The 57,671-nt window shown below is 39.6% G+C and carries 54 protein-coding genes and 1 tRNA gene (2 of these 55 running past the window's edge); 12 read left to right on the top strand and 43 right to left on the bottom strand.

All coding sequences use genetic code 11. From position 1 onward, the window contains the following. The 5 genes from dprA to H8692_RS06050 all read right to left on the bottom strand — a co-directional run. On the bottom strand, window positions 1-735 hold the 5' portion of the coding sequence (gene dprA / locus H8692_RS06070; RefSeq protein WP_187525251.1) for a DNA-processing protein DprA. Its footprint begins 138 nt before the window's first position; 735 of the gene's 873 nt are visible here — the first part of the coding sequence; its start codon is at window positions 733-735; its stop codon lies beyond the left edge, outside the window. 20 nt (window positions 736-755) lie between these two features. After that, the gene (locus H8692_RS06065; RefSeq protein ID WP_187525250.1) at window positions 756-2,294 is read right to left on the bottom strand and encodes a YifB family Mg chelatase-like AAA ATPase; all 1,539 of its coding nucleotides are present in this window, start codon (window positions 2,292-2,294) and stop codon (window positions 756-758) included. Between the two features lie 23 nt (window positions 2,295-2,317). Beyond that, window positions 2,318-2,656 (bottom strand): YraN family protein, encoded by a 339-nt coding sequence (locus tag H8692_RS06060; RefSeq protein ID WP_177269207.1) that lies wholly within the window; start codon window positions 2,654-2,656, stop codon window positions 2,318-2,320. Between the two features lie 240 nt (window positions 2,657-2,896). Beyond that, window positions 2,897-3,724, bottom strand: a complete 828-nt coding sequence (locus tag H8692_RS06055) for an HAD family hydrolase (RefSeq protein ID WP_187525249.1) — start codon at window positions 3,722-3,724, stop codon at window positions 2,897-2,899. Between the two features lie 4 nt (window positions 3,725-3,728). Continuing rightward, window positions 3,729-4,325, bottom strand: coding sequence for an MBL fold metallo-hydrolase (locus tag H8692_RS06050; protein ID WP_187525248.1), 597 nt, complete (start codon window positions 4,323-4,325; stop codon window positions 3,729-3,731). Between the two features lie 117 nt (window positions 4,326-4,442). Here H8692_RS06050 and trkA point away from each other — a divergent pair, with 117 nt between their 5' ends. The 4 genes from trkA (at window position 4,443) to H8692_RS06030 (ending at window position 9,306) form a co-directional block, all read left to right on the top strand. Beyond that, a complete protein-coding gene (gene trkA, locus H8692_RS06045; protein ID WP_243206927.1) occupies window positions 4,443-5,837 on the top strand; it encodes a Trk system potassium transporter TrkA in 1,395 nt (464 codons plus the stop codon). Window positions 5,838-5,849: 12 nt separating this feature from the next. Beyond that, window positions 5,850-7,313: a TrkH family potassium uptake protein gene (locus H8692_RS06040; RefSeq protein ID WP_187525247.1), complete on the top strand. Its 1,464-nt coding sequence runs from the start codon at window positions 5,850-5,852 to the stop codon at window positions 7,311-7,313. 12 nt (window positions 7,314-7,325) lie between these two features. Beyond that, on the top strand, window positions 7,326-8,795 hold the full coding sequence (locus H8692_RS06035) for a TrkH family potassium uptake protein (protein WP_177269196.1): 1,470 nt from the start codon (window positions 7,326-7,328) through the stop codon (window positions 8,793-8,795). A gap of 76 nt (window positions 8,796-8,871) precedes the next feature. Beyond that, on the top strand, window positions 8,872-9,306 hold the full coding sequence (locus tag H8692_RS06030; protein ID WP_177269194.1) for a CBS domain-containing protein: 435 nt from the start codon (window positions 8,872-8,874) through the stop codon (window positions 9,304-9,306). On the opposite strand, the gene rnr is transcribed toward H8692_RS06030, so the two are convergent. The 3 genes from rnr to H8692_RS06015 all read right to left on the bottom strand — a co-directional run bounded on the left by rnr (window position 9,278) and on the right by H8692_RS06015 (window position 11,948). Continuing rightward, entirely contained in the window at window positions 9,278-11,227 is a 1,950-nt protein-coding gene (gene rnr / locus H8692_RS06025; protein ID WP_187525246.1) for a ribonuclease R, read from the bottom strand. The two genes, H8692_RS06030 and rnr, sit on opposite strands and share 29 nt — an antisense overlap. A gap of 77 nt (window positions 11,228-11,304) precedes the next feature. After that, entirely contained in the window at window positions 11,305-11,601 is a 297-nt protein-coding gene (locus H8692_RS06020) for a hypothetical protein (protein ID WP_187525245.1), read from the bottom strand. Between the two features lie 101 nt (window positions 11,602-11,702). Next, complete coding sequence (locus H8692_RS06015; RefSeq protein ID WP_187525244.1) at window positions 11,703-11,948, bottom strand: helix-turn-helix domain-containing protein; 246 nt, start codon at window positions 11,946-11,948, stop codon at window positions 11,703-11,705. Window positions 11,949-12,078: 130 nt separating this feature from the next. On the opposite strand from H8692_RS06015, the gene H8692_RS06010 reads away from it, so the two are divergent. Next, window positions 12,079-12,477, top strand: coding sequence for a hypothetical protein (locus H8692_RS06010; RefSeq protein WP_187525243.1), 399 nt, complete (start codon window positions 12,079-12,081; stop codon window positions 12,475-12,477). A gap of 119 nt (window positions 12,478-12,596) precedes the next feature. Here the strand turns inward: H8692_RS06010 and H8692_RS06005 are convergent, their stop codons facing one another. From H8692_RS06005 to trmL, 8 genes are all read right to left on the bottom strand, one after another. Next, window positions 12,597-14,624: a sodium-translocating pyrophosphatase gene (locus H8692_RS06005; RefSeq protein ID WP_187525242.1), complete on the bottom strand. Its 2,028-nt coding sequence runs from the start codon at window positions 14,622-14,624 to the stop codon at window positions 12,597-12,599. Window positions 14,625-14,762: 138 nt separating this feature from the next. Further along, window positions 14,763-14,993 carry a preprotein translocase subunit SecG gene (secG, locus tag H8692_RS06000; RefSeq protein WP_177269004.1) on the bottom strand — a complete coding sequence of 77 codons (231 nt, stop codon included), beginning with the start codon at window positions 14,991-14,993 and terminating at the stop codon, window positions 14,763-14,765. Between the two features lie 80 nt (window positions 14,994-15,073). Further along, a complete protein-coding gene (gene eno, locus H8692_RS05995; protein WP_177269002.1) occupies window positions 15,074-16,369 on the bottom strand; it encodes a phosphopyruvate hydratase in 1,296 nt (431 codons plus the stop codon). An 85-nt stretch (window positions 16,370-16,454) separates the two neighbouring features. Further along, window positions 16,455-17,201 carry a triose-phosphate isomerase gene (tpiA, locus tag H8692_RS05990; protein ID WP_177269000.1) on the bottom strand — a complete coding sequence of 249 codons (747 nt, stop codon included), beginning with the start codon at window positions 17,199-17,201 and terminating at the stop codon, window positions 16,455-16,457. Next, complete coding sequence (locus H8692_RS05985; protein ID WP_177268998.1) at window positions 17,201-18,385, bottom strand: phosphoglycerate kinase; 1,185 nt, start codon at window positions 18,383-18,385, stop codon at window positions 17,201-17,203. The genes tpiA and H8692_RS05985 overlap by 1 nt, the downstream gene beginning before the upstream one ends. 87 nt (window positions 18,386-18,472) lie before the next feature. Then, window positions 18,473-19,489 (bottom strand): type I glyceraldehyde-3-phosphate dehydrogenase, encoded by a 1,017-nt coding sequence (gene gap, locus H8692_RS05980; protein ID WP_177268996.1) that lies wholly within the window; start codon window positions 19,487-19,489, stop codon window positions 18,473-18,475. 65 nt (window positions 19,490-19,554) lie between these two features. Next, a complete protein-coding gene (gene rpoN, locus H8692_RS05975) occupies window positions 19,555-21,015 on the bottom strand; it encodes an RNA polymerase factor sigma-54 (protein WP_243206926.1) in 1,461 nt (486 codons plus the stop codon). Between the two features lie 73 nt (window positions 21,016-21,088). Continuing rightward, on the bottom strand, window positions 21,089-21,559 hold the full coding sequence (gene trmL / locus H8692_RS05970; protein ID WP_187525241.1) for a tRNA (uridine(34)/cytosine(34)/5-carboxymethylaminomethyluridine(34)-2'-O)-methyltransferase TrmL: 471 nt from the start codon (window positions 21,557-21,559) through the stop codon (window positions 21,089-21,091). Window positions 21,560-21,797: 238 nt separating this feature from the next. Between trmL and H8692_RS05965 the strand changes: the two genes are divergently transcribed. Further along, window positions 21,798-22,769, top strand: a complete 972-nt coding sequence (locus tag H8692_RS05965; protein WP_177268992.1) for a homoserine dehydrogenase — start codon at window positions 21,798-21,800, stop codon at window positions 22,767-22,769. 21 nt (window positions 22,770-22,790) lie between these two features. Beyond that, the gene (locus tag H8692_RS05960) at window positions 22,791-23,288 is read left to right on the top strand and encodes an SEC-C metal-binding domain-containing protein (protein ID WP_177268990.1); all 498 of its coding nucleotides are present in this window, start codon (window positions 22,791-22,793) and stop codon (window positions 23,286-23,288) included. 153 nt (window positions 23,289-23,441) lie between these two features. On the opposite strand, the gene nth is transcribed toward H8692_RS05960, so the two are convergent. Beyond that, window positions 23,442-24,080: an endonuclease III gene (nth, locus tag H8692_RS05955; protein WP_187525240.1), complete on the bottom strand. Its 639-nt coding sequence runs from the start codon at window positions 24,078-24,080 to the stop codon at window positions 23,442-23,444. Between the two features lie 159 nt (window positions 24,081-24,239). On the opposite strand from nth, the gene H8692_RS05950 reads away from it, so the two are divergent. Beyond that, window positions 24,240-25,838 (top strand): cytosine permease, encoded by a 1,599-nt coding sequence (locus tag H8692_RS05950; RefSeq protein ID WP_177268986.1) that lies wholly within the window; start codon window positions 24,240-24,242, stop codon window positions 25,836-25,838. Between the two features lie 112 nt (window positions 25,839-25,950). On the opposite strand, the gene H8692_RS05945 is transcribed toward H8692_RS05950, so the two are convergent. From H8692_RS05945 to H8692_RS05925, 5 genes are all read right to left on the bottom strand, one after another. Continuing rightward, window positions 25,951-26,463 carry a ferritin gene (locus H8692_RS05945; protein WP_177268984.1) on the bottom strand — a complete coding sequence of 171 codons (513 nt, stop codon included), beginning with the start codon at window positions 26,461-26,463 and terminating at the stop codon, window positions 25,951-25,953. An 85-nt stretch (window positions 26,464-26,548) separates the two neighbouring features. Then, the gene (locus H8692_RS05940) at window positions 26,549-27,184 is read right to left on the bottom strand and encodes an ABC-2 transporter permease (RefSeq protein ID WP_177268982.1); all 636 of its coding nucleotides are present in this window, start codon (window positions 27,182-27,184) and stop codon (window positions 26,549-26,551) included. Further along, on the bottom strand, window positions 27,181-28,029 hold the full coding sequence (locus H8692_RS05935; RefSeq protein ID WP_187525239.1) for an ABC transporter ATP-binding protein: 849 nt from the start codon (window positions 28,027-28,029) through the stop codon (window positions 27,181-27,183). Before H8692_RS05935 ends, H8692_RS05940 begins: the two co-directional genes overlap by 4 nt. Next, window positions 28,022-28,405 carry a GntR family transcriptional regulator gene (locus H8692_RS05930; RefSeq protein WP_177268979.1) on the bottom strand — a complete coding sequence of 128 codons (384 nt, stop codon included), beginning with the start codon at window positions 28,403-28,405 and terminating at the stop codon, window positions 28,022-28,024. The genes H8692_RS05935 and H8692_RS05930 overlap by 8 nt, the downstream gene beginning before the upstream one ends. A gap of 100 nt (window positions 28,406-28,505) precedes the next feature. Next, the gene (locus tag H8692_RS05925) at window positions 28,506-29,291 is read right to left on the bottom strand and encodes a nitroreductase family protein (RefSeq protein WP_187525238.1); all 786 of its coding nucleotides are present in this window, start codon (window positions 29,289-29,291) and stop codon (window positions 28,506-28,508) included. Between the two features lie 214 nt (window positions 29,292-29,505). Between H8692_RS05925 and H8692_RS05920 the strand changes: the two genes are divergently transcribed. From H8692_RS05920 to gltX, 3 genes are all read left to right on the top strand, one after another. Continuing rightward, window positions 29,506-29,862, top strand: a complete 357-nt coding sequence (locus H8692_RS05920; RefSeq protein WP_417494625.1) for an ArsR/SmtB family transcription factor — start codon at window positions 29,506-29,508, stop codon at window positions 29,860-29,862. Further along, complete coding sequence (locus H8692_RS05915) at window positions 29,855-32,125, top strand: heavy metal translocating P-type ATPase (protein ID WP_187525237.1); 2,271 nt, start codon at window positions 29,855-29,857, stop codon at window positions 32,123-32,125. The genes H8692_RS05920 and H8692_RS05915 overlap by 8 nt, the downstream gene beginning before the upstream one ends. A gap of 265 nt (window positions 32,126-32,390) precedes the next feature. Next, entirely contained in the window at window positions 32,391-34,052 is a 1,662-nt protein-coding gene (gene gltX, locus H8692_RS05910) for a glutamate--tRNA ligase (RefSeq protein ID WP_187525236.1), read from the top strand. 101 nt (window positions 34,053-34,153) lie between these two features. On the opposite strand, the gene H8692_RS05905 is transcribed toward gltX, so the two are convergent. From H8692_RS05905 to H8692_RS05895, 3 genes are read right to left on the bottom strand one after another with little or no spacing between them, the layout of a single operon-like run. Next, window positions 34,154-35,431, bottom strand: coding sequence for a M24 family metallopeptidase (locus tag H8692_RS05905; protein ID WP_187525235.1), 1,278 nt, complete (start codon window positions 35,429-35,431; stop codon window positions 34,154-34,156). Next, window positions 35,424-37,031, bottom strand: coding sequence for an amidohydrolase (locus H8692_RS05900; protein WP_187525234.1), 1,608 nt, complete (start codon window positions 37,029-37,031; stop codon window positions 35,424-35,426). Before H8692_RS05900 ends, H8692_RS05905 begins: the two co-directional genes overlap by 8 nt. Next, window positions 37,028-38,692, bottom strand: coding sequence for an APC family permease (locus H8692_RS05895; RefSeq protein ID WP_187525233.1), 1,665 nt, complete (start codon window positions 38,690-38,692; stop codon window positions 37,028-37,030). The genes H8692_RS05900 and H8692_RS05895 overlap by 4 nt, the downstream gene beginning before the upstream one ends. A gap of 140 nt (window positions 38,693-38,832) precedes the next feature. Here H8692_RS05895 and H8692_RS05890 point away from each other — a divergent pair, with 140 nt between their 5' ends. Beyond that, window positions 38,833-39,813, top strand: coding sequence for an AraC family transcriptional regulator (locus tag H8692_RS05890; protein ID WP_187525232.1), 981 nt, complete (start codon window positions 38,833-38,835; stop codon window positions 39,811-39,813). Between the two features lie 7 nt (window positions 39,814-39,820). Here the strand turns inward: H8692_RS05890 and H8692_RS05885 are convergent, their stop codons facing one another. The 18 genes from H8692_RS05885 to cysS form a co-directional block, all read right to left on the bottom strand. Then, window positions 39,821-41,071, bottom strand: a complete 1,251-nt coding sequence (locus H8692_RS05885; protein WP_187525231.1) for an adenosylhomocysteinase — start codon at window positions 41,069-41,071, stop codon at window positions 39,821-39,823. Window positions 41,072-41,140: 69 nt separating this feature from the next. Next, window positions 41,141-42,970, bottom strand: a complete 1,830-nt coding sequence (gene glmS / locus H8692_RS05880; protein ID WP_177268961.1) for a glutamine--fructose-6-phosphate transaminase (isomerizing) — start codon at window positions 42,968-42,970, stop codon at window positions 41,141-41,143. A 10-nt stretch (window positions 42,971-42,980) separates the two neighbouring features. Then, entirely contained in the window at window positions 42,981-44,330 is a 1,350-nt protein-coding gene (gene glmM / locus H8692_RS05875; RefSeq protein WP_177268959.1) for a phosphoglucosamine mutase, read from the bottom strand. Between the two features lie 28 nt (window positions 44,331-44,358). After that, window positions 44,359-45,297 (bottom strand): CdaR family protein, encoded by a 939-nt coding sequence (locus tag H8692_RS05870; protein WP_187525230.1) that lies wholly within the window; start codon window positions 45,295-45,297, stop codon window positions 44,359-44,361. After that, window positions 45,287-46,138, bottom strand: coding sequence for a diadenylate cyclase CdaA (gene cdaA, locus H8692_RS05865; protein WP_187525229.1), 852 nt, complete (start codon window positions 46,136-46,138; stop codon window positions 45,287-45,289). Before cdaA ends, H8692_RS05870 begins: the two co-directional genes overlap by 11 nt. A gap of 252 nt (window positions 46,139-46,390) precedes the next feature. After that, window positions 46,391-46,915: a ribosome hibernation-promoting factor, HPF/YfiA family gene (hpf, locus tag H8692_RS05860; RefSeq protein WP_177268953.1), complete on the bottom strand. Its 525-nt coding sequence runs from the start codon at window positions 46,913-46,915 to the stop codon at window positions 46,391-46,393. 580 nt (window positions 46,916-47,495) lie between these two features. Then, a complete protein-coding gene (locus H8692_RS05855) occupies window positions 47,496-48,257 on the bottom strand; it encodes a double zinc ribbon domain-containing protein (RefSeq protein WP_187525228.1) in 762 nt (253 codons plus the stop codon). Next, on the bottom strand, window positions 48,257-50,479 hold the full coding sequence (recD2, locus tag H8692_RS05850; RefSeq protein ID WP_177267618.1) for an SF1B family DNA helicase RecD2: 2,223 nt from the start codon (window positions 50,477-50,479) through the stop codon (window positions 48,257-48,259). The genes H8692_RS05855 and recD2 overlap by 1 nt, the downstream gene beginning before the upstream one ends. A gap of 17 nt (window positions 50,480-50,496) precedes the next feature. Then, complete coding sequence (locus H8692_RS05845; RefSeq protein ID WP_177267617.1) at window positions 50,497-51,459, bottom strand: 3'-5' exoribonuclease YhaM family protein; 963 nt, start codon at window positions 51,457-51,459, stop codon at window positions 50,497-50,499. A gap of 97 nt (window positions 51,460-51,556) precedes the next feature. After that, complete coding sequence (locus tag H8692_RS05840) at window positions 51,557-52,456, bottom strand: DMT family transporter (RefSeq protein WP_187525227.1); 900 nt, start codon at window positions 52,454-52,456, stop codon at window positions 51,557-51,559. A gap of 191 nt (window positions 52,457-52,647) precedes the next feature. Continuing rightward, the gene (gene tuf / locus H8692_RS05835; RefSeq protein ID WP_177267439.1) at window positions 52,648-53,841 is read right to left on the bottom strand and encodes an elongation factor Tu; all 1,194 of its coding nucleotides are present in this window, start codon (window positions 53,839-53,841) and stop codon (window positions 52,648-52,650) included. A 123-nt stretch (window positions 53,842-53,964) separates the two neighbouring features. After that, window positions 53,965-54,041 (bottom strand) — tRNA-Thr (locus tag H8692_RS05830). A 91-nt stretch (window positions 54,042-54,132) separates the two neighbouring features. Beyond that, complete coding sequence (locus tag H8692_RS05825) at window positions 54,133-54,753, bottom strand: sigma-70 family RNA polymerase sigma factor (protein ID WP_187525226.1); 621 nt, start codon at window positions 54,751-54,753, stop codon at window positions 54,133-54,135. A 3-nt stretch (window positions 54,754-54,756) separates the two neighbouring features. Further along, window positions 54,757-55,482: a 23S rRNA (guanosine(2251)-2'-O)-methyltransferase RlmB gene (rlmB, locus tag H8692_RS05820; RefSeq protein WP_177268729.1), complete on the bottom strand. Its 726-nt coding sequence runs from the start codon at window positions 55,480-55,482 to the stop codon at window positions 54,757-54,759. Between the two features lie 18 nt (window positions 55,483-55,500). Beyond that, the gene (locus tag H8692_RS05815; protein WP_177268731.1) at window positions 55,501-55,986 is read right to left on the bottom strand and encodes a dihydrofolate reductase; all 486 of its coding nucleotides are present in this window, start codon (window positions 55,984-55,986) and stop codon (window positions 55,501-55,503) included. Window positions 55,987-56,016: 30 nt separating this feature from the next. Beyond that, entirely contained in the window at window positions 56,017-56,847 is an 831-nt protein-coding gene (gene thyA / locus H8692_RS05810; protein ID WP_187525225.1) for a thymidylate synthase, read from the bottom strand. Between the two features lie 18 nt (window positions 56,848-56,865). Next, window positions 56,866-57,252 (bottom strand): Mini-ribonuclease 3, encoded by a 387-nt coding sequence (locus tag H8692_RS05805; protein WP_177268735.1) that lies wholly within the window; start codon window positions 57,250-57,252, stop codon window positions 56,866-56,868. A 1-nt stretch (window position 57,253) separates the two neighbouring features. Next, on the bottom strand, window positions 57,254-57,671 hold the 3' end of the coding sequence (cysS, locus tag H8692_RS05800; RefSeq protein WP_177268737.1) for a cysteine--tRNA ligase. It continues 980 nt past the right edge of the window; the window shows 418 of its 1,398 coding nt (coding positions 981-1,398); the start codon falls outside the window, past its right edge; it ends in the stop codon at window positions 57,254-57,256.

Below are 57,671 nucleotides of genomic sequence, written 5' to 3'. Positions count from 1 at the left end.
TTTTTTCAACGCAGAATAAATACATCTCTCCGTGCTCCCCAATATTTCTTCTGTTTCTTTGTCATCTTCCGTATTTACTCCGAGCAGCTCAAAGACATCGCCGGGACTCAGCACAGGTATTGCGCCCTCTTTTATCAATTTATTGCTTCCCATATTATATTGACTGTCCACATTCCCCGGGACAGCACAAACATCACGTCCCTGATCCGCAGAACACTCTGCTGTAATAAGAGCTCCGCTGCTGTTTCCTGCCTGAACCACTATCGTCACCTCACAAAGACCGCTTATTATTCTGTTCCTCTGTGGAAAAAAGTATCTCTGCGGAACTGTATCCGGAGAATATTCAGATATCACGAGACCTTTTTCTTCTATATCATTCTTCAATTCAAGATTTGATTTGGGATAGCATACATTTATACCACAGCCCAAGACTGCTATTGTCTTTCCTCCAACATCAAGCGCTCCCCTATGAGCGCAAGTATCTATACCTTTTGCCATACCACTTACGACAGCAAGTCCGGCCCTTGACAGCTGCCCGGAAAATTTGACAGCTGTACTCCTTCCATATACGGTAGTATTCCTGGAACCCACCACTGCTACACACCTCTTTTTCAGCAGAGAAATATCTCCTCTGCAAAAAAGCTCTTTAGGATAATCGCATATTTCTTTCAAAAGCTGAGGATATTGATGCATACCCGGCGTTATTCTTTCTATATTTTTTATACTGCTTTTCATATTCCAACCTCCCTAATATTTCAAAACCTTCGGATACCCTGATTTCTTACGGAAGATATTCTGTACATCAATGCTTCAGCCACATGTTCTTCTCTTATTTCTCTGTCCTGTTGAAGATCTGCTATGGTTCTGGATATTTTCAAAAGTTTGCCGTAAGCTCTCATAGATATCCCCATTTTCTCATAGGCTTCCGACATCAATTTCAAACCATTTGTGTCAGGCATACAAAATTGTTTTATACCTCGCTCATCCAGACTCCCGTTATTTTCATACACTGTATTTCGATACCTTTCACGCTGCAAAGCCACCGCATCATTTACTTTTTTTCTCATTTGATTTGATGACATCACACGTACTGCCCTTCCTGCGTTTATTATCTCACTTCCTTCAACAGGACTCATTTTTATATGCATATCTATCCTATCGGAAAAAGGTCCGTAAAGTTTTTTCATATAATTATCAAGCTGTCTGTCTGTGCATGTACAAACTTTTTTCTCATCCCATAAATTGCCGCATCTGCATGGATTGGCGGCAGCTACTATCATTACTTTTGAGGGAAATATCACCTCATCAGATTGACGCTTTATCCTTATAAAGCCATCTTCTACGGGCTGCCTCATGGTATCTATAACACTGCTTTCAAATTCTCCTAATTCGTCCAAAAAAAGCACTCCTCTGTGAGCCAGAGATAATTCTCCCGGCCGAGGCTTCTTTCCTCCACCTATCAATGCCGCTTTTGAAGTCGTATGATGTGGATCTCTGAAGGGCCTCTCACTTACTATGGCCTGACCTTGTTTCAGAAGCCCTGCAACACTGTATATCCCTGTGATCTCAAGTTTTTCTTCATATGTGAGTTCCGGCATTATCGTAGGTATACGTTTAGCTATCATAGTTTTCCCACACCCAGGGCTTCCTATCATCAATATTCCATGATTTCCGGCAGCTCCGATAGTCACCGCCCTTTTGGCAGTTTCCTGCCCTATAACCTGAGAAAAATCTCTGTTCTCATTTTTATTTCCGGATATTTCATTACATCTATATACCTTTATTTTCTCTATTCCGAAAATATGATCTGTAACCTGACACAGATCTGTAACAGGAAATACATTCATATCTTTTAAAACCGATGCCTCTTGAGCATTTTTGAGCGGAAGAATTATATTTTTAATTCCTGCTTTTCTCACACTCAAAGCAAGTGGTAAGATCCCGTTTACAGGATTTATTTTTCCATCCAGTGATACCTCCCCCATCAGAGCGGTATCACGTATATCAATACCTCCATGCTGCAAAGATATTATTGCCACAGCGATGGGCAAATCAAAATGACTTCCTTCCTTTCTTTTTCCTGCAGGCGACAGATTAACCGTCACTCTTTCATTAGGAAAACTATATCCTGAATTTATTATAGCCGGTTTGATACGTTTACAGGCCTCCTTTATTGTAACGTCAGCAAGGCCTACTACCGTCAATAGAGGAAGACCTCTGTGTATATCAGCTTCTACAGTTACCACACAGCCATCTATCCCTTTGAGCGTTGCTGTCCTTATCTTGGAAAGCATCCCTTCTCACCCCTTTATTTTCATCAGAACACATTCTTCATATGTTCTACTACGATTTCCATAATATCAAAATTTATTTTTCTGTAAAAAATTCTTCCGTTGTTTTTCTCCTTTAAATAAGAAATAGCAGCATTTCTTATATGCTTCTTTTTTATCTGATTTACAGCTTCACATGGTCTTCCATATCTGTAATTTCTTCTTGTTTTAACCTCTATGAAACTTATTTCTAAATCTCTTTCAGCTACAATATCTATTTCTCCCGAAGTACATCTGTAATTACGATCTAGGATTTTATATCCTCCCGATTCCAAAATTTTTGCCGCAGCTTCCTCCCCTGCCCGTCCAAGTTCCAGATTGTTCATAGGCTCCTCCTTTTTCCATATTTTTACATATATGATAGTATGCCATTTGTTTTGTGTCAACACATTTTTTACAAATTTATCCATATATTTTTATCCTATATAATAAAAAATGCTGATATTAAAAGACATTTATTATGTTTAAGGACAAGTTTTGTATTTATTATGAATATTATCTGTGCAACAAAAAAAGGATCTGTCTACGGATCCTTTTCATAAGTAATTCTTCTTTAACAGCGATGTTTATTCTTTCAGCACGAATTTTTCTACAGCATCTGCCACTCCGTCCATATGATTTGTCGGAGCTATATACTTTGCCACGGCTTTAACTTCATCTTTGGCATTTCCCACAGCCACCGGAAGCCCTGAAGCTTTCAGCATCGCTATATCATTAGGGCTGTCTCCTACAGCCATCATTTCCTTCTGATCTATTCCCATCATCCTGCACATATGTTTCAAAGCTTCTGCTTTACTGGTAGTAGCACCCCCTATCTCAAGATTATGATTAAAAGAACTGGTTATAGTAGCCTGCGGAATAGTCATCAGCTTTTCTCTCATCGCCGGCTTTTCTGACGTATCCTCAAAATTTACATTTATATTCTCTATAGAATTCTTATGTTCCAAAATAAAACTATATATATCTTCAACCGGATTTCTGGTGTTCAGAATATAACTGACGCTGCGGAAACTCTTCCCCGATTTTTTCACTTTTTCATAATACTCTTTTTCTATATAGGCCACTCCATCTATAAAACATTCTATAACATAGTGATACTCCTGCAGAAGTCTGACAGCGCTTTCTGCAGCCAGCGATGACATGCAGTTCTCATAAATCGATTTTTCTTCGATGAGATCCGTTATCCTCGCTCCATTAGATGTGAGCGCGTATCTTATAGCCGACATCTCAAAAACATCTTTTGGAAGGGCGGAACGAGGACGCCCTGTAGCCACCACTATATTCACACCTTTTCTCGCTGCTCTGTTCAAAGCCTCCCTGTTTCGCCTGCTTATTATCCCATCATCATTGAGCGTTGTTCCATCCATATCAAGAGCTATCAGTTTTACAGCCATTTAATTACCTCTCATTCACTATATCAATGAATTCTCTGTTTATCTTCCTTACTGTTTTCATAGTACAGCCATCCCCGTGTCCCGGATATATCATAATATCATTTCCCCATGTATCAACAATATCATGTATGCTCTTTCGCATATCCGCTTCCGACCCACTCTCAAGATCTGTCCTGCCAAGATCTACATTAAAAACAGTGTCCCCTGTAAAAGCCAGCTTACTCCTTTCACTGAAAAAACATACACTGCCTTTCGTATGTCCCGGAGTATTTATCACTCTGATGGCTTCCCCATCAAGGTATATGATATCGCCATCTTCCAGATATACGTCCACATCTTTTTTATATAGGTCACAATCATATCGATGCATATATACTGGACAATCAAAAAAATCTTTGAGTTTCTGTACCGCCCCTACATGATCATAATGATAATGCGTCAGAAGTATTCCCTTTAAATAAAGAGAATGTTCTTTTATGAAGTCCTTAAATACATTTGGACCATATCCAGGGTCTATTACATAGCAATCCGCTCCGTCTTGCTGATATATCACATATCCATTGCTCTCCAGCATCCCGCATATAAACCTCTTTATCTTCATTTTTCCCTTCACCTCATTCCGATATTTTCTATAATATTTTAATGCATTTGCAGGCTTCTTGCAATTAGATGTTGAAATCCGCATAAGAAGTGGTAAAATTATTATGTTTGATTATATATGGATAGATACAGAGGAGAAGTTATGAAAATAGTAATAGTCGGCGCCGGCAAGCTTGGAATGAGTGTAGCAAAAGCATTGCTTGGCGGCGATCATTCGGTCACCATCGTAGATACTGATGAGAATCTCTTACAGAAAATCAGTTCTCAAATAGATGTCATGACCATAAACGGAAACGCCAAGGAAATAAAAATATTAAAACAACTGGATATTGATTCATACGATTTCCTCATTACAACTACAGGCAACGATGAAGCAAATATAGTAATAGCTTCATTCGCAAAACGTCTGGGCTGCAGCAAAGTAGTAGCAAGAATAAGAGACCCCGAACACATGCAGCAGATTAATTTTATCAAAGAATCCATGGGAATAGATCATATTGTTAACCCTGATCAAGGTATAACGGTTGAGATCTATAAATACCTTGCAGAAAAATATACTCTCAGTAACGGTATATTCTCATCCGGGAAAGTTTCTCTCGTAGAATTTTCCGTAGACAGATACCCTCGGCTGATTGGAAAATCCATGAGAGAGATACCTAAAATACTACCCAATATGCTTGTAGTCGCTATATCGAAAAACGGCAAAGTCATTATACCTCATGGAGATGAGGTCATAGAAGACGAAGATTTCGTTTATGTTATAGGAGAAAAAGCTCCCATACTGTCTCTCAATGCCAAAGTACATGAAAGAGGTAAATATACTGATCTGCAAAAAGTTATGATAATAGGAGGAGGGAAAACAGGCTTTTATCTCGCTGAGATGCTGTCCGAATTCGGAGCTGCTGTAAAAATCATAGAGATGAACAAAAAACGATGTCATTATCTTTCGACTCACCTTGAAGATGTTATGATACTTCACGGAGATGCTACAGACCTTACCCTCCTTGAAGAGGAAAATCTGGATATGATGGATGCAGTAGTAACTGTTACGGGATTCGATGAAGATAATCTTCTTCTCGCCTTGACAGCAAAGCAACATGGTATTGAAGACGTTATTGCCAAGGTCAGCAGGACAAGCTACGCCGAGATAATTTCCCGCATGGGCATAGACATGGCTCTCAATCCTCTTGACATAACTACCAGTAATATACTCCACTTTGTTCTCGGTTCACAAAAGATACTGTCCTCTCATCTCATCGAAGGTCAGGCCGAACTTATGGAAATCATCGCTACTCCCCATATGAGTATACTCGATACCCCTATCTGCGAGCTTGAACTTCATGAAGGTATCATAATAGCTGCCATACACAGAGGCAGTGACGTTATAATCCCCAATGGTGATACTGAAATCCACGAAGATGACAGGATTATTCTTCTCAGCCTTTTGAGAGACAGAGCTATCACAGAAACACTCCTGAAAGATACAGGAAAGCTGGGATTTCTCAAAAGGTAAACAGGTGAATTTATGAATCTAAGTCTCAGTTCAATACTAAGAATAATCGGCATCGTACTGGCTGTAGTCGGCCTTTCGATGCTTCCGTCAGTTATTGTTTCCTTTATATATGATGATTCATCCATATATATACCATTCCTTCTCATAATGCTGATAGCAAGTCTTATTGGTATGCTTCTCATGAGACTGTGTCAAAAACAAACTCAGCAGCTCAAAGTCAGAGATGGATTTTTAATAGTCACATTATGCTGGTTCATATCTGCCATATTAGGTTCTATCCCTTTTATTGCAACAGACAGTATCCCACATTTTGCCGATGCCTTTTTTGAATCATGTTCAGGTTTTTCCACTACCGGTTCAACAGTTCTGGCAAAACCGGAATTGCTTCCTAAAGGTATATTGTTCTGGAGATCCTTTACTCACTGGATAGGCGGTATGGGAATACTAATCTTTGCAATAGCGCTTATGCCGTCTCTGGGAATAAGCGGCCAGAACATCGCGGTTTCCGAGGCGCCCGGGCCTTCTTTGGATAAAGTTACGCCAAAAATGTCTGATACTGCCAAAACACTTTATACTATTTATCTTTTTTTTACAGTCTTGGAAACAATACTTCTCATGTTTGGAGGAATGAGCTTATACGATGCTCTGATAAATTCTTTCGGATCTGTCGGCACAGGCGGTCTGTCTAATTACTCCGACAGCGTCGGTCACTTCGACAGTACATACATACGTATGGTTATCACAGTTTTTATGTTTTTATGCGGAGTGAATTTCAACCTGTATTATCATTCCATCAAGCAAGGTATAAAAGCTTTTACAAGAGATTCCGAATTTAAACTATATTTACTTATATTTGTATTTTCTTCTGTATTTATCTTTATCTGTCTGCTGGCAAGCGGCCAATATGATTCTGTAAAGCTTGCCTTCAGCGATTCTGTATTCCAAGTATCTTCCATACTTACAACAACAGGATTCATCACAGCAGATTACGAAACATGGCCTATAGTATGCCAGATGATCCTTCTTCTGCTTATGTTTATCGGCGGCTGTTCATCATCTACCGGAGGCGGTATCAAGGTTATAAGAATACTTGTAGTATTGAAACTGATAAAAAGAGGTATATCCACAAGACTTCACCCTAATATTGTCGAATCGATAAAACTTAACGGTAAAAATATGCCGAGTGATACTGTATCGGCAATCGTAAATCACTTATTTTTGTATATTGTAATGATATTTGCCGGGGCCTTTGTCATTTCACTGGAAAATGCTGATATGATGACTTGTTTCTCATCTGTCATAACCTGTATAGGAAATACAGGTCCGGGATTCAGTATGGTGGGGCCTGTTCAGAACTTCGGGGTTCTGTCCCCTCTTTCAAAATATTTGCTTTCGATATATATGCTGGCAGGAAGACTGGAACTTTATACTCTGTTTATCATTCTGACTCCAAGATTCTGGAACCCCGACCGTTAGGAGATTTTTAAAATGTATACCCCAAATCTGAATTATAAAGCTATAGTGAAAATCTTAGGGATAATAATTCTTATTCTCGGTATATCTATGGTGATACCATGGATATATTCCGAGCAGACAGGAGATATAAGCGCATCACATGCATTTAGAATATGTTCTCCCTGCTCAATAATATTCGGTACTCTGACAGCAGTTCTAATAAAATCCCATAAAATCAAATTCAGAGCCCGTGAAGGATATATAGTCGTTGCTGCATGCTGGATACTTGCTTCTCTGATAGGCGCTTTCCCCTACTATCTCTCAGGTTTTACAGATAATTATGTAGATGCATTCTTTGAAGCTACATCAGGTTTTACTACAACAGGATGCACGGCTGTTTCCGGAAAGCTTCTCTCCGGAGGAATGCTTTTATGGAAAGCCATCTCCAACTGGGTTGGCGGTATGGGGATACTCCTGTTTGTCATTTCTATTCTTCCTGCATTAGGAATAAACGGCCAGATAATAGCGAAAGCCGAAACCCCCGGACCTGTTCTGAGAAAAATGACAGTACGCATGAGTGACTCGGCAAAGATACTATATATAACCTATATTTCACTTACTCTGATCGAAATAACGCTCTTAATGCTATCCGGAAAAATGCCTTTTTTTGATGCAGTCATAAATTCCATGGGCAGCATCAGCACAGGAGGTGTTATGGTTCACCCTACAGGTATTGCTTATTACAGCAGCCTTTATGTAGAGATAGTCATTTCCTCATTTTGTGTGTTATCATCCCTAAACTTTGTACTTTATCACTATCTTATAACCGGTAAATTTTCCTTTTTCTTTAAGGATATTGAGCTGCGAGCATTCATGATTATAATGGCTGTATCTACTGTTCTTTGTACATTGAGCCTCATGTATGTCAACGGAAGCAGTCCCGGATCTGCTCTGCGTGATTCCTTTTTTCAGGTAGTCAGTATGGGCACTACTGCAGGATATACTCGCTCTCCTTATATGACATGGCCTTCAATGTGTCAACTTGTACTTATGATACTGATGTTCATCGGAGGCTGTGCTTCGTCCACTTCAGGCTCCATAAAAGTTGTAAGAGTAATCATTATGCTTAAACTCATCTGGAGAGGATGTATAAAAAGAATACATCCCCGATCTGTAGTAGCTGTCAAAATAGGAAAACGTCCTGTTTCAGCCCCTGTGGTGTCTTCCATATCAGCTTTTATCTGCACATATATGGTTATATTTCTGGTTTCATCATTTATACTTTCATTTCAGGGTCTGGATCTGGAATCCACTATCACTTCTGCCCTTGCGATGCTTTCCAATACAGGATCTGCTTTTGGCGAAACAGCCTCTTTAGGAAATTTTTCTGCATTCCATCCGGTTCTCAAAGTGTATCTCAGCGGATTAATGATCATAGGAAGACTGGAACTCTTTACAATAATAATACTTTTCAGCAAAACTTTCTGGGGACGTGACCGATAATACCATCTTTACTCATGTGATAATTCTTTTACATTGTGGCAATCCTATCTATATAGATATATAGGAGGGCAGTAAAATGAAAGTCAAAGATCTTATGAGTACCAACATTACATGTGTAAGTGAAAATACGCCAATATCACAGATCGCTTCCCATATGAGAAAAGATAATGTGGGAAGTCTTCCCGTATGTGATGACGCAGGCCATCTTAAAGGTATAGTAACAGACAGAGATCTGGTTCTTAGAGTTCTCGCTGAAAAACAGATAGACGGTATGACCTCGCGAGATATAATGACAAATGATCCCGTTACTGTTTCACCGGATATGAGTATCCACGATGCAGCGCTTCTTTTTTCTTCACACCAAATAAGAAGGCTTCCTGTTGTGGAAGCTTCTAAAATAGTGGGAATTCTGTCTCTTGGTGACATAGCCTCAAAGCCGGTCTTTATAGATGAAGCAGGAGATGCACTTTCTGCTATAAGTATTACAGGAGGTCTGCAATCAAAAAATTAATTTCTCGCTTGTCAAGATCAACATAATCTACAATAATGGAAATTTCATCGCCTAATTTGTAGGCTCTATTGGTACGTCTTCCTATGAGGGCGTATTTTTCTTTGTGATAATCATAATAATCATCTTTGAGTTCATCTATTCTAACAAGTCCCTCAACAGTATTCTCAAGCTGCACATATATTCCGAAATTAGTTACACCGCTTATTATTCCGTCAAAGAACTCTCCCACATGATAACTTATATATTCCGCTTTTTTTAGTTTTTCGACCTCTCTTTCTGCATCAACTGCCTTTCTCTCCATAAGAGAGGACTGTTCTGACGCATACTCAGCCTTTTTTCTGTAATGCCTTGCTGTTTTAGATGTAATTCCTTCTTTCAGGTATCTCTTTATTATTCTGTGTATTATAAGATCAGGATAACGCCTTATAGGTGAAGTAAAATGACAATAATATTTTAAAGCCAGACCGAAATGGCCCTGACACTCAGTACTGTAATACGCTTTCTGCATAGCTCTAAGAGCAACAGAATTAACAACTCGTTCATTTACTTTACCTTTTACACCGTCCAATACAGAACTTATTGCTTTAGGATACATACCTCCTGCATTCCCTCTCAAAACAATGCCAAACCCTCTTAAAAAAATCTTAAGCTGTTCAATTTTATCTGCCTCGGGTTTTTCATGAACTCTATATACAAAAGGCGTTTCCAACCAAAAAAAATGTTCGGCGACAGTTTCATTTGCCAGAAGCATAAACTCCTCTATCATTTTATTCGCGCTTCTCCGCTCCGCGATACCCACATTTACAGGAATACCGCTCTCATCAAGCGTTATATAAGCCTCATCTAAATCAAAATCAAGGCTTCCTCTGTCATGTCTTATTTTAGAAAGCCTTACCGCAAGATTCTGCATCATAAACAATTCATCTTTTATATGAACATATCTTTCGCTCACCTTACTGTCGTTTTTCTCTATAAGATCTGACACATCATCATATATGAGTCTTTCTATTGAATTTATAATACTTTCATATATCTCATGCCTTACAAGCGTTCCTGCAGGAGTAATTTCCATATCTACAGATAAAGTCAATCTGTCTTCATGAGGATTCAAACTGCATATGCCATTAGAGAGTTCTTTAGGCAGCATAGGAATCACCTGATCCAAAAGATACACGCTTGTTCCGCGCTTCAAGGCTTCTTTATCAAGAGGTCCGTCTTCCTTCACATAATGCGCAACATCTGCAATATGCACTCCTAAAAGATAATTCCCGTTATCGAGAAGCTCTATAGATACAGCATCATCAAAATCCTTGGAATCTTCTCCGTCTATGGTAAATATCTTTTTACTGCGGAGATCCCTTCTATTCTTCAACTCATCAAAAGTTATGCCTTTACGTTTTACCGCCTTAGCCTCTGCATTCACCTTACTGGGAAACGTCTCTCTCATATCATAACTTCTTGCAAGAGCCTTAATATCTCCGCCCGGCTGCCCGGCTCTGCTAATTATTTCTGTTATTTTTCCTTCTGCATTATTATGTTTATCAGGATATTTGGTTATCTGAGCAACTACTTTATCTCCTTTTTTTGCTCCTGAAAAATCTTTTTTTCTTATAAAAATATCTTCCCTGTATTTCTTACTGTCAGGGACGACAAAACCAAACTTTTTACTCTTTTCAAAAGTTCCCACAACTTCAGATGTTTTTCTGTTAAGAATTTTAGTTATTATTCCCTCAGGAGATTCTCTCCACAGATACTCCGGAATAAGATCTACTTCTACTTCATCATCATTCATGGCACCGTTCATAGAATCTGCGGATATAAATATATCGCTGTCAAATCTGTCACATTTGACAAATCCGAATCCTCTTCTATGTTTGCTCAGTACTCCCGATAACCTCTTTTTTTTCTTACGTTTTCCCATCAGATGTTCCTCTCATATGTATTAATCTCATTTTACAGCATAAAAGGTGGCAATGCCACCTTTTATGCTGTAAACTTTTACTTGTTATTTGTTTCCTTGGTAGCATCTGTTCTGTCATTGCCGTCGATACCGTCTTTGACATCATTAACTCCGTCTTCAACATCATCGATAGCATCTCTTGCGCCATCTGCCATATCATCAGTTAAGGAATCATCGTCTTTAGATTTATTGTCGTCGTTTCTGTCGACATTCTTCTCCGTTACGGTTCCGTCGCTGGCGTCAGTGTTTCCGTTATTGTCATCACTTCCGCATCCGGCAAAAGCCAAGAGTGACACACAAAGAATTGCTGCCAGAAAAAGTCTTGTCTTTTTCATCACTTTTCTCCTCTCTTGTTTTCCCTTTTATTATCTGCTTTTTATAAAAAAAATATCGCACCAGATAGCTTCCAAGTTTTTGAAAAGTAAAATTAGTCTAATTAGTTTTTATATAATTCATCCACACTTATATGAAAAAAATCCGCAAAACTTTTCAATTCTATATCAGTAATGAATCTCTGGCCTGACTCTATCCTCTGAATAGCATTTTTATCCAGATCTATTCCCAAAAGCTGCATTTTATCAGCAAGCGCTCTCTGAGACATATTAGATCCACGTACAGTCCTCAATACACGTATCTTCTCACCACATATATTATTCCTGTTTCCATTTTTATTTTTGTACATTCTGTGACTCCCCACATTGACATTCAGTGCTTGTCATTAATGCAATAATATGATAGAATATCAATTAATTTGACATCTACTAAATGTCATTTATGTACTATAAACTTTTATTTTAAGCAAGGGTGTCACTGTGGAACAAAAAAACAAAACTGAAATTCATTATCAAATAATATTTAAAGCAACAGTATCTCTGATATTAATAGTATTTATTATTTATATAATCTATTGTTTATATACAGGAAGCTCCAAATATAAAATTACGGGAACATGGGTCGCAGTAAGTGAAAATACTGAAAAAAACCTATTTCCCGACCATATATCATTTTTAAGAAACAACAGAATCTATCTATCAGAAAAAGTCGGAACATATGATATAAAAGGAAATAAACTCACCACAATAAATTCCGGCTGCAAATCCGTTTATGATTATGTTCTCTCAAATGACGGCCGTTTCCTTATTCTTCTTATAAAAGAAAATAAAGTTGAAAAAGAGAGCATCTGCCTCTACATGAACATGGATAATATATAAAAATCACTTTATTTTTTCAATATATCAAGATAAAAATCTTTTAACACAGTATTTTCTGTAAATCAAAAGGCCCGGAAATTTTTCCGGGCCTTTTGATTTGAAAGTTGTTTTTCTTCTGTTTAGAACAGCATATTGATAAGTCCGCCGATCTGTACAAATACAGGTGCGAATACCAATGATACGATAGTCATAAGTTTGATAAGAATGTTTATTGAAGGACCTGAAGTATCCTTGAACGGATCTCCTACAGTATCTCCTACAACTGCAGCCTTATGCGGATCTGAACCTTTTCCGCCGTAATGGCCTTCTTCTATATACTTCTTAGCATTGTCCCAAGCTCCGCCGGCATTAGCCATCATAAGAGCCATCAGAACACCTGATGATAAAGCTCCTCCGAGCATACCGCCCAGAGATGCAGGTCCCAACACGATTCCGATAACTAATGGAGCAAGCACTGCCATAAGTCCGGGAACAATCATTTCCTTAAGAGCCGCTCTTGTCGAAATATCAACGCAATGAGCATAATCAGGCTTTGAGGTTCCTTCAAGAATTCCCTTGTCAGCCTTAAACTGTCTTCTGACTTCTTCAATCATCTGATTAGCTGCTTTACCCACAGAATTCATAGTGAACGCCGAGAACAGGAATGGAAGCATAGCTCCGATAAACAGTCCGATTACCACTACAGGGTCAAGTAAATCAACAGCCTCAAGATCTGTCACTGCAGCATATGATGCAAACAGCGCCAGAGCAGTAAGAGCAGCTGATCCGATAGCGAATCCTTTACCTATAGCTGCAGTAGTATTTCCTACAGAGTCAAGCTTGTCCGTTATTTCTCTCACATTGTCAGGAAGCTCAGACATCTCAGCTATACCGCCGGCATTATCTGAAACCGGACCATAAGCATCAACCGCTACAGTCATTCCTGTTGTTGAAAGCATGCCTACCGCCGAAAGAGCGATTCCGTACATTCCCGCAGTATAGTATGCAACAAATATTCCTATTGCTATACAAATTATAGGCCATAACGTTGACATCATACCAACGCCAAGACCGCTTATTATAGTAGTTGCCGAACCCGTCTGTGACTGATCTGCAATTTTTTTAACTGATTTATAATCTGCAGAAGTATATATCTCAGTAATCTTACCAATAGCTATACCCACTACCAGACCTGCAATAATAGCAATAGCATAATTAAAGCTTCCCAGCATTACCTTTGAAAGGATCACTGTCGCTATGATAACTATTACACCTGCCAAATATGTACCCATGTTGAGAGCGTTAGCAGGGTTTGATCCCTCCTTGCCTCTTACGATAAATATTCCTATAACCGACGCAAGAATTCCTATGCCTGACAGAATCAGCGGGAACAGCGCCGCCATGCTTTCATCAAACAGACCGCCTGAATTTACAGCGGCAACTGATGCCAAAGTAACTGCTGAAATAATAGAACCAACATATGATTCAAATAAGTCCGAACCCATTCCGGCAACGTCACCTACGTTATCCCCTACATTATCGGCAATAACAGCAGGGTTTCTCGGATCGTCTTCAGGTATGCCTGCTTCAACCTTACCTACAAGGTCAGCTCCTACGTCTGCGGCCTTGGTATAGATACCGCCTCCGACTCTTCCGAATAGAGCCATCGATGATGCTCCGAAACCAAATCCTGTTACACATTCTACCACTGTTGCCAGATCAAGAACGCATAAAACGACTCCAAGTCCTAAAAGTCCGAGCCCTGATACAGCCAATCCCATTACGGCACCTGATCTGAATGCGATCTTAAGCGCCTTATTCATTCCGGACTCCATAGCTGCATTGGCAGTTCTCACATTACCGAGAGTAGCCACCTTCATTCCGAAATACCCTGCCAGAACTGACAGTAAAGCACCTACAACATAAAGAACTGCTGTCGTAACACTCTGCAGACCAAACCCGATGAGCAGAGCAAGCACAATGATTACGATAGCCATAATCTTGTACTCTCTTGAAAGAAACGCCATGGCACCTTCTCTTATGTAACCGGCGATCTCTTTCATTCTGTCGTTACCTTCGTCTGCCTTCTTTATCCATGAGGCTAATCCTACGGCAACAACTAGTCCAATAATTGCCGCAGCAACGGCAAGAATTGCAAAGATTTCCATTTTAATGATACCTCCCCCTCGTACCCGTACACTATAAGAGGCGTCAATGACACCTCTTAACTAACATGCTGAGCACGAACTATTAAAGCATTTAATAATAAAAAACAACTTTATACAAAGGTTCCAAAACGGCGAGCGCTACTCGATCGCCACAAGAACCAATGATAACACGATAAATAATACTGCTGCAACTGCTGCTATTTTACTTAATATAGCATCATAGCCCTGACTCTTTCTCTTTCCGAAAAGCTGTTCGGCTCCTCCGGCGATAGATCCGGAAAGTCCGTCGCTGTTGCTGGATTGCAGTAAAATACTTATGATCAGTATTACACTAACAAGTGCAAGCACTATTTTAAGAGCTATTCCCATGTTCAATCCTCCTCATATTCTAACTTTTTAAGTTTATCACAGGGCCATTCAAAAATCAATGACTTTGCTTGTTCCACAGTCTATTTTTTCCTTATATTATAAAAAGCATTTCTGCCTGCATACTGTCCTGCAGAGTCAAGCAGCTCTTCTATTCTGAGAAGCTGATTATACTTGGCGATCCTGTCTGTTCTCGATAGCGAACCGGTCTTTATCTGTCCGGCGTTAAGACCCACAACTATATCCGCTATAGTAGTATCCTCAGTCTCTCCGCTTCTATGGGATACTACTGCTGTATAACCTGCCTTTTTGGCCATCTCGATAGCATCAAATGTTTCTGTAAGAGTTCCGATTTGATTTACTTTTATGAGAATAGAATTGGCAATTCCTTTGTCGATACCCTCTGAAAGTCTTTCTGTATTCGTAACAAACAAATCATCACCTACCAACTGAATTCTGCCGCCAAGCTTTTCTGTAAGATGTGCCCATCCTTTCCAGTCGTCTTCAGCAAGGCCATCCTCAATAGAAATAACCGGATACTTATCGCAGAGCATTTCATAATATGAAACCATTTCTTCGGCGGTCCTGCTCACACCCTCGCCGGTAAGATTGTAAATATCCTTTTCAGCATCATAAAACTCACTGGCAGCAACATCAAGAGCGATTTTCACATCATCTCCCGGTTTGTATCCCGCTTTTTCTATTGCTTCTATAATAACCTGTATTGCTTCTTCATTTGTAGAAAGATTAGGCGCGAAGCCGCCTTCATCTCCCACTGCAGTATTCATGCCCTTTGCCTTAAGTACGCTTTTAAGATTATGAAAAACCTCAGCGCCCATTCTCAAAGCTTCTCTGAAGCTTGAGGCACCTACAGGCATTATCATAAATTCCTGTATATCCACCGTATTATCTGCATGGGAACCACCATTTAATATATTCATCATAGGTGTAGGCAGTACTTTTCCGTTTACGCCGCCCAAATATTGAAACAGAGGAAGTCCCAGAGATTCCGCGGCAGCTCTGGCTACAGCCATGGAAACGCCTAAAATAGCATTTGCACCCAGCTTACCCTTGTTAGGAGTTCCATCAAGCGCTATCAGCATTTTATCAAGACCCACCTGGTCAAAAGCGTCCCATCCCAGAATCTGGTCTGCAATAATATCATTTACATTATCAACTGCTTTGAGAGTTCCTTTACCTAAATATCTGGCTTTGTCTCCGTCTCTGAGTTCTACCGCTTCATGGATTCCCGTTGATGCTCCCGACGGTACGATAGCTCGCCCTATGGATCCGTCTTCAAGCATTACTTCAACTTCAACCGTAGGATTTCCTCTTGAATCAAGGACTTCTCTTGCAATTACGTCTTCAATATAAGCCATAACAATTTACCTCCTTAAGTTTTGATATATTCAACTGAAAAATTTTCATATGATCCGTCTTGCGGACACAATAGTTTCATACAGATCAGAAATCTATGATTTCCATAAAATCTTTGGCTTTCAGGCTTGCTCCTCCTACCAAAGCTCCGTCTATTTCAGCCATATTCATTATTTCTGCAGCATTGGCAGGCTTCACGCTGCCTCCGTACTGGATTATCACCTGATCAGCGGTATCTTCTCCGTAAAGATCTATAAGCGTATTTCTTATAAATTCACACATTTGCCCGGCCTGCTCTCCTGTGGCTGTTCTCCCCGTACCTATAGCCCATATAGGTTCATAAGCTATGACGATACGCACTGCTGCCTCGGCATCTATATCCGCAAGCCCCTGCTCCAGCTGCGATCTGACTCTGTCAAAAGCCTTTCCTGCATCCCTTTCTTCCAGACTTTCTCCTACACACATGATAGGTCTTATTGAACTGTCAAGAAGTCTTTTCATTTTCAGGTTTACAGTTCCATCTGTCTCTGCAAAATACTGTCTTCTTTCCGAATGCCCTACTATACAGAAATCAACTCCGATCTCTTCCAGCATAGAGACAGATATTTCCCCTGTATAAGCGCCTTCATCTGCAAAATGTACATTCTGTGCGCCTATTTTTATATCTGTTCCTTTAAAAATCTCCGCTAAAGCTTCAAGATCCGTAAACGGAGCACATATAGCCGCCTGTATATCTGTACCCTTATAAAGAGACTTAAATTCTTCGGCGAATTTTACAGCGTCTGCTTTTGTCTTAAACATTTTCCAGTTGCCTGCTATGAACGGTATTCTCATTACTTTTCCTCCAAACACGATATTCCCGGCAGTTCTTTTCCTTCAAGAAATTCCAGAGAAGCTCCCCCTCCGGTTGAAATGTGAGTCATTTTATCAGCATATCCAAACTGCTCCACAGCCGCAGCCGAATCTCCGCCTCCTATTATAGTGACAGCTTCGCTTTTGGCGAGAGCCTCTGCTATTGCCTTCGTTCCTTCAGCAAAATTAGGCATTTCAAATACTCCTGCAGGTCCGTTCCAGACAACCGTTTTAGCTGTGGAAATAACTTTCTTATACATATCAATTGTCTTCGGTCCTATGTCCATACCCATCATATCAGCAGGAATCTTATCTCTATCAAACACGCCTTTTTCGCTGCTATTATCAAATTCCTTTGCACATACGGTATCTACAGGAAGCATAAGCTGTACTCCTACGGCCTTCGCCTTCTCCATAAGCTCTTTGGCAAGCTCTATGCTTTCCTCATCCAGAATTGAAGTTCCTATTTCGTATCCCATAGCTTTAAAGAATGTATAGCTCATTCCTCCCACTACTATGAGAGAATCCACTTTTTTAAGAAGATTTTCTATAACGGGAATCTTGTCTCCGACCTTGGCGCCGCCCATTATGGCAACGAAAGGTCTTTCCGGGTTCTCAAGAGCATCTCCCAAGAATTTTACTTCTTTCTCTATAAGAAATCCTGATACACTCGGCATATATTCAGCAAGACCTGCTGTAGAACAATGTGCTCTGTGGGCAGTTCCGAAAGCATCGTTTACAAATATCTCTCCAAGCTGAGCAAGCTGACCTGTAAACGGTTCCTCGTTCTTTGTCTCTTCTTTTCGGTATCTTACATTTTCCAGAAGCATTACCTGTCCCGGCTGAAGCTCCTCGGCAGTTTCACGCACCTTATCATCTACCACAACATCAGATGCCGCAAAGATAACTTCCTTCCCCAGAAGCTGCGACAGTCTGTCGGCAACAGGTTTAAGTGAAAACTCAGGCTTAGGCTCGCCTTTAGGTCTTCCCATATGAGACATCAGTATAACCTTAGCATTATTCTCAATGAGATATTTTACGGTAGGCAGCGCTGATGTTATTCTTATATCATCGGTTATCTTGCCATCCTGCATGGGTACGTTAAAATCACATCTTACCAGCACCCTTTTCCCTGAGACATCAATGTCTCTAATAGTCTTTTTCATTCAAAACCTTCCTTTTTAATTTTTGTACAGGTTCTTAAAGATCAACAGCCGGCACAAGGTCGGCTGTCGTTTTTTCCAATATTAATATTATGCGTTATCCACACTGTACATATGCTTTATAAGCTCCAGTACTTTGGTGGAATAACCATATTCATTGTCATAGAATGCTATCAGCTTAAAGAACTTATCATTGAGCTGTATCCCTTCTCTTGCATCGAAAATCGATGTATGAGGATCGCCGATGAAATCACATGAAACCACTTCATCATCAACATATTCTATAACACCTTTCATATCCCCTTCGGACGCTTCTTTTATTTTTCTGCAGATATCCTCATAGCTTGCTGATTTTTTCAGCTGTATATTAAGATCGATAACAGATACATCATTTGTAGGTACACGATAGGCTATACCCGTCATCTTTCCTGCCAGTGAAGGGATTACGAGTGCCACTGCCTTGGCAGCCCCTGTACTTGTCGGGATAATATTTCCGAAAGCAGATCTCCCCGTTCTCCAGTCTTTTTGTGAACGCGCATCAACAACCTTCTGCTTTGCTGTCGCTGCATGAATCGTTGACATAAGTCCCTGTTCGATCCCCCAATTATCTTCAATTACCTTTGCTAAAGGAGCCAGGCAATTAGTAGTGCATGAAGCATTGGAAACAATCGTCATATCTTTCTCATAATCATTATGGTTTACACCCATAACGAAAGTAGGCGTTGTCTTATCCTTAGCCGGCGCTGTAATGATAACCTTCTTGGCTCCCTGATTGATATGTACCATTGCCTTTTCGGTAGTGTTATATGCGCCTGTTCCCTCAACTATATATTCTGCTCCGCACTGATCCCACGGAATATTTGAAGCGTCACTTTCGCTGTATACAGGTACTTTTTTACCATTGATGATCAGTCCGTCGTCGTATACTCCAAGCTCTTTCGGAAAACGTCCAAATACAGTATCGTACTTCAGCATGTATACCATGTATTCTTTGTCAGCATTACGAACATTGATACCTGCGATTTCTATCTCAGGCATGTCCATTGCTGCGCGAATAACTACACGCGAAATACGACCAAAGCCGCTTATTCCGATTTTAATTGCCATTTTTAAACTCCTCCTAAAAATATCACTAAGTTTATTTAATTTAATATATATTTACCCTCTGCGGGTTAATATCGTTTTCGTTTGGATGATGACAGTATGTTCAGCTCGTCTCTGTATTTTGCCACCGTCCTTCTGGAAATGCTTATGCCCTTTTCTTTAAGCATTTTTACCATTTCCTGATCGCTGTAAGGTGATTTTACATCTTCATTATCTACTATTTCTTTAATAAATTCTTTTATGCTGTTGGAAGAGATTCCTTCCCCATGACTTCCCGACACTCCTGCCGAAAAAAAATATTTTATCTCAAAGACACCTCTCGGACACTGAAGATACTTGCCGTTTATAGAACGTGACACCGTAGACTCATGTATCCCCAACTCCTCCGCAATATCTTTCAGAGTAAGCGTCTTCAAATATTTGCTGCCTTTATCCAGAAATTCCTTCTGATGTTTCACTACAGCCGTAACCACATTATAAATTGTCTGTTTCCGCTGTTCTATACTCTTTATAAGCCAAACAGCCGAATTGACCCTGTCAGATAAATATTTTGAAAGACTATCATCATTCTCCGACTGTTTCATCAGCTTACTGTAATATGAACTTACCATCAGCCTCGGAGTGCTGCTTTCATTTACCGTTACCACATAATCATCGTCAGATCTTTCGATTATAACATCCGGCACTATATATTTTGTCTCCATCTGAGATGCAAACAACCTGCCCGGTTTAGGCTCAAGTGTTCTGATGATATCGCTCATCTCCTGTACTTTCTGAGGAGATATTCCCATATCCTTAGCTATGACTCCCAGCCTGCTGTTGGCCAAATCCTCCAGATGCCGATTTATAACTTTTTCAAAAAGATCTGTAAGCTGTCCTTTCTGTCTCAGCTGTATCACAAGACATTCAGCCAAATCTTTAGCCCCCACCCCTACAGGATCGAAACCATGTATAATCTCCAAAACCTCTTCGACCTTTTCCTGCGGAGCACCTGTAGCACAGGCTATCTCCTCTACAGTTGACGTCATGTATCCATTCTCGTCAAGAGATTCTATTATATACTTGCCTACACGTCTGCATCCCTTTTTATTGGATGCAAACTGAAGCTGAAACATAAGATGTTCAGGAAGAGTGACATCAGAATATACATATTGTTCATATGCATTTTCTTTTTCTTCACCGTTCCTGTCTTCCCACTGTCTGTAGCTTATGTCATCATACTGTCTGTCTTTGACGTATTCCTTCCAATCAAATTCATCGTTCTTATAATCCGAAGCCTTTTCCCGGTGCTCTGTCATATGTTCTTCGAAATGTTCCGCAGTGTTTACGCCGCTCACATGTTCAGATGATTCGCGCGGTTCACTGCCGGCCTGTTCCAGAACAGGATTGACCAGAAGCTGCTCCTGCACATAAGAATCCAGTTCCTGAGTATTGAACTGCAAAATCTGAATCGCCTGGATAAGTTCAGGCGTCATAACCAGTTTTTGAGACTGTTCAATCTTCAGGTCATAACCAAGTCTCATACTCATCTTTTAAATACCTCGGTTTATATTATAACATATAGCAAATTTTTTGCCAGTGCTTTGCCGGGAATTAGCCTCATTATTTTAAACCGGGGAACCCCATTTGCCTCAAAGCTTCAAAAAGAATTATGTTGACTGAATTGGCCAGATTAAGAGATCTCAATCTGGTATCCTCGCTCATAGGTATTCTTACAGCACTCTCTCTGTGTTCCTCTATAAAGGGTTCAGGCAGACCTGCCGTTTCCCTCCCGAAAAGGATCATATCTTCATCCTTAAACTGTATATCGGTATAAATATGCTTTCCTTTAGTAGTAGCCAGAAACATCCTACGATCTCGGTATTCATCCATAAAATCATCAAGACTTTCATGAATCTGAAGTTTCACATAAGGCCAATAATCAAGTCCGGCTCTCTTCAGGCTCCTGTCATCTATGGAAAACCCCAGCGGCTTCACAAGATGCAAAACAGTTTCCGTTGCCGCACAGCTCCTCGCTATATTGCCTGTATTAGGAGGAATCTCAGGTTCCACCAAAACTATATGTATAGCCATAAACGTTTTCTCCTTTAATAAATAACCTTTATATTTTATTGTACGTTCCCCTGCCGTAAAGTCAATATATAAAGCAAAAGCTTTCCAAATTAACTGATGCTCTTAATTATCAAAACAAATTTTATCAGTCATTTCAAAATGCCAATCCATATTTATAGTATAGTAAAAAATTTTAAAGACAAAACGTGAAATTTATTATATAATTAATAGTAAATGTTAAATTGAGTGGAGGGAAAACATGAAAACAATAAAAATCGGATTGCTTGGTCTTGGAAATATAGGTACCGGAACATACAAAACACTGGAAATGAACAGAGACGAAATCGAATCCACACTGAATTCAAAAGTAGAGATCGTAAAAATACTGGAAAGAGATACAGAACGTGACAGAGGGATCGCCGTTCCAAAGGAAAAGTTTACATCCGATCCCGACGAGATCTTTAAAGATCCCGAAATCGATATAGTTATTGAACTTCTTGGTGGGATAGAGCCTGCCACATCATTTATACTGAAGGCTATGGAAAACGGTAAACATGTTGTTACTGCCAATAAAGCCGCTATAGCAGCCAACTATCATAAACTGATGGAAACTGCCCAAGCCAATAATGTGCTCTTCAGATTCGAAGCAAGTGTCGGTGGCGGCATACCTATTCTCGGAACCCTGACAGGTCCTCTCAGAGCCAATAAATTTGAAGAAGTTTTAGGTATCCTTAACGGAACTACAAACTACATACTTACAATGATGACAAAAGAAGGCGTTGATTATGATACAGCACTCAAAGATGCACAGGCGCAGGGTTTCGCCGAAGCTGATCCCACTGCAGATGTGGAGGGTATCGACGCTGCCAATAAACTTACTATTCTGATGGCTCTCATGTTTGATAAGTACGTTGCTCCCGAAGATATCCCTACTACAGGAATTACTCAAATAACAAAAGAAAAGATCGAAGAAGCAAGAGCCAATAACTGCAAAATTAAACTGATAGCTCATGCCAAGAAACTGGAAAACGGGGAAATTGAATATGAAGTGCGTCCTATGCATATAAGCGAGACCCACCCTCTTGCCAATATCAATAAAGAATTCAATGCGGTATTTGTAAAAGGCAATGCCGTAGATGATCTTATGTTTTACGGAAAAGGAGCCGGTCCGCTTCCTACAGGAAGCGCCGTACTCGGTGATGTCATAGATATTGCAAAAACAATTTTATAAAAACTCGACAGGAGGTCTAAAATGACTTTATTTGAAGAATGGAAAGATCTTATAGAAAATCAAACTGAAGAAACATTTCCCGAGTTTTGGAAGGAATACAGCGAAGCTGAAACCAAGATATACAGTGATATACTGGACAAACCCAATGAGAAAGTGACGGGGACTTTAGGAGATCTGGCTTGCGGATATGAAGTACGCCCTGTGATCTTCATGGGATTTTTAGACGGAATAAACTCAAGTCTGAAAAAAGAAAATGACTTTGAAAATTTTGATGAGCAGTCAAATGTAGAAATTCAAATTGAACCGGAAAAGCTCTTTTATAATATGCTTGCCGCAGGCGCTGATTATCTTTACGGACTCCCCCAATGGACAGACATCTTAGGTGAAGACAAAATGACAGAGATCGCAAAAGAATATAAAAAATCAAAAACAGTCGTAAAAGGCAAAAAAATAGGCCGCAATGAACCTTGTCCATGCGGCAGCGGCAAAAAATATAAACACTGCTGCGGGAGGAATTGACCCAGCGATATGAAATGAGCTGTGGTATTTCCCCCGTCATATGTCACAGGACTTTAGTCCGTGGTGACCAACGACGCAGAAGAATTGACCCAGCGATATGAAATGAGCTGCGGTATTCCAATAATTCGCACTTAAAAACGACAGCTGTAATTATCAGCTGCCGTTTTTTTCATATTTACAAAGCTTCTTTATAACACACTCATCGCATTTAGGATTTCTGGCAATGCAGCAGTTTCTTCCATGGTAGATCAAACTGTGATGAGCTTCGGTCCATCTGTCTTGCGGAAGCACCTTCATCAAAGCCAACTCTGTTTTAAGAACATCTTTCTCTTCTACAAGCCCTATTCTGTTTGCAAGTCTGAAGACATGAGTATCCACTGCTATCCTCTGATGTCCGAAACCTACAGACAGCACCACATTAGCGGTTTTTCTTCCCACCCCCGGAAGCTTTATAAGCTCATCATAATCATCAGGAACCTTGCCATCATAATTTTGCATCAAATTTTTAGCCAGCGCTATTATATTTTTAGATTTTGTCTTATACATGCCTATGGTTTTTATTATATTTATCACATCCTCCTGATTCGCTTCGGCAAGCTCTGCAGGCGACGGATATTTTTTAAACAAAGCATCACTTATTTTGTTAACACTTTTGTCGGTAGTCTGAGCTGATAAAACTACAGCTATCAGAAGCTGATATGTATCCATATGTACCAGGGCGCATCCTGCATCGGGATATTCTGCTTTCAGAGCATCCAGTATCTGGTTAATCTGTTTCTTCGTAAAGGCCATGATTTTTTCCTCCATTTCAATTATGTTTTCATTATATACAAATAAGAATATTTTGCAAACCCGGCACGAACCTTTGCGTATTTTCAATAGCCATTTCTGTAACTATAATGTATAATTATTTTATTATATTCTAATCAAAATATAAACATGGAGGTTTTTATGTCAACATATACACAGGTCGAAAAGAACGGGCTGTTCCAATTGACTGACGCAGCACGTGCTGAGCTCATATCATCTAAATACTACAATGAGGATCTTGCGCCTACATCTGTTTCTCAGCGAACCTGGACGACTTACAATATTTCTATGCTGTGGGTGGGAATGGCTATCTGTCTGCCGTCTCTGACTCTTGCAACAGGGCTGGTAACTGCGGGAATATCGCCATGGCTGGCAATTTTAAATGTGGCTATCGGAAATCTCATAATACTTATACCTATACAGCTCAACTCTCAGATCGGCTGTAAATACGGGCTCTCGTTTCCCGGCCTGGCAAGGCTTACATTCGGCAGCCGAGGAGCTCAGATTCCGGTACTTTCAAGAGCCATCACCGCATGCGGCTGGGTTTCTGTACAGGCATGGGTAGGCGGCGGAGCTGTCGCTGCTATCATCGGATGTTTTATACATAAATTTTCCGATCAAAACTGGACAATAAATCTCCCTTCGTGGGGCGGCATACAGTCACATTCTGCCGGAACCTTTATCGGGTATGCAATTTTTTTCGCTGTCATGACATGGATAGCTTACAAAGGAATTAACAAAATAAAACTGATACAGAATATAGGAGGTCCACTGCTGCTGATTCTGCTGGTCGGCCTTTTTATCTGGTCTTTAAAGATCGGAAACGATGCCGGCTTCAGTTTTGCAGAAATAATGAGTCAAAAAAGTACATTGAGCGGAAAAAGTTTTGCAGCGGCCTATCTTGCAGGACTTATGGGCAATATAGCTTTCTGGGCAATGATGTCTCTCAGTATTCCTGATTTTTCCCGTTATGCTAAGTCACAGAAAGCTCAGTTCAAGGGACAATTATACGGTATGCCTATTCCCATGACATTCTGCGCTTTTATCGGGGCCTTCTATGCTCAATCAGCTACTATGTTCAATACCGCCAACGGTCTGAACCAAGGTGATCCGGACTGGTACGATCCTTTTGATGTCATATCAGTACTCTATAACATCGACAATAAAATAATAGTTTTAATAACTGCTATAGGAGTAATGGCCGCCACACTCACCACATGTGTATCCGCTAATATGGTGGCCCCGGCCAATGGATTCACCAATGTATCACCTACAAAAATATCTTATAAAAGAGGTGTTCTGATCACTATGTTCATTTCCTTTTTTGTATTACAGGCATGGTGGATATACGGATCAGGAAATGAAGCATATCTGATATGGCTGAATGCCTATGGATCTGTTCTTGCCCCGCTGGCAGCGATATTTATAGCTGATTATTTCATATGCAAACACAGACGGATAGATGTAGCAGGGTTGTTTAAAGGAGCTGACGGAAGATACTGGTATTCAAACGGATTTAATCCGGCCGCCATTATCTCATGGGCTGCGGCATTTGTGCTGCCGCTGTTCACTTATTTTGGAATGGATGGATCATTCTGGGAGATTATTAACTCCGTAAGCTATATCTGGTCATTTATCATAGGCTTTATATTATACGTGTTACTTATGCAGACAAAAATGGGAAAAAGCTCATATGTCACCAGCGAAGAACATGAATCATTCACAGAAAGAATCCTTTGATACGAAAAAACAGCGAAGCTGCTTTTACAACTTCGCTGTTTTTATTTATTATAATATCAACCACTATCATCAAAACTAAATCACAAATCTGACTTTATCTATGCATTCTTCCCTACAGTGTCAGTGAAGGCGCTGTATAAGTTCTTTCAGACAGTTCATTATCAAGCATATAAAGACCTTTGCTGTCTCCGCCAAAGAGTTCAAATTTCTTGACAAGATCATCAGCTGTATCTTCTTCTTCTGCCTGCTCCTTAACGAACCAATCTAAGAACTGCATGGTTCTGAAATCCTTTTCTTCATATGCTGCAGCATAGATATTATGTATCAAGCCTGTAACATATCTTTCATGTTTAGCCCCTTCATTAAGCGGATCTATGAATTCTTTAAAATTTTTATCCGGTTTATCTATAGCTTCCAAAACAACAGCCTCACCGTTCTGCTGGAGATAATCCATGAACAAAACGGCATGATCACGTTCTTCCTGAGCCTGTATCTTATACCAGTTGAAAAAACCATTAAGACCTTCATCCTTATAATAATTTGCCATATCTAAATACAAATATGCCGAATAAAACTCTTTGTTTACCTGATCATTCAATAATTCAACTATTTTCTTTGATAACATTGTAATTCCTCCTCGCCCATATTTATTTTTTAACTGTAAATTTATTGTAACATATCATTTTAAAAAAGTCTACTAAAACAGTCCATTAAAATTCTTTTTTCCCATATATTCTTACTGATAAAAAAAATGAGATACATCCCAAAACTGCCATAAAACCAGTAAGAAAAGCAAGCCAAGACCACCTGCTCATGGATATCACAGCATTAAAAAAAGCTCCCTCTCCAAATAAATCCGGGAGTTTAGGACCTACAAAACTTATCACTGCAATTGCTGCAGCCACGACAGCGATAAAAGCAAAACGTCCTTTCTCCACGCCAAACTTAAATATTACAGGCATAAGAACAGCCCCCATTATGATACCAAACGGAAAAAGTACGGCTGACAAAAATATACTTTCTTCAAGCGACTCCCCCAAAACCATACTCCCTGCACAGGCTATAACTGCAGAGACCACAATCGATATCAACATTATAAGATATTTGGACAGTATAATCTTTTTCCTTGAAAGAGGTGATGTCACTGCAAAGACATTCCACCCGCAGCTGTCATCATAAGCAACAGCTGTCATTGGAATCATTACCGCAAACATTACCATGATACCGCTGAAAAATCCCGGCTGACCATTCCACAAACTGATAAAAAACCATAAAATGATTATAATTATATATATCTTCAATTGCTGTCTCAGATTTATAAAATCTTTTATCAATAACCCCTTCATCTTTTTTCCTCCTTTATCATCATCACCATAATATCTTCTACAGTAGCATTATCCGTAATCAAAGCTTCATTCACCATCTGTCTCTTTACCAGTGCTTCTATTCCGAATTCTGTCCTGCGAAAAGCAACTACCGCCGACTTATTTATATTCTCAAAAGTTTTAACAGTACATCTTGCTATTGCATATGAAGCCAAAAGCTCATCCTTCTCATCGCTGAAAACAATCCTGCCTTCATGTATTAATGTTATATAGTCACATACCTTCTCAAGATCACTCAATATATGTGACGAGATAAACACGCTGTTATCTTCATCCTGTATAAATTCACGCAGTATATCCAAAAGCTCATCTCTTGCCACAGGATCAAGCCCCGATGTCGCTTCATCCAGTATAAGAAGTCTGCTGTTATGTGAAAGAGCTACAGCTATTGAAAGCTTCCTTTTCATACCTGTAGAATATGATTTTATCCTTTTATTTTGAGGAAGCCCGAATTTTTCGGTATACCGGAAAAAAGCCCTGCTATTCCACGTAGAATATATTCCTTTCATTATTTTATTTATATCCTTTGTATCTGCCTCGGGAGGAAGTCCGTAATCATCCATCACTACTCCTATATTCTCACGTACAGCTGCTCCTATATTTTTAAAGGATTCCCCAAAAAGTTTTATATCTCCGCTGTCATAACGTATAAGTCCTGTCATGGCTTTAATTACAGTGGTTTTACCAGCTCCGTTTTCACCTATGAATCCCATTATGTATCCTTTCGGCAAGACTATATTTATATTTTCCAGTTTAAATCCATCGTATTTCTTCGAAAGACCTGTTATTTCTATAGCATTATTCATTATTCTCCTCCTCATACATCAAAGTCAACATATCCTTTATATCTTTCAGTGACAGGTCACAGCTTACTGACAGTCTTATAATTTCATTTAGATGGCTCTCTATACGTTTCAAATATTCCTCTCTGACCAAATCAGTATTCTTCTCTGCAACAAAGCTTCCTTTTCCGGTCATAGTGATTATAAAACCATCACGTTCAAGTTCTTCGTATGCTCTTTTTGTCGTTATCACGCTTATTCGCAGTTCTTTAGCCAGAAGTCTCATAGAAGGCAGCATCTGTCCTGCATTAAGTTCCCCGGTCATTATCTTGGATTTTATCTGCGAACTTATCTGCTCATAAATAGGCCGCCCGTCTGAATTGCTTATTATGATGTCCAAACTGAACACCTCCATTTCATATTGTATATACTCATTATATACAATATGAACATGTTGTCAATAGTTACTGACAATAATATCGAAAAAAAAAGAGTGGATATCACACCCACTCTATATCAGCCCGTTTAAATCTTTGAGGAATATGTAGATATTCTTCATCTTCCGGATAACCTATCATAAAAGCTCCGTAAAAACTATGGTTTTCAGGCAACTCTGGCAGCAGTTCCTTTATTTTCGGAACATTGTTTGCCATCCTTTTCAAATATCCGGCCCAGCATGTGCCGACTCCTTTAGCCTGTAAATACAGTTCGGCAGTAGTCATAGCTATTGCTGTATCCGTCTCCGGAGATATTGCATTATCGCTGGCATATGCCAAAAGCAATGATGTTGCAGTTCCCATAACAACATTGTTTCCTATTTCCATTTCTGAAGCTATTTCCATAGAAACCCCTGTAGACTGCACATACTCCAGTATAAAATCCATCATCTTTTCCATTACATCCTGAGATTCTATTATCATCCACTTGGTGGGATGCTGATTTTTAGCACTTGGGGCCCATGCCGCCAACTCAAGAGCCTCTTTTATAACTGATCTGGGAACCTGCTCTTCACTGAAATGTCTGTAAGATCTCCTTTTCAGTATATGATTCCTGAGATCTTTGTAAAATCCCTCCCTTATTACAGGAAGCTCATCATCTACTATAGATGGCTTTCCGTCATATGTTATTGCCTCTGTGGGACATACTGCCCCACAGTGCATACATCCTATGCACTTTTTTCCTTCTATTTTCCGGATCCCTTCGCCGGATTCCTCCAAGACAGTGAAGGGACAGACTGTAACACAAGTCATACACTCAATACATACATCCCTATTAATCTTTATCATTTAATCCTCCCTATTTCATAACATATATACACGTTTTGTTTCTACTATCATAGACAAAGTTTGAAATTCCGTCAAATAAATTTAAACTTTTTTATTTTACTATTGACAGTTGCATGTACGTTCAACTATAATGGACTCAAGAAACAGTTGAACAATTATGCAATCGTTATGATTATATTTTAAAACAATATATTTCCGGGAGGTGATTATAAACGTGGGAAAAAGTGAAGTAAACTGCGACTGCGCAGCTATACATGAGGATATACTAAAATATGTAAGAGACGAGATAGTTCCTGACTCTGATCTTACCAGCATGTCAAAACTTTTTAAAATATTCGGGGATGGTACCAGAATAAGAATAATGTCAGCGCTGAATTGTCATGAGATGTGCGTATGCGACATTGCTGTTCTGCTTGACATGACAAAGTCTGCTGTCTCCCATCAGTTAAAGGTTCTCAGGGATAACAACCTGGTCAAATTTCAAAAGAAAGGAAAGCACGCCTATTATTCCCTTGCTGACGATCATGTCAGAGAAATATTAGACGTAGCGCTGGAACATATCAATGAATAAAGAATTACACAACCATCACCATGACGATCACTGCAGCTGCGGACACGATCATCACCACGATCACCAACATTGTGGTTGTGGCTGCGATCATGATCATCATGATCACGAACATATATCCCATGATCACAGTCATAATCATGATTTTGATAATATATCAGAAAACGATCAGCGGATCTATATCGTTGAGGGATTAGACTGCGCCAACTGCGCTGCCAAAATAGAAAGAAAAATACAAGCTATGCCGGAAGTAAAAGCCGCTTCCATCACGTTTGCTACAAAACAGCTTAGAATCGCCGCCAAAGATCCTGATTCACTGCTGCCTAAACTGGAAAAAGCCTGCAGATCTGTCGAGGATAATGTAAAGATAATGAACAAAGAAGATAGCATACCTGCTTATAAAAGTCCTAAAAAAGGATTCTTTAAAGAGCACACGGGTGATCTGATATCTATATCAGCAGGAATATTATTATTTGCAGCAGGGCTTATATTTGAACATACAGGTATTTTACAGCCTGCCCTGCTTCCTATATTCGCCGCAGCTTACCTTGTTCTCGGATGGGAGGTTCTGTTTACTGCCGTAAAAAATATATTCAAAGGTCAGGTTTTCGACGAAAACTTTCTCATGTCCATAGCTACTGTGGCGGCATTCTGCATAGGTGATTTTGCCGAAGGTGCCGGAGTAATGCTTTTTTACAGAATAGGTGAATTCTTTGAGCATGTAGCCGTAGATAAGAGCCGCTCTCAGATCATGGAAGCAGTCGACATGAGACCTGAAACAGTATCTCTTGCAGAAGGAGACGAGATCAAAATCATTCCGGCCGCAGATGCGAAAACAGGAGATATACTTCTTGTACGCCCGGGAGACAGAATCCCTCTGGACGCCATCGTAACAGAAGGCGAAAGCCGCATAGACACCTCACCTATAACAGGAGAACCTGTCCCCGTAAAAGCTTCTGTCGGTACAGAAGTAATCTCCGGCTGTGTAAATGAGCAGGGTCTGCTAAAAATAAAAGTCACTAAACCTCTTGCTGAATCTATGGTCACAAAGATTCTCAATTCCGTAGAAAATGCAGCTGCCGGAAAGCCTAAAATGGACAGATTCATAACTAAATTCGCTAAAGTGTATACTCCAATAGTAGTAGCTCTGGCTCTCATTACAGCAATAGTTCCGTCTCTTATCACAGGAGAGTGGAGTACTTGGATTACCACAGCAATAACATTCCTTGTAATCAGCTGCCCTTGCGCTCTTGTAATAAGTGTACCTCTGGCCTTTTTCTCCGGTATAGGCGCCGCTTCAAAGCTCGGCATACTTTTTAAAGGCGGTCTTTCCATAGAAGCTCTTAAAAACGTCAAAGCAATAGTAATGGATAAAACCGGAACCATCACCGAAGGGAACTTTTCAGTACAGGAAATATCCCCTGAAAAAGGCTTTACTGATGAACAGCTTATTACGATAGCCGCATCATGTGAATTCAGTTCCACTCATCCAATTGCTGTCAGCATAGTCGAAAAGGCTCGCCAGATGAATGTTTCCATTGAAAAAGCCAGCTCTCTGTCAGAGATATCGGGAATGGGTATAAAAGCAGAGCTTTCTTCAGGAGATGTTCTGTGCGGAAACAAAGCTCTCATGAAAGCCCATGGTGTATCTATGGAAAATGTAAAAGATCCAAAAGGTACGGAAGTTTTCATAGCAGTAAACGGATTATATGCCGGTTCCATAAGCATTTCAGATACATTGAAGCCTGATGCCGTAAGCGCCATCTCCAAAATAAGATCCTTTGGTCTCACTCCTGCCATGCTTACAGGCGACAATGCAAAGAGTGCTGCTGATATCGCCCAAAATGTCGGCATAAGTGAAGTCCGATCTCAGCTTATGCCCGATGATAAACTTTCCGCTCTTAAGGATATACGCAAAAAGATAGGTCCTGTCATGTTTGTAGGAGACGGCATAAATGATGCCCCCGTTCTTGCCGGCGCAGATGTTGGAGCTGCCATGGGAACCGGAGCTGATGCAGCTATAGAAGCTGCTGATGTAGTATTCATGAATTCATCGGTAGAATCTATACCTCAATCGATTACCATTGCAAAAAATACCAATACTATAGCAGTTCAAAATATCGTTATAGCGCTATTTGTAAAACTTCTGGTAATCCTCCTTGGCTTCATAGGGTTCGCTAACATATGGGCAGCTATATTTGCCGACACCGGAGTAGCGATGATATGTATATTAAACTCACTTAGGATTCTGTGGAAAAAATACTAATTATTTCACTTATTAAAAAACATAACTGTGTACATGAATTTGATATTTTCAAGACTGTACACAGTTTTTATTATAAAAAATTTTCATGATTGTATTTTCAAATGTTGATATCTACAGGTATTACATTTATAATGTTGCAACCCATTAAAAATATTGCTAAAATAATTTAAGTATGCACAGATCACAAACTAATAAAATACCCCATAGTTATACAATGAAAGGAGGCGCGGGCTGTTCATAATTATAGCAGCATCGCATTACAAAAATGGATTACAATAAACTTGCGGAGCTTTTATTCCCTCGTATAGATAAAAGTCCTGAATACTATCAGAAAAAATTCCCTGAAAGAAATCTACCGGATGGTGCTATGGTAACCAGACTTGGTCCAAGCCCTACAGGTTTCATACATCTGGGAAACCTGTACGGAGCTTTTGTTGATGAGCGTCTGGCTCACCAGTCAAACGGTACTTTTTACCTTCGTATAGAAGACACTGATGAGAAACGATATGTCGAAGGCGCTGTTGAAACCATAATAACATCCCTTCGTTTTTTTGGTATCAATTTTGATGAAGGCGCGTTACTGAATGGAGAAAAGGGAAATTACGGACCTTATTTTCAAAGTAACAGAGGAAAAATATATCAGTGCTTTGCTAAAGAACTTGTAAAAAAAGGACTGGCCTATCCCTGCTTTCTGACAGAAGCTGAACTTTCAGAAATAAGAAAATCCCAAGAATCCGCAAAAGAAACTACCGGAATATATGGAAAGTATGCAGAAAAAAGCCGCAACCTTTCCTATGAAGATATAGAATCAAACATAAAAAATAATAAACCTTATGTAGTGAGGCTCAAATCCTCCGGCAATCACAATATGCCATCCGAAAAAATAAGACATATAGAGATTGACGATGCAATAAGAGGAAAGCTTTCAATGCCGGAAAACAATCAGGATGTTATTATTCTCAAGGCAAATGGGATACCTACCTATCATTTCGCTCACGTCATAGATGATCACTTCATGAGAACAACTCATGTGGTAAGAGGCGAGGAATGGCTCATGTCACTTCCTATTCATGTTGAGCTCTTTGAGAAACTTGGATTTGAAATACCTGTTTACTGCCATACCGCACAGCTTCTAAAACTGGATAACGGCAACAAACGAAAACTCAGCAAAAGAAAAGACCCTGAACTATCCCTTGATTATTATAGGCAGGAAGGTTATCATCCCCAAGCAGTGAAAGAATATTTGCTTACTATACTTAACTCCAACTTCGAAGAATGGAGAATCGCCAATCCGGATGCTTCTATTGATGACTTTAAATTCACAACAGAGAAAATGAGCAGCGGCGGCGCCCTGTTTGATCTTAATAAACTCAATGACATATCAAAAGATGTTCTTGTAAAAATTCCGGCAGAAGAACTTTACAGCTTCCTTTTAAACTGGGCAAAAGAATTCAGACCTGAAATACTTTCTCTTATCGAAAATAACAAAGAATATGTAACTAAAATTCTCGATCTGGGCCGAAACGGAAAGAAACCTCGTAAAGATCTTATATACGCAAAACAAATTTTTGATTTTATCAGTTACTTCTTCGATGATTACTTTATTATAAAAGACAGTATACCAAAAGAAGTGAATGATGAAGATGCCGCAGAAATTCTGCGCAGATACTTGGCTTCCTACAACCACAGTGATGATCAAAGTCAGTGGTTCGATAAGATACGATCCATTGCAGAGGAAATGGGATATGCCTCAAAACCCAAAGACTTTAAGAAAAATCCGGATCAGTACAAAGGCCATGTCGGCCATGTAAGCACTGTTATCAGAATAGCTATAATGGGGAGAACTCAGTCTCCTGATGTTTGGGAAATCCAGCAAATACTTGGTGAAAAAAGAACCAGGGAAAGACTGGAGATCATGATTAAATAATAAATCATAAAAAATGATGGTACTGTTATTTTTAATATGTAGTACCATCATTTTTACTTCATCCTTTTTGTAGACTAAATTTCAATCTGAATATCAAATGACTATTTTATCATAAGATCTCTTGTAGTCTTCCCCAGTACATATGCGTCACTTTCTTTAAACATTAATGTGTCTATACACCCAAAGCCTGTCTCAAAGTTTGTTACTGTCCCCGGTACGAATCTTGTTTCCATATCATCTATATCATCATATATATCGAATGTATATGCACCTACCCAGTCCGGAGGATATGCTATTCCAAGTTCATACCCTCCTATCCAGTATTGTTTTCCCCATAAATTTTCAGATTCGTAAAATTTCTGCAGTTCTTTAAGAAAATCAGATACAAGCATATTAGGCTTTATTATAGACGAAACGATTGATATAATTTCTTTATTTACAGCATATTTTTCTTTAAACTCTTTAGGCGGCTCACCTACTGAAAAATATCTGCATTGATTGGAATGGTATCTGTTATATACTCCGGATAAATCTACACCTACGGGATCACCTATCATTATTTTTCTCCTTGAAGCCGGTATATGGAAACACCATGCTCTGGAAGGTCCGGAACGCACCATATTTACTATGGCCGGAGCTTCACTTCCGGCTTCACTCTGAGCCCGCGTATATTCTCCCACGATTTCAAGTTCCGTTATCCCCGGCCGCAAGGCTTCATATATTGCATTCATTCCTACATCACACAAAAGGTTTGCCTTTTCTATGTATTCAAGTTCTAAAGGAGATTTAATCCCCCTCACTTTCCTGATGATATGAGTTGCGTCTACAACTCTACATCCGACGCTTTCAAAGACCTCTTTCAGCTGAGAAAAAACAACATAATTAGGTCTGTAGCTTCCGAATTCCAATCCTACTGTCATGCCATCCCTTACCCAGCCTTCATCTTTCAGATTTTTTACCATCAACTGCTTAAAATTTTCATCTTCTGTCGTTACAATATATGATTTTCCATACATTTCTGCAGGAGTATCATAAAACAACCTTGTATTTCTTGAAATACTTGTAAGCTTTAACACTCCCTCTTCGTCCGGCAAATCATAATGTATAAAATCATCGTAATCCACATGTATGGCTGTTCCTGCAGCCATAGTATCAAACCATGCCGCAGGAGAGTTGACTCTGTGCCATACTACATCGTAACCTGTAATATAATTCATGCTTTCCGGAGCCGTGGCATATATCAGATCAATCCCCTCTTTCTCCATAAGCATTCTCGTCCGGGTCAAACGATTCTGATACTCTTCTATGGGAAATGCCACCTTCATCTCGCCGGCACAATTTTCAACACCGGGTATTAATTCAAACTTTCTGTTATTCATGTTCTCCTCCTTTTCTTTCATAAACTTTTTCACCATTCCACACGGTTATATCAACTTTTATGTCCAATATATCAAGTACATCCTTTTTAAAAATATCTTCAGACAATACTACAATATCAGCATACTTACCGCTTTCCAATGTTCCTATTTTATCTTCCATTTTGAAAAGATAGGCATTATTTACAGTGACTCCTTTTAACGCTTCCTGCACAGTATATTTTTCTTTAGGATTCCAGCCCCCTTGTGGAGAACCATCTTCCATTACTCTGTTTATCGCGCAGTATAATGTCATCATCGGTTCCAATGGCACTATAGGACAATCTGTTCCCAGAGCCACACACGCTCCTGAGCGTGATAGTGTCTTAGCAGGCCATGAAAGCTCAGAACGTTTTTGTCCCAGAATATCAAAAATAGGATGTTCTTCCATTGAATTCATAGTCATATGATTAGGCTGAATAGATGCTATCGTACCGGACTTGGCAAATCTTCCTATATCATCAGGATGCAGACACTCAATATGCTCTATTGTATTTCTCACATTCTCTAAACCTCTATTGTGATTTGCTTTCTCAATATCATCAAGCGCTTCCCTTACCGCACCATCTCCGCACGCATGAAGCCTTACCGGAATCCCTTCTCCATTTAATTGTTCCACTTTATTCCTCAATTCTGCAAGGTGCAGAACCGGTTCTCCTTTAAATCCCGGCATATCTTTATAATCATCAATCATCAATCCCGTATGCCCCAAAGGTGTACCATCGATAAATCCTTTGGCCCCGAGCAATGATAAATTGTCCGAATCGAAATTTCCCTTCAGCTCTATAAATTCATCCAAGGGTTTTTGAATTGACGGAGAAAAAAACACTCTTACTTTCAATTCCTTCTCGCATTCCAAGGCTTTATAAATATCACTTTTCATAATACCTATGATCTCCATATCGCCTACCGATGTAACGCCTTTTTTATGCGCCTCTTTGACAAAAGTCTTTATAAGGCCTTTCTCTTCTTCCTCAGTATAATCTAATGCAATATCAGTAAATAGCCTCATAGCTGACTGTTCAAGTATATATCCTGTAGGCTCCCCTTTTTCATCTCTGTAAATCTCCCCATACTGAGGATTTTCCGTATACTTATCTATGCCGCATAATTCAAGAGCCTTACTGTTGACCCACAAAGCATGCAACTCATCATTTATAAGCATTACAGGTCTGTCTCCAAAATATTTGTCCAAAGTCTCTTTAGAGGGAAGCTCTTGATTCGCCCAGTCATAATTACACCAGCCGAAACCGATTACCCACTTATCCTTGCGATTTTTGTAAAAGTCAGCCAGCCTTTTTGCTGCTTCTTCCTCACTTTCACAATCTCTTAAGCTACACGTTGTAAGGTCAAGAGCCGCCAAGAAAATATGTACATGATTATCACAGAACCCTGCCATTACAGTTCTATTTCCTACGTCCAAAACTTCCTCATCATTTCTGAGTCTGACGGGAATACTATCGCCTTTTAAAACACTGTGTATTTTATTCTCTTTTATGGCCACATATCCTTCGTATGGTTCTGGGGACACCCCGTCAAATATGCACCGAGATTTTATAATCATAAACTTTCCTTTTTTATCCTTTCTGTATCGTCGTACCGTTTTCCTAAAATCAAGAGTATAATTCCTAATATCCCTGATATAATCCCTCCGAATTTTAATATCTTTATCATGAGCCAGAAATCGCTTAAAATACCTTTCTCATATGTTTCGAGATAATATTCTTCGCCGTATGAGCCTTCATACCATGTTATAAACAGAGCCCCGAAAAATGCCAGTATGCCGCAGAGCAACATGAACAGCCCTATCCTCATAACATCTCCTGTTGCAAGCCTTGTCTTTTCATTAATGGGATATCTGTCAGGGCTTTTCCTATAGAGACCCCCGTACAGAAGCTTAAATATTATATAAGCTACAAGACCTGAGCCTATGGTAATGAAGCTCATGATAAAATATTCCGTTCCGTTTACTATAATCCCCGCGATACCTACGATAAACACAAGTGCTGTTATCACATATATCACTTTCTTTCCGCCTTTTATATAATAAATATCCCCTCTTTTATCCACCGGATATTTTTTACGCAAAACTATAAGTGAAACTGATATGGTAAAATAAACAACTATACATACCGGACCAACCAAAATAATAATTGTAGAGAAATCAAACGTTGACATTATCATTGTTACAGCTGCTATCAATATTATTCCCCAATATGGCATGCCTCTTTTTTTATCCACTTTCCCCAAAAATTTAGGAGAAAGATTATCATCTGACATTACGAGAAATCCTCTTGACCCTGCTGTCATGTATGTATTGAATATTGCACACTGGGAAATAATTGCTATTATAATAAATACCACTCCCCACGCCTGTCCCAAATTCTGAGTCAGAACATCAGCATATCCTACTGTCCCTTCTGCGCTTTCAGTCGACCAGCTCTCCCAGCTTCCTATAGAGCCTAAGCCTGCCACAGTAGGAAGAATATAGCTAAGTGCGATAAGGGGCATTGCAATAAAAAAACCTTTAGGAATAACTTTAGGATTTTCAATTTCTCCGGATACATATGCCACACACTCATACCCACAATACATCCATATGGCAATGCACACACTTCCCCCTAAACTGCTTACTACACTCTCTCCTTCAGGTGTAAACGGCTCTACCGGATTGAATTCCCAGTTAGCAAACCCAACCACAGTTACCAGCGCAAATACAGCAATAATCATTACAGAAAAAACAGTATTGACAACACTAACCTCTTTAAGGCCCATTAGGTTAATTACCGTAAAAATTAAAATCATCGCTACTTTTACGGCCATGACCTGCACATTCGTCATGTCGATGAACTTTTCTGCATATCCAACTACTAAAACCACATATGTGGCACTGCATAAATAAGTGCATATCGTGCTCCACCAGCATGTACAAAATCCCCACATCTCCCCAAGCGCTTCTTTAACCCACACATAAATACCTCCTTCCCGAGGCATGAGAGCTGATAATTCCGATACCATCAAGCATATTGGCAAAGCCCAAACTATTGGAAATACTGCCAGTATAACTATTGTTAGCCCGGGTCCGCTGGCAGGTATCATTTCCTCGATTCCAAAGGCCCCTGCCGCCACAAGGCAATAAAGCATAAAAGCTATACCAAAAGGCCGTATTTTTCTTTTCTTCAAGCCTGATACCCCTCCTGAGTCTTCCGTTACTCTCCTATCCATATAAATCACCTCCATTTTTAACAACTTCTTATTCATATAGTAAATACCCTGCATAAATTTTACGATTGCCGTTTCTTGTGGGTTAATATTATAGTTTTATAAGATTTGACTATTCTGAACAAGCAGACTATAATGTAACCATGTATACAGATATAATTGCCAATGAAAATTCAATACAAAAAATAAAAAATACTCCTCTCGGAGTATCTTTTTATAATGTTACTAATATCAAGCCACATCGTCACGAAACTTTACTGGAAATTATTCTATGCCTAAAAGGAAACATCCAGCTTATATCTGCAGATCAGACAATAGAACTTCGTGAGGGCGACGTTTTTTCCATAGACTGTATGGATATACATTATTTACATTCGGAAAGCAAAAACAATATAGTAATGTCATTATATATAGACCTATCACAGGTTGACAGTTCTTTCGACTATTTAAAGTACACTTTTTTTACATGCAGAAGTGATACCTGCAATCAATATCAAAAACTGCCGATGTATAATATAACAGATACTTTACTGTCAATAGCTTATATCTATTTATCTAACGAAGACTTGAATATTCACGGTCATACTAATCTTTACTCAAGGCTGGCCAATAAATTAATAAACATAATGCTGTCATATTTTGAATGGTATGATTATATGAATACAAATCCCAACACTAACACTAATAATATCAGTAGAGAAAGATTTAACCGCATATTAAAATTCTGCCAGCAAAATTACATGAATAAAATAACTGTAAGTGAAATAGCCAGCAGAGAATTTATAAATGAAAATTATCTGTCTCAATTTCTCTCAAAATCACCATTCCAGAGTTTCAGCAATATGATAAATTATATAAGATGTTATCAAAGCGAAACATTTTTACTTACCACAAACTTACCTAATATAGAAATATCATATAAATGCGGATTTTCAGATCCTAAATACTTTTATAAAAACTTTAAGAAATGGTACGGACATACGCCAAGCGAGCATAGGAATCAGTATATTCAACAGTCTAACACACTCCAGCAATATCAAATATTACAAAATTCTGATATTCTGTATATATTAGAAAAACATATCGCCAGATACCATACTTTTAAAATAACCTCTATTACATAAATTCATCTTATAACTGCCAGCTTTTAAGATACAGCTTCTGATCTTCCGTGAGGCTGTCAATTTCTATATCCCATGCCTCTAACCTCTTGCGGGCTATCACATTATCTATTTCCCCAGAAACATCTATTACCTTATTATCAAGATTTTTATAATTGTCCTTGATATATAGCGCTGACATTGCTTGAACAGCAAAACTGAGATCCATTATTTCTGCCGGATGTCCATCTGCCGCAGCGATATTGACAAGCTTGCCTTCTCCTATAACATTTATAATATTTCCGTTTTTCAAAGTATAACCTATAATGTTATTTCTTGTTTCACAAGAGCTGATCGCTGCTTCTTCAAGACCGGCCATGTCGATCTCTACATTAAAATGTCCTGCATTAGCCAAAATAGCACCATCTTTCATTTTCACCATATGTTCTACAGTTATGGTGTGCTTGCAGCCTGTAGCTGTGATAAACATATCTCCCATGGATGCCGCTTTATTCATAGGCATTACATCATGTCCATCCATCTTTGCTTCCATAGCTTTTACCGGATCTATCTCTGTTACTATTACCTTTGCACCCAGAGCTGATGCTCTCATGGCTATGCCTCTACTGCACCATCCATATCCCACTACTACCACAGTCTTGGAAGCCACGATAAGATTAGTGTTTCTCATCATGCTGTCCCACACGGACTGCCCCGTACCATATCTGTTATCGAATAGATGTTTACACTTAGCATCATTTACAGCCACCATAGGGAATTTAAGAATGCCTTCTCTCTCCATCGCTTTGAGTCTTATCACTCCTGTAGTTGTTTCTTCACATCCTCCAAAAACATCCTCTGCCAAGTCAGAACGCTTTCTGTGAAGCAGCTCTACAAGATCTCCGCCGTCATCTATTATAATATTAGGTTTATGTTCAAGACACATTTCAAGATGCCTCATGTACTCTTCATTAGTAGCCCCATGATATGCGAATACTTTAAGGCCTCTGTCCGCCAGTGCAGCTGCTACATCATCTTGGGTCGACAAACTATTGCTTCCTGTCACCGACATATGTGCACCGCCTGCCGCCAGTACAAGACAGAGATAAGCAGTTTTAGCCTCGAGATGTACCGAAAGACTTATTTTAATTCCATCAAGAGGCCTATCCCTTTTAAACTCTTCCTCCATAGCCCGGAGCAGCGGCATATTGTTTCTCACCCACTCTATTTTTCTGTGGCCGGACTCTGCAAATGTTATATCTCTGATATCATATTTATTCATATTAACATCCTTTCATAAGCAACATTCAGGCTGACGAATAATCGTCAGCCTGAATTAATATTTGCTCTATTATTCTACCGTTACCGATTTTGCAAGATTCTTGGGCTTATCTATATTACAACCTCTCTCCTTGGCTACATAATAAGCGAAAATCTGAAGAGGAATGACTGCAAGAACAGGAGACACCTCATCTATGCAGGACGGTATATAGATAACCTCATCGGCAACAGACTCCATCTCTTTTCTGCCCTGTTTAGCCATACCTATTACCCTTGCTCCTCTGGCCTTTATCTCCTCAACATTAGAAATCATCTTCTCATACAGAAAATCTTGAGTAGCAAGAGCAAACACAAGAGTCTCGTCTTCCATCAAAGCTATAGTTCCATGTTTCAGCTCCCCTGCAGCAATAGCAAAAGAATTTATATATGAAATTTCTTTTAATTTAAGAGAACCTTCATATGATACACCTGAATCAAGCCCTCTTCCTATAAAAAAGACCTGTTCTTTCCTGTAATACTTTTTGGCCAGCTCTGCTATGGCGTCTTCTCCTTCCAAAAGCTCTTCCACTTTATAAGGAAGTTCCTTAAGCTGATTTAAGACTTTATCGTAATAATTTTTTTCTATTGTACCTTTCGTACTTCCCATGTAAAGACCTATAAGATACATACATATCAGCTGAGTGGTATATGCCTTTGTAGAAGCAACTGCAATCTCAGGTCCTGCCCATGTATAAAACACATCATCAGATTCTCTGGCTACAGAGCTTCCCACTACATTGACTACAGAAAGGATACGCGCTCCCTTTCTTTTAGCCTCTCTCAAAGCCGCGAGAGTATCAAGGGTTTCACCCGACTGACTTATGGCAATAAACAGTGTATTTTCATCAACAAACGGATCTCTGTATCTAAACTCGGATGCAACATCTACCTCTACAGGAACTTTAGCCATCTTCTCAATAACCATTTTCCCTACAAGACCGGCATGATATGCTGTTCCGCAAGCAACTATATATACCTTATTGAAATTTTCTATGTCCTCTTTCGTCATAGCTATGCCATCAAGATTGATGCTTCCATCTTCATTAAGCCGCCTGTTTATAGTCTCATAAATTCCCTTAGGCTGTTCATGTATCTCCTTAAGCATAAAATGCTCGTAGCCTTCCTTTTCGGCTGCATCAGCATCCCATGTCACATGGAACACGTCTCTGTTGACTTTTTGACCTCTTTCATTGTAAATAGTTATATTATCTTTAGTCAATACTACCGTTTCATTGTTTTCTATAAGATATACCTGTCTTACATATTTAAGCAAAGCAGGAATATCGGAGGCTATGAAATTGAATCCTTTTCCTATCCCTGCTACTAAAGGAGCATCTTTTCTCACTGCAACAATCTTATCAGGTTCCGCAGCTGCAATGGCACATACCGCATAAGCTCCCCTCATTTCAGCTACAGCTTTATTGACAGCCTTCAACAAATCACCTTCATAAAACACTCCTATTAAATGAGCAATTACTTCCGAATCTGTTTCCGACTTGAAAACAACTCCCTTTTCTCTGATAAGCCATTCCTTTATTTCCTGATAATTTTCTATAATACCGTTATGAACTATGGCTATAGAATCATCTGCATTGGCATGAGGATGTGCATTGACATCAGACGGCACACCATGTGTTGCCCATCTCGTATGGCCAATTCCCACAGAACTGTCAAATCCATCATCCCCTATTATCTTTTCAAGATTCTTTATTTCGCCGACATGTTTTCTTATTTCTATTTTTCCATTTATAGGCAAGGCAATACCTGCAGAATCATAACCTCTGTATTCCAGTCGTTTAAGCCCATCTATTATTTTTTCCTTAGCGTGATCTTTCCCCGCAAATCCAACTATACCGCACATATAAATCCTCCTATCCAAACCTCTTAGTAAGCAGAGAGGCCAGCCCCTCTGCAAGTCCTGTGATATGCTCCACGTCCTGACCTTCCAGCATAACCCTTACAAGAGGTTCCGTACCCGAAGGTCTTATAAGAAGCCTGCCCAGTCCCGCTACATCTTTCTCAACTTTTTCTATGGCAGCCTTTACCTCACTATCTTCCATGAATTTATTCTTATTCTCATTTTTTACCTTGGCATTCCTGAGCACCTGAGGGAATATCTCTATTTCATCCGAAAGCTCCGATGCTTTTTTCCCGGACATCAATACAGCCTGCAACAACTGAAGAGAGGAAAGAATTCCGTCTCCCGTAGTCGTATGATTTAAGAATATTATATGTCCGGACTGTTCTCCGCCTATCTTGCTTCCGGTCTTCAGCATGCTTTCAAGCACATATCTGTCTCCGACAGATGTGACCTCTACGCTGCAACCCATTTTTTCTATATATCTGTGAAATCCGAGATTACTCATAACCGTGGCTGTAACTGTATCGCCGCTCAGTCTGCCCATATCCTTCATCATCTTGGCACATATACATATCAGCTTATCTCCGTCAATAATTCTTCCTCTCTCATCTACAGCTATAAGTCTGTCAGCATCCCCATCATAAGCAAGACCCATAAAAGCTCCCTGCTTTATGACTTCCTGCTGCAGCCTCTCAGGATGAGTAGACCCACAATTATAGTTTATATTTATACCATCAGGTTCATTTCCGATTACAGTAACATCCGCACCAAGCTCTGAATATACCTTTTCCGCCACTTTATATGATGCTCCGTTGGCACAGTCGAGTACCAGCTTCAAGCCACTTATATCTGCATCTATTGTAGACTTTAAAAAATCAGCATATTTTTCTATAGCGTCATCGTCTGCTTCAAGACATTTCCCCAACTTATCTCCTGTAATATGACTGTTAACATCTACATTACTGAGAATTATATCTTCGATTTCATCCTCTATACTGTCATCCAATTTAAAACCATCACCATTAAAAAACTTTATACCGTTATATTCAAATGGATTATGGGATGCCGATATCACTGCCCCTGCATCAGCCTTATAAACATTAACCAAATATGCGACTGCAGGTGTAGGCAGAACACCTACTTTTATAACGTTTCCTCCTACCGCTAATATCCCTGCGCTGAGAGCGTCTTCAATCATATCGCCTGAAAGCCGTGTATCTTTACCTATAATGACAATCGGTCTTTTTTTGTCTTTGCTAAGTACATGAGCCCCTGCTTTTCCCAGCTTAAAAGCCAGTTCAGGGGTAAGTTCGGAGTTGGCAATGCCTCTGACTCCGTCTGTTCCAAATAATCTTCCCATAATCTTCTCCTCATTTTGGTTTTCTATTTTATTCGACTGCCTTAAGTTTCACCTTTACAGTCAGCGGATTTTTCTGATCATACAAATATATGCCCTCCGGCAAATCCAGATTCACGTTTATTTTATGAGTCTGAGTATCGTCAATTCCTGCAAGCTCTGCAAAGCCTTTTATCTTATCTATCTCTTGTATCATATCTTCGGGCCCTACTATCCTTATGTTATCAGCCACGTCAAGCTTATCTATCTGAAAATCTTCCCTCAGATCCGAAGAGGAAATATCAAGCTCCACAGTTTTAAGAGCCATGAGCCTTACCTGTGCCTGAATATCATCCCCATTCAGTATTGAAACATCAGGCACAATATTCCCGTCTTTATCCACAGCTGTTACACTTACATCTCTCCATTCACTTTTTTCCTTAGGCATATTCTCCGAAGATACTATACCCTTTACACTCTCCACTTTATCAACGAGACTTTTTGCTCCTTTTACCGTTACTGAATCAGTTTCTGCTGCAACGACCCATGGAACCTTTGACTCACTTTCACCGTTTTCCTTATCAAATTCAATATTAAGATTCTTTTCCTCCTCTGCAAGTTCCTCTACTTCAAATGTCAGATATTCCTCTGATACAGTCTCTATACTTATTCCATCCGGAGTATTTATCACTATTTCTTCACTGTTTTCACCCTTTTTACATGATGATACGTCCACATAAGCCGTAAGTCCTGTTTTTCTGACACTGTTCACATCAGATCTGCGTCCTTTTATCTTGACAGCCACTTCCATCTCATCTCCGGAAATAGGCGCAAGCCCTTCTTCAGCCAAAACATCCTCATTGGCAAACGTTATGGAAACATCACTTATCTTTGCTGTTTTATACGGATCAACTTCAAGCATAACATAGGCCCACAGCAACACCGCTGCTACGAGGGAAAAAACTCTGAGAAAAGTTTTATTATTCAGCATCGTTCTTCCCCCTGATCTTATTAATAAACCTTGCAATAACTGACATAGTTCCCGTTATCTCCCCTGTATTAAGATACATATTAAGCAGAGTCTTCTCTACCGTTTTGATGTCTAAAAATCTGGACAGCTGACCTTCACTCGCCATGGAAATTATACCGGTTTCTTCAGAGACAATAAAAGTTAAGGCATCTGAATTTTCCGTTATTCCTATACCCGCTCTATGTCTTGTACCAAGTTCTTTGCTTATGGTATTATTCCTTGTAAGAGGCAGTACACAGCCCGCTGCGTACAAACAGCCGTCTCGTATTATCACAGCTCCGTCATGAAGAGGCGCTCCCTCATAAAAGATATTTCCCAGAAGCTGTTCTGAAATATCTGCATCTACTACTGTCCCTGTCTCAATTATGTCCGATAGTGACGTCTGTCTCTCAAAAACTATGAGAGCGCCGACACGATCCTTTGAAAAGGTATCGATCGCCTTGACTATATGAGACGTAATTTCTTTTCCTCTCTCTTTATCCATTTCACGAAGAGGAGCTTTTACAATCTTGCTTCTTCCCATATACTCCAAAGCGCGTCTCAGCTCCGGCTGGAAAACAACTAAAATAGCCACCGCTCCCAAAGTAACCGCTCCTTTGAGAATCCAGTTTATCGTATGTAAATTGAACAGCCCCGACAAAAAAGTAGCCACTACCAACAGCAGCACGCCTTTCATAAGCTGTTCAGCTCTCGTTTGCTTTATCAGGCCAAGTAATTTATATATTACAAAGGCGACTATCAATATGTCTATTATATCGGTGATCCCAACACCGGAAAATATATTTTCAAAAAATTTCTGCATTAATTTGCTCCCCTGTATTAATTTAAAGACTCCTTTACATTTTACAAAAAATAGGTGTCTTTTTCAATAGTAACGCCGATAAAACACCAATGCTTCACTTAGTTTTTAAATATTGCCGGTCACTGCCTCATACTTAGTTCTCTGAAAAAACTGATACAGATAAAAAGGGACTTCATGCCTACATGAAGTCCCTATATTTATTTTATTAAACTGACTTTATCTTGGAATTTTTTATTTAAAAAACAGAAAACATTAATAGGTTGTCTCTAATACACCATAATCCTTATCATTTCTTCTGTATACTACATTCACAGAATCAGTTTCCATGTTAAGAAATACAAAGAAATTATGAGCGAGAAGCTCCATCTGAATAATCGCCTCATCTACTGTCATTGGGATCAATTCAAATCTCTTTCTTTTGACTATGTGCAGTTCTTCCTGTTCCTCTGCTTCAGGAAGTTCAGCAAACATAAACTCCTTACTGCCCTTATACTTTTTCTGAAGCTTGCTTTTAAACTTGGACATCTGACTCGAAAGTTTATCGATAACACCGTCTATAGCATCATAAGGATCATCAGCTTTAACTTCAGCCCTGAATATAGTGCCCTTGGCATTTATCGTAGCTTCCACTTTATAGCCGCCCTTTTCCTTTATTGTCATTACAGTACCTGTTATTTCGTTCGAAAAATATTTGTCCAGCTTTTCAAACTTCTTTTCTATAGTGGCTTTCAATTTGTCGCTTGGGCTATAGTTCTTACCGTTTATAATTGTCTTCATAATAGCAACCTCCTTTTCAAGCTTGCACTTTGATGCTTTTACTAAGTATACCATATATAATGCCAGGCTGCATCGTTTTTTTGAATTATTCACAGAAAAATCTGAAAACATTTACTAAACCTTCAATCATGAAGAATCAAAACACTCTTCAGTAAAAATCTGTCATCAAATCCTCAAGCTCAAAAAAAACAAACTATATAAGAATTATTTCACCTAAAAAACAGCGCATATATATGACTCAGCTGACCTGATCTTTGCCCCCACACTCGCCTTTACCTGAATTTTTCAGAGGACTTACTTCTAAGCTACGCCATGATCACTGCCGCCTTGCGGATCAGCTTACGTGGAGCCTTTTGCCCGTAGCTGGCATGGCCTTTCAATCACAGACCTGAGCCATATATATACGCTGCTTATGTTCTGTCCAAAACTTGTTTTGGTGTACAGAACAAACACAGAAACCACAGAAGCTCTGCTTCGTGGCGGTTTTTCAGTGAAATTTCTGTCCAAAACTTATTTTGTCATGCAGAACAAACACAGAAACCTTGTTCTTAGAGCAATACTTAAAATGCTATAACTAACGCTATACCATTTTCGGTTTCCGGTTGCCTCCCGATGCCAATGTCAATAAAAATATATCCTCAGCTCCCTTCTCCAGAAGCTCTTTGCTGCAGGCATCTGCTGTAGATCCGGTAGTGTATATATCATCCACCAGCAAAATACGCTTTGATCTAACAGTCTTTTGCCCTGTTTGCGAAATACAGAATACATTCTTTAAAACATTCTCACGCTCAACAGGAGAAAGGCCTCTTAGAAAAGGCGTATCCCTTTTCCTCAAAAGAATATCTTTGGCAACAGGCACACACCATCTTGCCGAAAGATTGTCTGCCATAAGTACCGATTGATCGTAACCTCGCTTCCTCAGTCTTTCTGCTCCTACAGGTATAGGTATTATAACATCTATCTGTATATCTTCACAAGCCATACGATCATAAAGAATATCTGCAAATTTCTCAGCCAGATATGATTTTCCCCTATATTTAAAATCAAACAATAGCTCCCGTTCATACATACCATACGTTAAACAGCTATATCCTTTGCTGAAATAATGACTATATGTCATGCAATCATAGCAGAACCGTCCTTTATATGTCTGAGGAAGAGCCTTTCCACATTTATCACAGGTTCTTCCGTTTATCCAGTGAAGCTTTCCCATACACTTATCACACAGAGAATAATTTCTGGTTTTATCTATTAGGCTTCCACAGCTTATACAGTATATATTTGACGGAAATATTGCTTCAAAAATTATTTTCCCTGCTCTTTCCAATACTCTTTTTATCACTATATCCCTTCCATACCCATAAGGCGCTTCAGCCGTATTCCAAGACCTGAAAATCGCTCGCTTATCCGGTCATTATCCACCATTGAATTCAGCTTGTTTTCTGATCCTACCAGAACTACAGACTTTTTTCCTCTCGTTACTCCGGTGTACAAAAGATTCCTCGTTGCCAACATCGGAGGAAACCAGCTTACAGGCATTATCACTATCGGAAACTCGCTTCCCTGACTCTTATGAACAGTGATGGCATAAGCTAATTCCAGCTCGTCCAGCTGATTAAAATGATATGTAACATATCTTATTTCATCATAGACTACAGTAATCTCATTAAATTCTCTGTCCACCTTCTTTATAAAACCGACATCTCCATTAAAAACTCCTTCTCCCTCTGTAAAATCCTCAAGATTTTTCCATGTCATCTGATAATTGTTCTTTATCTGCATGACCTTATCACCCTCTCGAAAAATACGTTCTCCCAGCTGTTTTTCTTCAAGTCCTGGCTGGGGAGGATTCAGTACCTCCTGCAGTTCCTTATTAAGATTTATACTTCCCAATATGCCTTTTCTTACCGGAGTAAGTATCTGTATATCTGCAGTGGGCGACACATCCTTATAATATCCGGGAAGTCTGGTAAGACACAGATTCTTTATAGTCTCCAACATCTCTTTTTCACTTCCCCTTCTGAGAAGAAAAAAATCTTTATCTTTAGCATTGCAGTCAGGATATTCTCCTCTGTTTATTCTGTGAGCATTGACTACTATCATACTTTCTTTGGCCTGTCTGAATATTTCAGTCAGTTTAGTACAATATATATATTCACTGTTTATTATATCCCGCAGCACATTCCCTGCGCCTACCGACGGAAGCTGATCGGCATCACCCACTATTATAAGGCGTGTCCCCGGCCTTACAGCACTTACAAGGCCATTCATCAGCATCAAATCTATCATAGAAGCTTCATCAACAATAACAGCATCATAATCGAGAGGATCTTCTTTAGTCTTTCCAAACCTCATCATATTTTCACTTTCTGAAAAATAGTATTCCAATAGTCTATGTATAGTTGACGCATAATGTCCCGATGTTTCGGTTATTCTTTTTGCCGCTCTTCCCGTAGGAGCAGCTATTGCAGTTTTCAGTCCACTTTCCTCAAGTATATTTATTATAGTATTTATTATAGTTGTCTTCCCCGTTCCGGGGCCTCCTGTTATCACCGATACACCCATATTCAGGGATGTTATGACTGCATGCTTCTGATTTTCCGAAAGATATATACCGGTGGCGTTTTCAGTTCTGCTTATAAGACTGTCAACACCCCCTGATATTGGTTTAAGCTCAGCACTGTTTATGGCAGCCAGTCGCTTGCATACATTCTGCTCTGCCATATAATATGCTTCCAGAAACACCACATTCCTGCCGTCCAGATTTTCTATACGGATATCACCTGAAAACGCCATAGCCGGAAGCTCATCTTCTATCAGCTGTATAGACAAATCCAAAAGCTGACCTGTTTTCTCACATAAAATATTTTGAGGCAAAAACGTATTTCCTTCTCCGGCAAAATAAGAAAGAGTAAATTTAACACCGCTCTTTATTCTGAATTCGTCATCTTCCGCAACCCCCATTTTCTCGGCAATCTTATCGGCTTTTTTAAAACCTATGCCAAATACATCTTCCACAAGCCTGTAGGGATTTTCTTCCACCGCTTTTACCGTATCCGCACCATATACCTGATAAAGCTTCATGGCATAATCCGCACTTATCCCAAACTGCTGCAAGTACAACACAATATTAGCAAATTCACGATGTTTTCCGAATGCTTCAGCTATCCGCTGCGCTGTCTTTTTCCCTATTCCTGAAACTTCCGTAAGTCTTTGCGGCTCCTGCTCTATTATTTTTAAAGTATCAATCCCGAATCTTGATACTATAGCTGATGCTGTTTTACGGCCTATTCCCTTCATTGCCCCGGAAGAAAGAAATTCTTTTATGCCATCTTTTGTAGACGGCATGATCTCTTCGAATTCTTTTACAGAAAACTGTTCCCCATAAGTTTGATGTGTGATGAATTCACCCCTCAACACATATCCCCTTCCCACACTTGCCGAAGGTATATTCCCGACTGCCGTGAAAGCTTCTGTCTCAGTCTCAAAAACGGCTACTGTATAGCCGTTTTCATTATTATGAAAAATTATTTCCGCTATCGTTCCCTGTTTTTCTTCTAACATATCATTAATTCATCTTATTACCATTCTGTGACTTTATACAAGTTTCTGTTGTCAAGAGTCCAGACTCTGTCACTGAAACTTCCGGGTTCTGTCTTCTCAAGAGCTTCCTGCATATCAAACATCTTAGCATCTATCATATCCAAATAATGAAGCATCTCTGCCTCAGGGAAAAGCGGTTTCTTAGGACTGCCGAACTCAGGTTCATAATGATGAGAAAGTATCATATGCTCAAGCATTACAGCTTTTTCTCTGGGAATATCAAGCTGATCAGCCAGCTTATCTATAACTCTGACACCCTGTACAAGATGACCCAGCATCTTGCCTTCAAAAGAGTACCCTGTTGAAATTCCAAGTTCATTAGATTCTATTTCATTTATCTTTTCCATATCATGTAGTATAACTCCTGTCATAACAAGCTCCCTGTTAAGATTAGTATATACCTCACAGGCTTTTTCCGCCATCATCAACATACGCTTTATATGATATAAAAGTCCTGACATTTCCGCATGATGATTCTTCTGCGCTGCCGGGTAATACATCAATTTTTCCTTATTATCAGTAAGCTGTTTCAGACAGATGTTCCTAAGATCTTTATCTTGAAAATTATCTGCTTTGTCATATATGTATGAATACATATCATCAGCAGCTTCAGGAGCAGCTTTTATATAATCCATCATAACAATACTGTCTTCTGCCGATGTCTGTCTTATACGACTTACTCTCAGCTGCTTCATTCCGTTCCATTCAGTAACCAAAGCCTTCACTTTTATGATGCTGCCTTCTTTGATCTTCTCCAATCCGGGCATCTCTTCATCGGCTATATCCCACTTTTTTGCTGAAATTTCACCTGTTTTATCCGCAAGAAGCAGATCCAGATATGCTTTCTTATTGGATCCTACTTTTACAGCCACTGTTTTAACTATAAAATATGATATGACTTCCTGATTAGTCTTAAACTCTGAAATATATATGTCTTTCATCTAATCTGTAACCTCTTATTTTACCTTTCTTATTTCTACACACTTTATTTTAATCATTTTATGTGGAATGTATGTGATTTTATGTAAATTTCTTACATTATTTCCCATCAGCTCTCATCTCGGGAATCTGCGCGATTATAAATGCACCGAACATAAGCACACATCCCATGATCTCACGCGCCGACATGGTTTCATGAAGAAATAATGCTCCGCATACCGCTGCAAAAAGAGACTCAAGACTCATTATGACAGTCGCTATAGCCGCAGATGTATATTTCTGACCCGCAATCTGAAGAGTGAATGCTATACTGACTTCAAGAACTGCAACGTATAATATAGGCACTATACAATCTATGACAGACTGAAAGGATATAGTTTCCGCAAATACAGCAACAACACCCGAAACTATACCCGCAAACATGAACTGCATAAAGGAAAGCTTCAATACATCTGTCTTTTCCGAGTAATGATCTATAAGGATTATCTGGAAGGAATATGCCACCGCACACCCCATGACAAGACCGTCTCCTATCTGTATTGTAAATCCATCTGTTATACAAAGAAGATAAAGGCCAAAAGCAGCTACGGCTATACCAAACCATGTGAGCGCAGGAACCTCTCTCTTTAAAATAATCAATATTAAAGGAACTATTACAATATCCATAGAAGTTATAAAGCCAGCCTTACCCGCAGTCGTATAAACCAGTCCAACTTGCTGAAGCGATCCTGCGACAAAACTGGCAAGACCGCAAAAAAATGCTCCTTTAAGCAGATTTTTGTTACGAAAAAAAACTATCTCCGCCTGTCTTCCTTTTCTTTCAGTCACCACATCCCGTATAAAGATTACCGGCAAAAGTACCAAAGCCCCTATCACATATCTGAAAGCACTGAAAGAAAAGGGTCCTATGTGATCCATTCCCATTTTCTGAAATATAAATGCAGATCCCCATATTATTGCTGCGAGAAGCAAGTATATCTCACCCTTGAATCTAACCATAGTATACCTCTGTCTTCTCAAATCTCACATTCTATTATATATAATTATATAGTAATATCGTAAAAATTCATAGCTCAAAATCAACTTATCAAATTCTGATCTAAATAAATATATACATTTTTTAAATCGATATTTACTATATGACACAAAAACGAGCCTTAAGTAAGGCTCGTTTCCTATAGGTGTTACCCTTATTCTATGATCTCTGTTACTACTCCGGATCCTACTGTCCTTCCGCCTTCTCTTATAGCGAATCTCAGTCCTTCTTCAATTGCTATCGGTGTTATAAGTTCGATAGTCATTGTGATGTTGTCTCCAGGCATACACATCTCTGTTCCTTCCGGTAACTGAAGATCTCCTGTTACATCTGTTGTTCTGAAGTAAAACTGCGGTCTGTATCCGTTAAAGAACGGTGTATGTCTTCCGCCCTCTTCCTTCTTCAGTACGTATACTTCTCCCTTGAACTTTGTATGCGGATGGATTGTTCCCGGCTGCGCCAGTACCTGTCCTCTTTCGATCTCATCTCTCTGTACTCCTCTTAAAAGAGCTCCGATGTTATCTCCTGTCTCAGCCTGATCTAACAGCTTTCTGAACATCTCGATTCCGGTTACTACTACCTTCCTCTTCTCTTCTGTAAGTCCTATGATCTCTACTTCCGCTCCTACTGTAAGGCTTCCTCTCTCTACTCTTCCTGTCGCTACTGTTCCTCTTCCTGTGATGGAGAATACGTCCTCTACCGGCATGATGAACGGCTTATCATTATCTCTTTCCGGTTCAGGTATATATGCGTCAATCTCTTCGAACAGCTCTACTATCTTATCTCCCCATGGACCTGCAGGATCTTCCAACGCCATCAGCGCTGATCCTCTTACTATTGGTGTGTCGTCTCCAGGAAATTCATACTGGTCGAGCAGTTCTCTTACTTCCATCTCTACCAGATCAAGAAGCTCTTCATCATCCACCATATCGCACTTGTTTAAGAATACTATGATGTATGGTACTCCTACCTGTCTTGAAAGCAGAATGTGCTCTCTTGTCTGCGGCATTGGGCCGTCTGTTGCTGCCACTACCAGGATCGCTCCGTCCATCTGGGCTGCTCCTGTGATCATGTTCTTTACATAGTCAGCATGTCCCGGGCAGTCTACGTGCGCGTAGTGTCTATTTGGCGTCTCATACTCTACGTGAGCTGTTGCGATTGTGATTCCTCTTTCTTTTTCTTCAGGCGCTTTGTCGATCTGATCGAATGCTACGTCTGATCCCAGTCCGTATCTCTGGTGAAGTACTGTTGTGATTGCCGCTGTGAGCGTCGTCTTACCATGGTCTACGTGACCGATCGTTCCGATATTGATATGCGGTTTGTTTCTTTCAAATTTCTGTTTTGCCATTTTAATTCCTCCTAATTAAAATAATGCGTAAAGAACAAAGTCGGCCTCCGCCGATTCTTTTCGATGGTGGACTTTGATTCACAGTCCGTCAATATCGCAAAGCGATATCCATACATATTAAAATGGAGCTGCTGAGCAGACTTGAACTGCCGAACCTCTTCATTACCAATGAAGTGCTCTACCTACTGAGCTACAGCAGCATACCAATATTAATTATGGTACTATATTTTATATGACGTGTCAACTAAATTGCAATCTCTTGAGCCGATTTTAGAACACGTTTTTCACACGTTAGTTCCATAAATAATTTACTATTTTTTTCTTGACTCTCTGCATAGCATTATCTATAGATTTTATACTTTTTCCCAGCTTCGCTGAAATCTTTCTGTAATCATTATCTTTGAGTACTTCACTTAAAACCTGCATCTCAAAATCACTGAAAACATTATCCCCGTTATTTCTTATATAATAAGCTATATCCTTAAGTACAAGAAGCTCTTCCGGATCTTCTTCCATATTTGTCTTGAGCGTATCCGCTATAGTTAAATCCTCATTTTCCGGCTTCAGAGGATTGCTCAAAGGAACAGATGTATTAAGCGCCCTGTGTTTGTCCCTTGCCGCTGATCTGATTGCGCTTATTATCTGCCGTGTTATACATATATTGGCAAATGTTTCAAATGATGCTGCTTTTCCGGCATCAAACTGTCTGATTGCCTTAAGCAGTCCTATCATACCCTCCTGAACTACATCATCTTCATCGGCACCTGCCATGTAATACATCTTTGATTTTATCCTGACAGTTTCCTTGTATCGTCTCATCAGCCTTTCTTCAGCATCAAGGTCGCCGCCTTGCGCCATAACCGCCAGATCGCTGTCAGAGAGAATACAACTGTTGCAGTCAATTTTACACATACATTACTTCCTCTGTCTTACAACTTCATACATTAATACAGATGCTGCATTAGATGCATTCAGAGAACTTATCTGTCCTTTCATAGGAATAGATACGACAAAATCGCACTTTTCTTTCACAAGCCGACTTATTCCCGCTCCCTCTCCTCCTATAACAATACCCAGAGGTCCTGTAAGATCATGCTCATAGTACAGATTATCTCCCATATCACATGCTCCTATCCAGATGCCTTTTTTCTTAAGTTTCTCTATTTCACCGGCTATATTGGTGACCTTTGCACAAAGCATATATTCCACCGCTCCGGCAGATGTTTTTGCCACAGTCTCTGTAACAGATACAGAACGTCTTTTGGGAATGATTATCCCATGAACCCCTGCACACTCGGCAGTACGCATGATTGCTCCCAGATTATGAGGATCTTCAAGACCATCCAAAATAAGAATAAATGGCTCCTCACCTCTGCAGGCCGCACGTTTTAAAATATCCTCCACACTGCAATATTTATAATCCGATACAATGGCTATGACACCCTGATGTACTCCTCCTGATGCAGTTTTATCCATCCTTTTTTTTTCACTGTAATAAACAGGAATATGTTTATCCCTCGCTTTAGCGGCTATTTGCTTTACCGATCCCTCAGCGCCTTTAGCCAATGTTATTTTTTCTATTTCTCTATTACTTTTCAACGCTTCCAACACAGCGTTTCTTCCTATTATTATTTCCGACATACTACCTCACAAATGTCATTATGGCCTGCTGTATTTTAAAAATCTGTAGAATATACCTTTTTCCTGCTGAAGTTCACTTTCCCATGTCACAGTATATCCAAGCTTGTCAAGATCAGGAAAATATCTGTCAGCTTCAAACTCAGCGTCTATCTTTGTGACATAAAAGGTATCACAGTCATCCATAAACTGTTCATACACCTGCGCTCCCCCTGCAATAAAAATTTTTTCCGTATTATATTCCATCAATTTTTCCATAACCTCTTCTTTCGAATGACATATAAGACATCCTTCTTTCTCATAGTCTGTATCGGAAGTTATGACTATATTGGTCCTGTCAGGGAGCGGCTTTCCTCCGGGAAATGATTCCAGCGTCTTTCTGCCCACTACTATAATATTACCTGTGGTTTTCTGTCTGTAATATTTAAGATCCCCGGGTAAATGCACCAGAAGACCTCCGTTTTTCCCTATGGCCCAGTTTTTGTCCACAATTACAATTGCATTCATCTTTTCTCCTTCGCGCATGTGCCTTTTATTTCAGACTGCTATAGGTATATTTTTTATCTGAGGATTCTTCTGATAATCTTCAACCCTGATATCATCTGTTGTAAAATCATAAAAATTCTTTACTTCAGGATTTAGTATGAATTTAGGAGCCGGATACTGAGGTCTTTCTATCATTTCACTTATAATATCCACATGCCTGTCATATATGTGAGCATCAGAAATAACGTGAACAAGCTCTCCCGGCTTCAGACCTGACACCTGCGCCATCATATGAATCAATACCGAATACTGCACTACATTCCAATTATTTGCCGCCAGAATATCCTGAGACCTCTGATTCAGTATACCGTTCAATCTGTTTCCGGTAACATTGAAAGTCATGCTGTAAGCGCATGGTTCAAGTCCCATCTCCATTAAATCGTCAAATTTATATATATTTGTCATAATTCTTCTGGAATACGGAGTATTCTTAAGCTGCCACAACACATTGTCCACCTGATCCATTTCGCCATGAGGGAACTTATATTTTACACCCAGCTGGTAGCCGTAAGCTTTGCCTATAGACCCATCTTCATCTGCCCACTCGTCCCAGATATGGCTGTTTAAGTCTTTTATATTGTTTGACTTTTTCTGCCAGATCCATAGCATTTCATCAACTGCAGATTTTATAGCTGTAGGCCTTAGTGTCAAAGCCGGAAATTCTTCCTGCAAATCATACCTATTGACAATACCGAATTTCTTTATCGTATGAGCAGGAGTTCCGTCCTCCCACCTGGCTCTGACTATCTGTCCTTCGCTGGAAAACCCGTCATGGAGAATGTCCCGACACATATTTACAAATAATTTATCAGCTTTACTCACTTTATCTCCTCCCATGTCTCATTTGCCTATTATCGCTATAGCTTTTGACAAAACACTTTCCAGACGTTCATTCTCATCTGCCAAATACAAGTATCCCACCAGAGCTTCAAAGGCAGTCGCCCACTTATATGTTACAGGATCGGCATTTTTTGCTTTTGTATTGTATTTTCTGTTTCTTGCCCTCTTCACAAGTTTCTGTTCCACTTCAGAAAGTTCATCAAACATGGTTCTTATTATTTTAGCCTGTGCTGAAGCATTCACAAAGTCCGTTGACAGCTTATGCATATTACCGACATGATACGATCCTTTTTTTATTACATGTTCCCTTACTGCCTGTTCATACACGGCATCTCCCATATATGCCAGAGCTGTAGTATTGATCTCGTTCAAATTTTGTATTTTCATGTTATTCCCTGATTATCTGGACTCCCTGAGGCGTATCTTTGAGAGTGATTCCTCTTTCCTTCAGCAGGTCTCGAATTTCATCAGCCCTTGCAAAATCTTTCGCTTTCCTCGCCGCCTGTCTTTCATCAACTAAACTCTGTATATCATCGTCGATTTCATTTGTATCATCCTTTTGCAGAAGCCCCACCACGTCAGCCAGCTCCATCAACATATCAAGACTCTTTTTAGCAAACTCTTTGCTGGCGCCGTCTTTTACTGCTGTATTTATAGCTGTTATAAGCTCGAATATGGCAGAAATAGCATCCGCCGTATTAAGGTCATCGTCCATCGCAGCGATGAATGCCTTCCTGTATTTATCATAACCTGACAATGTTTCTCTCTCTGCGTCTGTCATTTCTCCCGATCCATTTTCCATAAGA

Origin of the sequence: Lentihominibacter hominis (assembly GCF_014385065.1) — a bacterium.
Classification (GTDB): domain Bacteria; phylum Bacillota; class Clostridia; order Peptostreptococcales; family Anaerovoracaceae; genus Lentihominibacter; species Lentihominibacter hominis.
The sequence above is the reverse complement of the archived record's forward strand: the minus strand, read 5'-3'. Positions and strand labels throughout refer to the sequence as shown.

What these genes read in the sequence shown, in the direction of transcription:
- H8692_RS05890 (WP_187525232.1), top strand. Translation starts at nt 38,833, where the DNA reads ATGTATACAGATATAATTGCCAATGAAAATTCAATACAAAAAATAAAA.
- H8692_RS06065 (WP_187525250.1), bottom strand. Translation starts at nt 2,294, where the DNA reads ATGCTTTCCAAGATAAGGACAGCAACGCTCAAAGGGATAGATGGCTGT.
- secG (WP_177269004.1), bottom strand. Translation starts at nt 14,993, where the DNA reads ATGGGAATAGCTCTTAAAATAGTGCTTGCACTTGTTAGTGTAATACTG.
- H8692_RS05925 (WP_187525238.1), bottom strand. Translation starts at nt 29,291, where the DNA reads ATGATAAAGATTAATAGGGATGTATGTATTGAGTGTATGACTTGTGTT.
- glmM (WP_177268959.1), bottom strand. Translation starts at nt 44,330, where the DNA reads ATGGGAAGATTATTTGGAACAGACGGAGTCAGAGGCATTGCCAACTCC.
- H8692_RS06040 (WP_187525247.1), top strand. Translation starts at nt 5,850, where the DNA reads ATGAATCTAAGTCTCAGTTCAATACTAAGAATAATCGGCATCGTACTG.
- tuf (WP_177267439.1), bottom strand. Translation starts at nt 53,841, where the DNA reads ATGGCAAAACAGAAATTTGAAAGAAACAAACCGCATATCAATATCGGA.
- nth (WP_187525240.1), bottom strand. Translation starts at nt 24,080, where the DNA reads ATGGCCTTTACGAAGAAACAGATTAACCAGATACTGGATGCTCTGAAA.
- H8692_RS05960 (WP_177268990.1), top strand. Translation starts at nt 22,791, where the DNA reads ATGACTTTATTTGAAGAATGGAAAGATCTTATAGAAAATCAAACTGAA.
- H8692_RS05825 (WP_187525226.1), bottom strand. Translation starts at nt 54,753, where the DNA reads ATGTGTAAAATTGACTGCAACAGTTGTATTCTCTCTGACAGCGATCTG.
- rpoN (WP_243206926.1), bottom strand. Translation starts at nt 21,015, where the DNA reads ATGAGTATGAGACTTGGTTATGACCTGAAGATTGAACAGTCTCAAAAA.
- H8692_RS05935 (WP_187525239.1), bottom strand. Translation starts at nt 28,029, where the DNA reads ATGAATAATGCTATAGAAATAACAGGTCTTTCGAAGAAATACGATGGA.
- H8692_RS06030 (WP_177269194.1), top strand. Translation starts at nt 8,872, where the DNA reads ATGAAAGTCAAAGATCTTATGAGTACCAACATTACATGTGTAAGTGAA.
- gltX (WP_187525236.1), top strand. Translation starts at nt 32,391, where the DNA reads ATGGATTACAATAAACTTGCGGAGCTTTTATTCCCTCGTATAGATAAA.
- rnr (WP_187525246.1), bottom strand. Translation starts at nt 11,227, where the DNA reads ATGGGAAAACGTAAGAAAAAAAAGAGGTTATCGGGAGTACTGAGCAAA.
- rlmB (WP_177268729.1), bottom strand. Translation starts at nt 55,482, where the DNA reads ATGTCGGAAATAATAATAGGAAGAAACGCTGTGTTGGAAGCGTTGAAA.
- H8692_RS06005 (WP_187525242.1), bottom strand. Translation starts at nt 14,624, where the DNA reads ATGGAAATCTTTGCAATTCTTGCCGTTGCTGCGGCAATTATTGGACTA.
- H8692_RS05885 (WP_187525231.1), bottom strand. Translation starts at nt 41,071, where the DNA reads ATGAATAAATATGATATCAGAGATATAACATTTGCAGAGTCCGGCCAC.
- gap (WP_177268996.1), bottom strand. Translation starts at nt 19,489, where the DNA reads ATGGCAATTAAAATCGGAATAAGCGGCTTTGGTCGTATTTCGCGTGTA.
- H8692_RS05905 (WP_187525235.1), bottom strand. Translation starts at nt 35,431, where the DNA reads ATGAATAACAGAAAGTTTGAATTAATACCCGGTGTTGAAAATTGTGCC.
- eno (WP_177269002.1), bottom strand. Translation starts at nt 16,369, where the DNA reads ATGGCTTATATTGAAGACGTAATTGCAAGAGAAGTCCTTGATTCAAGA.
- H8692_RS05950 (WP_177268986.1), top strand. Translation starts at nt 24,240, where the DNA reads ATGTCAACATATACACAGGTCGAAAAGAACGGGCTGTTCCAATTGACT.
- H8692_RS05915 (WP_187525237.1), top strand. Translation starts at nt 29,855, where the DNA reads ATGAATAAAGAATTACACAACCATCACCATGACGATCACTGCAGCTGC.
- H8692_RS05840 (WP_187525227.1), bottom strand. Translation starts at nt 52,456, where the DNA reads ATGGTTAGATTCAAGGGTGAGATATACTTGCTTCTCGCAGCAATAATA.
- H8692_RS06015 (WP_187525244.1), bottom strand. Translation starts at nt 11,948, where the DNA reads ATGTACAAAAATAAAAATGGAAACAGGAATAATATATGTGGTGAGAAG.
- H8692_RS05985 (WP_177268998.1), bottom strand. Translation starts at nt 18,385, where the DNA reads ATGAAAAAGACTATTAGAGACATTGATGTCTCAGGGAAAAGGGTGCTG.
- H8692_RS05845 (WP_177267617.1), bottom strand. Translation starts at nt 51,459, where the DNA reads ATGAAAGACATATATATTTCAGAGTTTAAGACTAATCAGGAAGTCATA.
- H8692_RS06020 (WP_187525245.1), bottom strand. Translation starts at nt 11,601, where the DNA reads ATGAAAAAGACAAGACTTTTTCTGGCAGCAATTCTTTGTGTGTCACTC.
- hpf (WP_177268953.1), bottom strand. Translation starts at nt 46,915, where the DNA reads ATGAAGACAATTATAAACGGTAAGAACTATAGCCCAAGCGACAAATTG.
- H8692_RS06060 (WP_177269207.1), bottom strand. Translation starts at nt 2,656, where the DNA reads ATGAACAATCTGGAACTTGGACGGGCAGGGGAGGAAGCTGCGGCAAAA.
- H8692_RS05945 (WP_177268984.1), bottom strand. Translation starts at nt 26,463, where the DNA reads ATGTTATCAAAGAAAATAGTTGAATTATTGAATGATCAGGTAAACAAA.
- recD2 (WP_177267618.1), bottom strand. Translation starts at nt 50,479, where the DNA reads ATGTTAGAAGAAAAACAGGGAACGATAGCGGAAATAATTTTTCATAAT.
- H8692_RS05870 (WP_187525230.1), bottom strand. Translation starts at nt 45,297, where the DNA reads ATGCTGAATAATAAAACTTTTCTCAGAGTTTTTTCCCTCGTAGCAGCG.
- cdaA (WP_187525229.1), bottom strand. Translation starts at nt 46,138, where the DNA reads ATGCAGAAATTTTTTGAAAATATATTTTCCGGTGTTGGGATCACCGAT.
- H8692_RS05940 (WP_177268982.1), bottom strand. Translation starts at nt 27,184, where the DNA reads ATGAAGGGGTTATTGATAAAAGATTTTATAAATCTGAGACAGCAATTG.
- tpiA (WP_177269000.1), bottom strand. Translation starts at nt 17,201, where the DNA reads ATGAGAATACCGTTCATAGCAGGCAACTGGAAAATGTTTAAGACAAAA.
- H8692_RS06050 (WP_187525248.1), bottom strand. Translation starts at nt 4,325, where the DNA reads ATGAAGATAAAGAGGTTTATATGCGGGATGCTGGAGAGCAATGGATAT.
- H8692_RS06035 (WP_177269196.1), top strand. Translation starts at nt 7,326, where the DNA reads ATGTATACCCCAAATCTGAATTATAAAGCTATAGTGAAAATCTTAGGG.
- H8692_RS05805 (WP_177268735.1), bottom strand. Translation starts at nt 57,252, where the DNA reads ATGAAAATACAAAATTTGAACGAGATCAATACTACAGCTCTGGCATAT.
- H8692_RS05900 (WP_187525234.1), bottom strand. Translation starts at nt 37,031, where the DNA reads ATGATTATAAAATCTCGGTGCATATTTGACGGGGTGTCCCCAGAACCA.
- glmS (WP_177268961.1), bottom strand. Translation starts at nt 42,970, where the DNA reads ATGTGCGGTATAGTTGGATTTGCGGGGAAAGATCACGCTAAGGAAAAA.
- H8692_RS05815 (WP_177268731.1), bottom strand. Translation starts at nt 55,986, where the DNA reads ATGAATGCAATTGTAATTGTGGACAAAAACTGGGCCATAGGGAAAAAC.
- trkA (WP_243206927.1), top strand. Translation starts at nt 4,443, where the DNA reads ATGGATAGATACAGAGGAGAAGTTATGAAAATAGTAATAGTCGGCGCC.
- H8692_RS06055 (WP_187525249.1), bottom strand. Translation starts at nt 3,724, where the DNA reads ATGGCTGTAAAACTGATAGCTCTTGATATGGATGGAACAACGCTCAAT.
- H8692_RS05965 (WP_177268992.1), top strand. Translation starts at nt 21,798, where the DNA reads ATGAAAACAATAAAAATCGGATTGCTTGGTCTTGGAAATATAGGTACC.
- H8692_RS05895 (WP_187525233.1), bottom strand. Translation starts at nt 38,692, where the DNA reads ATGGATAGGAGAGTAACGGAAGACTCAGGAGGGGTATCAGGCTTGAAG.
- trmL (WP_187525241.1), bottom strand. Translation starts at nt 21,559, where the DNA reads ATGGCTATACATATAGTTTTGGTGGAACCTGAGATTCCTCCTAATACA.